This window comes from Paenibacillus jamilae, from assembly GCF_050482105.1.
Taxonomy (GTDB): domain Bacteria; phylum Bacillota; class Bacilli; order Paenibacillales; family Paenibacillaceae; genus Paenibacillus; species Paenibacillus jamilae_B.
In genome coordinates this window covers 172,639-230,309 of sequence record NZ_JBCNHI010000015.1, presented here as the reverse complement: position 1 = coordinate 230,309, position 57,671 = coordinate 172,639, and the positions used below count along the sequence as shown (strand labels likewise).

Genomic DNA, 57,671 nt, shown 5'->3' with positions numbered 1-57,671 from the left:
ACGTCTGTCCATTCACTTTCCGGTAATGACGATTCCATGATGGTTACATTTTTAAAGGTCATCTTTTCTAATGAAACCTTAACTGCCTCCAGATTGTCCAAAATGACATCCTCTACTGTCCCCACACTAAGTTCATCTTTGGATCGTATGAAGCGTATTTCTTCATTTAATACGGGTAAGTCCGCCGGAATCTTCGGTGACTCCAATTTGCTTTTCATTATACCTCTACCTCCATTATTGATAGACTTCTAGGACATCTATATGAATCTATTTTCTATTAATTCTCTCGCATCGGGTAGCAAAAATATTTCTGACACATATATTAACGATGTGAGTACTCTCACGAACCTTTGTTAGGAGGTTGATAGCATGGCAGTACAGCTATCTAATCAAATATTCTCCATCTCGATCGGGGATCATGGAGATATCTCTTCCTTACGTCTGACAGGAGACACCTTCAATACGAATTATGTCATGAACGGCTCCAACGCACCTAAACAAAATACGCCAGATCATCAGTGGCTGGGTGAACTCATGTTCACCTATCGTCTCGGTAACGGGGCGTGGACTCGGGCATGGACAAGCAATTCTGCTGATGCACGCCAGATCACCTCTTCTGGTAACAGCGTTCAGGTATCCTATCAAAACTCCTCCAACCAGCAGGGAATACGTAACTTCACTTTACAAGAAACCTATTCGTTGGTTGACGACTATTTGCATTGGCAAATGAAAGTAACGAATACTTCTAATCAAACACTGGAATTCGGAGATTGGGGGCTGCCGCTTCCTTTTAACGAATACTGGTCCGGTGGCAATAACGAACAAATCTATGAAACCAGGGTACTCTCTCACTCCTTTGTAGGTCATCACAGTTCCTTTATTACCGCTGGACGACCTAGCGGCATCGGCCCGTATATCCTGCTGCTGCCCGATGCCTCCACGGGTGCTGGTCTTGAATATCAGGATCACTGGAGAGTCGAGGAGCATCCAGGCAGTACATGGGCTATGGAGCAAGGTGGCTGGTCTGAGGGACTGAATGTGTTCTATATCCACTCCAATGTCATCAAAAGCACCAACCGTGGCTATATCGGAAGCACCAGTCTATCGCTGACCCCTGGTGAAAGCAAAACGTATGCCTTTAAATTTTACAAGGTAGCGGACGAGCAGGCTGTAAAGGACAGGCTATACAACGAGGGACATGTGGATGTGACCGTGGTCCCGGGCATGATTGTCCCGACCAATCTCAAAGCTAAATTCGATCTGCATACCCGTAAATCCATTACGTCTGTCACAGCGCAGTATCCCTCCGAAACGAACATCAGCTATTTGGAAAATGCCCCTACAAACCACAAAATATATGAGCTTACACTAGGCCGATTGGGTCACAACAATATTACGGTGAACTACGGTAACGGCGAGAAAACTGTCCTCCAGTTCTATGCCATCGAGCCGGTTGACACTGCACTTCAGCGTCACTCCACCTTCATGGTCAACAGCACCCAATGGAATGTGCCAGGAGACCTGCGGGACAAGGTGTTTGATGACTGGATGATGCAATATAAGGCCAGACGCAACAGCTTTGCTGGCTACTGGGGCTGGGGTGATGATTGGGGATTAACTCATGGCCAGTTTCTAGCGGAGAAAAATGTCCAGAAGCCCGTGGCCTCTGAGATCAAGGCTGTCGATGATTATCTGGAGGTGGCTATCTGGACGAATCTGATGGAAGGCCATCATACGGACTATCTGGTCCCTGATTTCCTGATGCCACAGCCTAATACGACACCAACGTACCGGGGGTATGCCTATCCGCACATTTATAATACATTTTTCAGTATGTATAAACTTGCCAAGCTGTATCCCAACCTGATCAGCTATCGCAATAGCAAAAACACATATTTGCTACGTGCTTATCGTATTTTTAAAGCGTTGTATGAAGGTCCTGTTGCTTATAACTGGAACACAGGGCTTATGGGTGAGCTGACCACACCTGATATGATTAAGGCGCTTCAGGAAGAAGGATTGACTACTGAGGCTAACGACATGATTGCCAAAATGGCTACCAAGTACAACAATTTCAAAAACACCACCTATCCCTATGGCTCTGAGTACAACTATGACAATACAGGTGAAGAAGCGGTATATACACTTGCCAAAATGAACGGCAATACGACCATGATGAGCAAAATCAATGCCAAAACACGTGCCGCACGCGGTCATATGCCTGTCTGGTACTATTACGCCGATCCGGTCACAATCACCGGAGAGAATTGGTGGAACTTCCAGTACACCACTTCGCTGGCGGGCTATGCGATGGATGACTGGATACGTCGTTATTCGTCCAAGCCAGAAGTGGACCAGCGCCTATCCTATGCCGCCAAACTGGCGAACATCGGGGCGATTAATTCGGGACAGATCAGCCCGGACCCTGCCAATATCGGGGCAGTAGCTTGGACATATCAGGCAGGTAAGGGCAATTACGGTGCCCTTGGTCTGGACGGCGGCCCTCTCTTTAACGGATGGCGCGGCATGTCCGGGGAAGCCGATCTGGGGCTGTTTGGAGCCATTAAAATCTTAAGTTCGGATGTTGCTGTCGATCCAATATTCGGATTGTTCGGTTATGGCTGTGACGTTACAGAAAGCAATAACAGCTATACGGTTACTCCAAAAGACGGCGTATTCCAACGTCTGCATCTGATTACCCAAAAGCTGAGTCTGGAGTTGAACCGGGATCAATACAGCTTGGCCGTCGTGTCCAAATCCAAGAACAGCATCCGCCTGATGTTGAAAAATACGACACCAGGTACAGCTCATACAACTGCTGTGACGATAACCGGACTCGCGGCAGGTACGTATGACGTACTGATAGACGGCACAAAAACCGGCTCAGTCACAGCTGTTAGCAATGCTGCGACTACAGCCAGCCTGAATATCGGCACAGCAGCCAACTACGATATCCGTATTCATTCCAGTACAAGCAACCCGACTCCCGCCGGAGACATAATAGCCCATTATGAATTTAACGAAACGACTGGATCAACCGCAGCCGATTCGTCAGGTTATGGACAGCAGGCCAATGTAAATGGCGGCTCATGGGGCACGGGACGGAATGGCAATGCCCTGCGCCTTAACGGAATAGATGCCTATGCCAGCCTGCCCGGCGGAATAGTTAGCAGCCTAAATGACTTTACCATTGCAGCGTGGGTACGAGTGAACACGCATAATGGTTGGGCTCGTCTGTTTGATCTTGGAGCAGGAACGGATCGGTATATGTTTTTGACCCCGAAGGCCGAAGGGACAGGTATGCGTTTTGCCATCACTGTCTCAGGGAACGGAGCGGAACAGCAGCTGAACGCTCCAGAGCTGGCGACAGGTGTCTGGAAGCATGTCGCCGTGACTCTGTCAGGCACTACGGGAATTATGTATGTGGACGGTATAGAGACGACACGTAACACGAATATGACGCTAAAGCCTTCCAGCCTTGGACTGACAAATTGGAACTATATTGGAAAATCCCAGTTTGATGATCCTTATCTGAATGGCGCAGTAGATGAGCTGATCATTTACAACAGGGCCTTGAATGCACAGGAGATTCGCAATCTATCCTCGGTAGGTAGCGCTATTACAGCCCATGATTTGAGAGTCCAAGCATATGCTGAAGGGGCCGATTAGAATGTAATTATAAATTTAATTTAATGCATTCCTTTCATGCCATTAACGTTTTAGATTGTGAATGATTTGTATTATGAATGATTCGTACCGTGAATCAATGGCGTCGTAAATGATTGGTATCGTGAATTATTTTTGCGGGTGCTTCCCATCGCCTCCGCCCCGGATTTCTTATCTTAATTCTGCAATCAGGGGAGAAATCCGGGGAGATGATGCTTCCGAAGCGAGCCTTCCTATGGAAATCTCTTAAAGCGACCAGTTTATCAAGACAATAGCAGCTTTTCCATCAGCAGAGCAATTAGCTTCGTCTAGTACGTGTCGTTCTCGGTCTTAAGCGAACGAGTTCCTCACTGGTAAGTTGCCTAGTATAGGAGCGAGGGGAAGAACCTGTATCTACCCTAAGCACGCTGCCTGCCCCGCTGGGGCGGGCTACTCGTGTGTTGAATACCTGCATGAACCACTGCACCGGAAAGGCTATGGATAAGCGACCATCTGCCGTACCTGCATAGTTGACCGCGGCTGCATAATTATCGGACTGTCTGAGCCATACAGAGCCGGAATCCCCGGGGAGTGAGACAGGAGTCGTACCTCTAATAACCGTCTGATCTTCGAAGGTCAATAAGCCCAACTCTCCACCATAATTGATTTGCAGGTCCGTATAGACGGACTCTACCGTGCCATTGACCCGCCCGGTCGTACGCCCTACCTTCTTCAATCTTTCACCTACGCGATAAGCAGTAACATGACCCGGGATGGCTCCTACTGTAGCATAACGCGGATTGAGCAGGTTGTTGCGAGTCGGAAGCGAAAGCGCCGCATCAATCAGGTTCGTTCCGGTGGGATTCAAGCGCACGTAGCGATACAGTCGTCCTGTACGATCCTGGGCAACTGTTCCCCCATCGGCTCCGCCTGGCTGAATTGTAGCCTCCCGATTGTCTGTATTGGAGGGATTGAGCACATGGTTATTGCTAAAAAGATACCGTGTAGCCGGCGATCCAGTTGGGGCAACGATAAGTCCGGTTGTACCGGAGCCTTCAATCGTCCCGACACTGTATCCGGCGATGACCGGACGGATGCGCACTTTGTAGTCCGTAGCATTAGCTCTGATTTTTCCAGACTTTACAACTCGGATAGGAACATTCGATTTCTTTCCTAAAGCCGTAGCTGACAGGAGTCCAGTAGAGGCCGACGCTAGACGGTCCGTGTACACAATGACAGCGGCTCCCCTTTTGGGATGGGCAGGGTCCCTGTAGCCTACGCCAATGCCGTGGACACCGGACATTTTTAAGACTCGCTTGGCCATCCGCCTTTTCACTTGAAGCGCGGCCGAGAAGGTAGCCAACATAATCATCTCCTTTTACATTCAGATGAAATATTGTATGGCTAAGGCCGCTCTGCGTTCCATGTGAGCATATATGAAGGTATTACAAAATATGTTATAATCACTCGCGAAATTGCATTCGATCATTTGATTCTAATGTTCGAGGAGGTACTTCATGTTTTCAATGTTATTGACATACAGCATACAGGCAATTGTGATTTTACTGGTTATCTTCACAGTGTTGAGAAACAACAGAAAGAAAATAGGCCGGGGATCACTTTCACTGCTGCTATCTCTTCTTGGCATGGCTGTTTCTTTTGAATTTGGCGATTACATATTCGGAGACCAGTTGCTTTCCTTTTTAGGAATGCCAGCATGGTCCAATCCTGTTAATAATACTAGGTTCCACTACACCATTTTTGTATCGAGTATTTTATTTATTCCTAGTTTCATCATTGGATATAAAAATCCTAAAGATTTTGGAGCTCTTATTGGAAAATGGATTTCTATTATTTATCTATCTTTGATAGTAATCTCGCTTTTATTTTTTATGATAAGCTGTTTGTCGGAGTGAGAGTTGGGTATGTGGTCATACCAAAATAAGAGGCCCTCCTCTAATTGAACTGATCTCTGTTAAGTAAACAGTAATAAAAAAGCAACCTTAAGCAGCCTAAGTCCGATATTCATACGGTCTTAGGCTGCTTAATTTCTGTTAAAAACAATGGTGTGTAGAAATAGATGTAACGTCAAGTGTGCGAGTATGAATTCTCTATATAGTACAAGAATAACAATAATTGCAATCAAAATTCATAAGAGTGAATTAAAAATTCATAAAAATGAACCGGAAATATTTTCTTTTTCACATACTTAGTCTCTACCACTGTTTGCAGAAATTGATAGTTTATTGTTATATGAAATAATTTTTGCTTCAGTAGAACTATTTTAGTTTTTTTCCCTGCTGTCGATATAATTGAGGGTTCGCCAAAAAGCCCTTTCCTATAGGAAGATGGGATCAACTCGCTAAAAATAATGTACGTTGTGATTGATAGTAAAAGTCAACCAGCCGATCCGAGGAGGTAGTGTACTAGAACATTTTTCACTTAACACACCTTATCTTGCGTTAACCGATAGCAAGATATAAAAAATCATTAGGAGGATAACCAACCAATATGAATTCATTCAAGAAAACGAAGAGCTTGATCACCGCCCTGACTGGGGCTGCGTTATTATTCTCGCTACCCATGACGGCAGGCGCGGAGAGTAATATCAACTATACTGGCATGTTCCTGGGCTATGACGGAAGTGTAGACACCAGTCCTGTCCAGACCTACAACCCTGACATCGTCTCTTATGATCTGCTGAACTGGAACTACGGGGGGAGCGATGCAGCCTCCATTACCTCCCATAGCGCCTCAGCCATCCAAGGCTTAGGTAAAATCGTTACCATTTCTACCCACATGCCCAATCCCCAGGGTGGAAATGTAAACGCCCCGATGTCTGATTCCGATTTTAAGATCTTGGCCAATACAGACATTTCATCCATCAATTCATCCAGCCCCGTATGGCTGCAAAATTATAAGGCTCAGATTGACAATGTCGTGACTAGCCTGCAAAAGTTTGACTCATCCCCCGTCTACTACAGACCCTTCCATGAAATGAACGGAGGCTGGTTCTGGTGGGGAAACAAGAACACGATGGACTATAAGAACCTGTACATCAATCTGTACGATTACATCGTGACGACCCATGGCATGTCCAACGTCAATTTTGTCTATGCTCCAAATAAAGGAGCCAACGCGGCCGCTTATTATCCCGGCTCCAGCTATGTCACTTGGATTGGCATCGACGCCTACAGCGACGATCCGTCCAATGACAATGAAATCAAGATGGCTTACAATGACATCAAAGGGCTTGGCAAAACTTATGGCTTCTGTGAAATTGGACCAGCCGTAGGCGGAGACCATGTGGATCGCAACAATAATCAGCTCAAGGAATTCGATTATTCGCTTTGGAGCAATGCCCTGAATGAGGTCTACACTGGAGCAAGCTTCTTTATCACCTGGGACGGCGCCTATGCTCCGCAGAACAATACGAATAGCAGCACGCTGTTTGCGAAGTAAAGCTCACAGTAAGCGTTCGGCTCCCGGTGAACTGAAGTTTCCCTATCAAGCAGCCAATTATGAATAAGCCATATTAAAACAGCCTGAGTCCCATATTCGTAGGGACTCAGGCTGTTTAGTCTCTTTTGAAAACGTTCGTGGTTAATGAAGGTTTTTTTAGCGATGAGAAGCACGGCTATCCCTTAACTGCTCCCTCCGCAATGCCTTCCATAATAAATTTTTGAAAAAAGGCATAGATCAGAATAACTGGGATAGAGGTCAGCACGAGCGCGGCCAGAATGAGTGACCAATCCTTGTTGTATTCTCCAAACAGCATATTGGTCGAGAGAATCAGGGTGTAATGGTTCACATCCGTCAGCATCAAAAGTGGAAGTAAAAAGTCATTCCAAATCCACAGGAAATCCAAAATGGCAATTGTGACGGTGATCGGCAGCAGCAAGGGAAATATAATGCGAAAGAACGTTTGGAACTCATTGCAGCCGTCCATTTGCGCGGATTCTTCCAGCTCACGCGGGATGGATTTGACGAATCCATGATACAAAAAGATGGCCATGTTCACGCCCAAACCGATATAGATCAAAGCCAAGCCGTACGTACTGCCTTGAACAGACAAATCTTTCGCCATCCGTGTAAGCGGTATCATTATAGAGTGAAACGGCACCAGCATAGAGGCGACAAACAGGAAGAAAATCCCGTTGCTCAGTTTTCCACTTGTACGAGAGAGCTTGTAGCCTGCCAGTGCCGAACAGACCACGATCCCGCCAATGCCGATAAAAGAAATAATCGTAGAATTCAGAGCGCTGTTCAGCAAATGGGTCTGGTGAAAGGCCTGGCTGTAATTTTCAAAGTGAAGCTTCGTCGGCAGCGCCGTAAAGGATGCAAACATCTCACCCTGTGTTTTAAACGAATTAATGACCGCCATATAGATCGGGAAGAAGGACACGACTGCGCTCACGCACAGCAGCAGCGTGATCAGCAAGGAATTAGCCTTTTTCAGCCTCATGCCTCCACCTCCCTTTTCTTCATGACACGCAGCTGGATCAGAGTAAAGATTAGCACAATGGCGAACAAAATAACGGATTTAGCGCTCGCATAGCCATAACGGAAGTTGTTGGAGAACGCCTCCTCGTAAATATTCATCGTAATCACCTGTGTGCTGCGTCCCGGTCCTCCGCCAGTCAGTCCATACACAACCTCATACACCTTGAAGGCACCGTTAAGTGTCAGGAAGAAACAGATCGTAATCGCATGGGTAATCATCGGCAGCGTTACACTTCGCAATGTCTGAAATGCGTTCGCCCCATCAATAATAGCAGCCTCCTTCAAGCTCTGCGGGACACCTTGAAGTGCAGCCAGATAGATGATCATCATATATCCCACACCATTCCAGAGCGAGACAATAATGATGGAGAAAAAGGATACTTTCGGATCTCCCAGCCATGATTGGCCTAAAAAGGCGATGGCCGTCTTTTCGGCAATCTGCGGCAGTACGGAGGAAAAAACGAATGTCCACATAAATGCGCTAATAATAGTGCTGATCATATTGGGCATAAAAAATATCGTCCGAAAAAATCCTTTGCTGCGTGTGCGTGACTCAATCAACACTGCCAATATCAGCGCAAGTACATTTTGCAGCACGATCATGACCAATACGTATTTAAGTGTAAACCAAAGGGAATTAAGAAAATCGGGGTCTTCCTTCAAGGATTCCACAAAGTTCCCCAAGCCGATAAAGTTGTAATTGGGATTCAATCCGTTCCAGTCTGTAAAGCTGTAGTACATACCGCTGATCGTTGGAATAAGCAGGAAGATGGCGTAAAAGATTAGCGCCGGGGCAGTAAACGCCAGCAGCATAACGTATTTTTTGTAGATTTTAAAAGGCATGGAGTCTCTCCCTCCCGATGTCATTCTGTAGGTTATCGCTACTTGTTCACTTTGTTATACGATTTCCATGCCTTATCCAGCGCCTTAATAACGTCATCCTGCGAGAGCTGACCAGCATAATAGGATTGCAGTGATTTGCCTGCCTCGTCCTTGACCGCCTGCGGGATGGATGGATCTTGGTACGACTTGCCTGCTTTCACATATTCGGTAGCATCATTAACCCAAGGATAGCTTTTGAACGTATGCACTTTGGAGATAGGGTTAAATTTCAATGCTTCATAGAACGCGCTGGAATCCTTGTCGTCCAACACATAGTTAACAAAGTCGAGTGCAACCTCCTTATTCTTGCTTGTAGAGGATACGGCCAGCGAAGTCGAAGTGGACAGATTGATCAAGGTCGCATTCGGATCGTCATTAATCGGCAACGGGGCTACCCCAAAGTCCATTTTCGGGTCTGATTTTAAAATCGTTTCCGCAAACCATGGCCCCTGAATCCACATCGCCGCTTTACCTGAAGCGAATGCCGCCGATCCATCATCCCCGCCGATTTCCAGCGCCTTGTCTGTACCATTGCTGTTCACCAGATCAATAATATCGAACATGCTCTTCATTTCGGAAAATGAACCTTTGTCCTGATTCATCCGTTCGATAAAATCCTTATTCTGTGTATTCATCATCGCACCTGCTGTGAGCGGCACAAACAGCTGTGGAATCCAGGATTCCTTGTAGGACAACAGGAACGGTGTCACATGATTCGCTTTCAGCTTCTCGACGACAGCCTTCATTTCAGTCAACGTTCCCGGCGGCTTCAAATCCAAATCCTTAAATATCTTTTTATTGTACAAATAGCCCCAGGAGATCGTTTCCAAAGGAACCGCTACCACCTTGCCGTCTTTCGTCGTCACCGAAGGCTTCACACTGTCCATCAATTTGCTGACAAATGGCTGACCGGACAAGTCCTCCAAATATCCTGCTTTATAAAACGGTGGAATTTCATTCACCGCATGCAGTGCGAATACGTCTGGAGCATCGTTGGAAGCGAGTCTTGTCTTCAAAATTTGTGCGGCATTGTCAGCAGGCGGCATCTCCAGTTGGACGGTAACGTCGATATTTTTGTCTTTTTTCTCTTTGGCTACAAACGCATTAATGTATTTATCGTAGTGCTCCTTCAAACGGGGCTGAGCAATAAACATTTTGAGATTCACGGTTTTGCCGTCTCCACCGGCACCACTGCTGTCACTGCCTGAAGAATTCGCTCCACATCCGGCCAACAACGTGCCAACCAGCATCGTACTCAATACACCTTTCCACATCTTCATGCAAAATGACCTCCCCTAAGTTGAAAGTAACAATTTTGTATACGCTTTCATTATAGGATGGGAGGTCACCTCTGCCATTGGACACCGTTAGCTTATTGAATTGGATTTTTTTAAACTTCCTTTCTCATTTCACCAGGGGCCATGCCAAAATGCTTTTTAAATACCCGATAAAAATAAGACACATCCTCATACCCAGCCATCTCTGCAACAGCTTTAATTGAAATCTGTTTATTCGCCAGCCATTCCCGCGCCTTTTCCATTCTCCGCTCTACAATGTAGTCCGTTACATTTTGACCGTACTCCTGCTTGAATACCTTGCTCATATACTCTTTGCTTACAAAAAAGTTTTTCGCCAACTGCTCCAGTGTGATCGGCCCAGCAAAGTAACTATCGATATACCGCCGTACCTCCTCCAAATTCAGCTTGTTTTTGTATTTACGATGCCGAATCAGCTGGTCCAGTTCTTGAGCATAGCATGACGACACGAACTCCAGCGCATGTTCCACAGAGGACAGGGTAGTTTGCGAAAGTGGAAATCCTCCCTTTGCCGTAGAAGTATCCAGCCCGTTATCCGCTGATAGCTCTTTCAGCAGAGAAAGCAGCTCCTGCACCAGCCTGCCCAGCATATGTGGACTTGGCGCTCCATAGCTCTCCAGTTCCTGCACAACCTGCCTGCACGTTAAGTTCATCCCGTCATGATTTAGCTCATTAAAATAAAGACGCAGCAGTTGCTTATATCGGGTTAGCTTGTGAAAAAACTCATAATCCAGCTCTGTCGCTTCTGGCTGCTGTTCGGCCATCTTGGCCTCCAGATCGTGTTTGCATTTGAGTAGCACCGCATTTAGCTCGGCCGGATTGACAGGCTTTAGCAGATAATCGACAGCCTTGTAACGAATCGCATGTTTGGCATAGACAAAGTCATCATAACCGCTTACGACAATGATTTTCACATCAGGACAATGATTGTTTAACATTTGCAGCAGCTCCACTCCGTCCGCACCCGGCATGCGCATGTCAGTAATCACAATATGGGGAGCTAACTTCCCGACCAGCCTGAACGCCTCGTCTCCGTCCTCAGCCTCACCCACCACTGCCATTCCAAGCTTTTCCCATGTGCCAAATGTCTTCAAAATATCGCGGTTCCACGGCTCATCATCAACGATTAATACTCTGATCATACTTTGCCCTCCTCTGCTGAGATGAATGGAATACGTATAGTGACACATGTACCGACTCCCTGCTCACTATCTATAGTCACTCCATAATGCACTCCAAAATTCATCTGTATGCGTGAAGCTACATTGCTTAATCCGATATGACTGCCCTGCGTCCAAATTGGTTCCTCCGATGCGTTTTCCAGCCTGGCCCGAACTTTTTCCAGCTTGTCCGGGGCCATACCGTTACCATTATCGCTGACCGTAATGCACACATCTTCTTTCATAATTTCCACGCGGATTGCTATTTTCCACGCCCCTGCCTTGCGATCAAGACCATGCTGAAACGCGTTTTCCAACAATGGTTGAAGCGATAGCTTCGGCAAACGAATATCCATCGCCTGTTCTTCTGTCTCCACCTGGAATACCAATCTTTGCGGAAAACGACGCTGCTGGATACGCATATAATGCCCCACATGGTCGAGTTCTGCACGCAGAGAGGCCATATCCTGAGGCTCCCGTACCACGTAACGGAACATCTCACTCAGCGAACGAATGACTTCATAGGTATCCTCCGGCTTTTGAGAAAATACCATACTTCCGATCATTTGCAGCGTATTTTGCAGAAAATGCGGATGAATCTGTGCCTGAAGCGCTTTCAATTCAGCTGTCTTTTTTTGCAAATTAATACGGTATTCCGTCTGGATGTGCTGGCGGATTCGGCCTGCCATCCCATGCAGATTTCTTTCCAGCAGCCCAATTTCATCCGGCCGTGTACTTGGCTTTCCAGTTGGCCCCTTGATCATGTCCAGTTCCTGCACCGAACGAGCCAAATGAACAATTGGGCGTGCGGTCCGCCATGCGATGAAAACGGCGATGCAGATGGAAACCAGAATTGAAATCACACCTACGACAATACCATACAGCATAGTTGAAAAAGCACTGTGGTTAATGGAGGAAGTCGGTATGATTTTGACCAGTTTCAGTCCAACCACATCCAGATCATTGTAGAACACATAATGTTCGGCAGTTTGAAGCATCCCGGGACCCGGCTTAACATCACGAAGCGCTGTCAGTACTCCTGTAGGAGGCGGCGACTGGCGAGCCTGCGCTGGATACATGACCCTGCCATCCCCATCAGTTATTAACACCTGATGCTGATCCCCTCGTCCCAGCAGACCCAGCGTCTGATCGAATTGTGACCATAGCACCTCCAATGAAATAGCCCCCAGCTGCTTCTGGTCTTCAAAACGCCGAATGCTGCGTGTCAGTGTAAAGCGTTCCGGGTCAGCAGGGCTTGGCCGAATCGAATAATCCTTGTTCGCTTGCCACATCTCGGCATACTGTGAGGGAATACCGCTCACTGTCGTAATTTCATTTTGCATACTATTGAAGGTGAACACAGTTTGCGATTGCTTCAAATACAGCTGAATACCGATGACATGGCTCCCTGCTGAATAATACACGTTCGCCAGCGTATTCAGCATTTTTCGTTGGGCATTAAATTGGCTTGAAAGATTGTCGGGCTCTCGTTCATTCAAATAATCGCTTAAATCAGGGCTGATCTGAATACTGTAAATCAGATGATTCAGACGATCTAACTGGTCGCTGATATAGATACCCGTCCATTTCATATTGGACATGTTCGTCTCGACCACTTCGGTTTCCATAGATGATCTGCTTTTCTCCGCAGCCAGCACCGTGACAGCAATGACCGGCAGCACAGATAGAACGATCATCGTTAAAATCAGCTTGAGCTGAATGCTGCGTCGATACGGGGCTGTCAGCGCCCGGAACCAGCGGACTGCTCGGGTTGGCATAGCGATGCACTCCTCTATTCAGCTGTATGCGAAAACGCCCCGCAATTCGCAGGGGCGCTTCATATGCCGGATCTCCCGGCGGGATACCTATTATGATATGATTTGTACGTCGATTTCAACTCACTATTCATCATTTACGCTTCTTCGATAATTATAACACTCCAAGGCTTCAATTGGAGCAATTGTCCTTGGGTAACTGTCTGCTCTCCAATCAGCTCCTTGCCGTCTCCGTACGGATACACCACCGAGCCTGCTTGTTCGGAATAGTTAAAATAGTACCGGATCGTTCGTCCCAAATCATTCGTACCTGATTTAACAATGATCGGGTACGAAGCTTCCTGATCCAGTCCCCATACACCTGCCTTTTTGGCTACAGAGCTCAATAGTTCGCGGATGACCGCCGAACTGACAATACAGCCAATGTAGGTCGCTGTCCCCTGACCATAGCGATTTTGCGTAATCGCGGCATATTTGCCCCAATGCGGGTGGTCGTAATAGGCTAATACTTCAGCAGTCGTCGGTGTAATCAGCTCCATCCACGTATCTACCTGATTGTCCTCAGCAGCCACTTGAAAAGGATTATCCTTAAGCGTCACGTTCTTCGGCTCCACAAACAAGCTGTAATAAATACCACACGCTTCGCTAATCACACCCGGCTGCTGGGAAGTTCTTACCTGCACATGCTCATTCGTAAATCCGCTGCGGGATGTGTAGACCACATGACCGCCTTGTTCGACATAGCGGTTCAGCTTCTCCAGCAGTGCATCTGGCGCAGAATAGAGACTCGGGACGATCAAGAGATCATAATCATCAAACGATGCCGTACCCGGATGGACGATATCCGTCCCGATATTCAGCTTGTACAGCTCGTCATATAGACGGCGTACGATGTCATTGTAATTTAGGGGGCTGTTCATATTAAACTTGAACCAGCTAATGGATGTCAGCGCTTCGTTGCTGACCAGGATGGCTGTTTTATTTTTCTTTTTCAAATTGACCAGATGTGGGGATAATCTCGCAAAATCCTTCCCTATCGTCTGCGCTTCCTCATACACAGGATTCGGTTCAAAATCATGGCTGAGCAGACCCTTCCAGTAGGTTTCGAAGGAATTATGGATGGAATGCCAGTGCCAGTAAGCTACCATATTGGCCCCGGAAGCCAGATGACTGAACGCTTGCAGACGCAATTGTCCCGGATAAGGAACCCAGTGTGTAAACGCCTGCGCCTCCGTTTCCAGCACCAGGTAATTATTATGTTTTGTCGAACGTGCCACATCACCACCGAAAGAGATTTCAATTCCAGTCAGATCATCTTGTGATGGATGGTAAATATCAACACCTGTCACATCAAACGCTTCAGATGCAGCAAAGTGATCCACATCCGGCTGAATCCCAAAGGAATGACCTCTCCATTCAAAATCAAAGTTTTGCGTAACGAATTGGTCTTCCCGCTTATATTCATTCACAAGTGCAACCTGCCATGCCAGGAAATCCGTTACCAGCTTGCGCTGGAATTGGGAAAAGGCTGCACCCAAGCTTCCATTAATCGTTCCGACCACCGAAGGGAAGTCCTCCCAGCTATTGATGCGATTACTCCAGTAATCCAAGCCAAATTTGCGATTCAGCTCATCCAGTGATTCAAACCGCTCCCGCAAATACTTCACAAATTGTAATTGCACATTGGGACCGCTCGTATGGTAATGCTTCGTCTCATTGTCTGTCTGAAAGCCGATGACCGCCGGATGCTGACTCACCCGTCCAATCAGCTTGCGTATGATTCGCTCAGCATGGAACAGGTACACCGGGTTCGTAATGTCCATAATCTGGCGAGCTCCGTATTTGCCCGGTCCCTGAGGCGTTGTCGCCAATACATCGGGATGTTCCTTTACCAGCCATGTGGGCACAGCATAGGTCGGCGTGCCCACAATCACCTCAATACCGGCTTTATGCATAGCGTCCAGCACCCGATCCACGGAGGTAAAATCAAACACTCCGTTCTGCGGCTCATGTGTACTCCAAGTGGATTCAGCAATCCGCACCACATTGATTCCCGCATCCTTCATCATTTGGATATCTTGGTCCAAACGGTCATAAGGCATATATTCATCATAATAAGCGACACCGTACAGTAGCTTTTTCATCAAGTCGTCCTCCAATAAGTTTATGGTAAAATGTCATACTATCTATCATGAGGTTCAAATACCGTGGCTGTTATGTGGCTTTTTTAACGATGGTACAGACATTGTCTTACCAGCAACATCCTGCTTCGCAAGATCTGTATGCTGTTGATTTTGTTTTTGCTTCGCACTTGCCAGCCAGCCCTCTACATCTTGTTCCTTAATCTTGTACAACCACGCGAACAGTCCGGCCGTAATTAATGCTCCAACACCAGGCACTACCGCATAGAGCGCGAATATCCACGTAAGAACCTGTCCAGTCTGCGCTACATTCGGAATATAGCCTGCAAAGGCAAGCGCATAGGCAACAATTCCACTGGCTGCTGCTCCCCCCAGTTTTCCTGCAAACGTTTGGGTAGCAAAAGCGGTTCCGCTGGCACGCACACCTTTTTTGAATGCGCCATACTCCACGCAATCGGCGGTAAACATCGGTACCATGAGCTGCGGTGCAGAGCTGAACAGGCCAAAGAGAACCGCGAATACACACACAACAATAGGATTGCTGTAACCGATCGCAAACAAGGACATGCCCGTAGCGAACAATCCAAGCAAGCTGATAACATTCACTTTCCATTTGCCAAATCGCTTAATAATTGGCGGTAAAATCAACGCGGTGAGCAGCTGCACACCCAAGGAAATAAACATAAGAATGGAAATATAAATGGGATTTTTCAAGTTATATAAGGCAAAATAGCTGACGACGATTCCTTGCAGATTAGTCATGGACAGTGTCATAAACGACATCAGGTAAAATAAAAGCTGCTTGTTTTGCATGGGATACGTCATAATTTGCTTGAGCGTAACTTTCTCTGCCTTGTTGGCATAACGCTCTTTGACATTAAAGCGAGTAAAGTTCATTAAGACTAAACCAGCTACAGCAACGATCAGCGCCAAAACCGGCCAGGAGATCTGATTGGCTACAGCTACCGAAGATGAGGAAATGACCATAAAAGCCAAGAAAACCATCGTCCGGCCTCTGGACATTAGCAGATCACGTTCATGCGTATTTTTCGTCATCAGTGTAGCCAAACCAAAGCCAGGCGCATCGCTGATCGTATAACACATTTCCCATACCAGATATGTGGCTGCGATATAGATCACCTTGACGGTGAGTGACGCATCACTCGGAACGAGAAAAACAAGTACAGTAAGTATTGGCAAAATGATAGATGCCAGATTCGTCCATGGCTTGAACAAGCCACCCCTTAGGTTGGCCCGGTCTATAATCACGCCAAAGATTGGAGCGCTAAGCGCATCCCATATACGGGCGAGTACGAACAAAGTACCAATAATAGAAACAGATATACCCACATAATCCGTATAAAATAGCATTGCAAAAGAGGCGACTAGACAGAGAATTGCGTTACTCCCCAAAAAGTAAACGTAATACGATACCCGTTCTTTCGATGTTGTTTCCATAGCTCCTCCTAATTACAACATGGTATCGCTTTCAAAATTACTACATATAAGCGATACCTTTTATGTAAAATCCTATAATATAAAGCTTGTAAGCGCTCTTTTATTATATTTAAATGTTAGGTACAATGAGATTGTCTAAGCGGTGTAAAATTTGCCCTAATCGAAGGTGATCTGATGATATTAAATCCAGATGTTGATCCAGCCCTATTCCATGATTGCCAGTGGCTACCTATTATTGATTGGAATGTGAAATTTTTTGGCGCTCATATTCATCGGGTCAAAGCGGATTGGTCCATGCCTGAGGAGTGTCATATCGGTTTTGAAATTGCACTCATTTTAGAAGGTCGTCAGGAAACGATTATGGAGAATAACGTATACTCGGTTGGGGAAGGTGATATTTTAATTATTCCGCCGGGATTTAAGCATGTGAGTCAGTGTGCTTCCCCTGATGGAATGTATTATTTTAGCACCCATTTTAATGTGGATGATCCACTGTTTCGTCAGGAGATGATCAAGAGCAATCAGCTTTTTTTCCCGGCAGGCACTGAAACCAATACCAAGCTGCAAAAGGTGGTTCATAGCTGGATCAGCATGGTGCGGGAGAACGGAGAATATACGACAGCGGACCGCTTTCGTATGCAGATTACTTTGTTCGAGCTATTCGGGATATTCTCGCAAATGATTTCTACGGGATTGGAGCCCAGAATTGCACCTTCATCCGTTCAATATGCCAAGGCCATTATGGAAGCTATTCAATCGAGGTTCAAGCCTTATCGGGAGGATGAATCTGGTGAGCAAACATTCCGGCTTGAAGATGTGGCAGCTTCCCTCGGGATCAGTCCAGGCTACGCGCAGGAAGTGTTCCGCAAGGTCTACGGCTATTCACCACGTCACTATCTATCGGAGACCAAGCTGCATGAGGCTAAGGTGCTAATCCAGCAGCCCAATCTGCCGCTAAACAAGGTGGCTTCCCTGCTGGGGTACTCCAGTCTGGCTCACTTTAGCAGACAATTTAAGCGCTGGACAGGCACCAGCCCGCTAAAATACCGCCAGACGTTAAAACCGATTACTGATGAAAATTAAGGATATCTAAACATAATGTCGTAAGCTCTTAATTATTCAAGAGCTTACGACATTATGTTTTTTATCTGAACAATTATTAACCATTGACAGACTAAGTTGCATATTTGTGAAACACAAAATCATTCAACTTAGGTCCTGTGTAGGGTTGTTCCATTTTTATATAATTATTAACATTTATTTGAATAAATTATCAAAAAATATAAGGAGTGAAAAAATTTGAAGAAATTGATCAAATCTACACTTGTTTTGGGTTTAATGCTGAATCTATCAGCGTTGACCGCACAAGCTGCCCCAGATCAGAATGAATTAGAAGGGAATTTTAGACCCCCAGTCGAAAGTAACGTAGGAGATCAGTTGTATATTGATGGTGTTCCATATTATTCTTCTGAGGATATTAAGAAATTCGATAAAGAGCAAAAAGAAGATACCCAAACTCTAAACAGAGAAAACAGTCTAGTTCAGCCGATGGGCACAAATAAATGGACATTTGTGAATTCAAGTAATTATTATACAGGCCAAGATTATGACAGATTTAACAATGGAAGCAATCAAAGTGTAAGAATGAATTTAGAAACCGAGTCAAAAATGACTGGTGAAGTAACTGGAACTGTAAAATATGGTTTTGAAGCTATCGCAGAAGCTGAGATGAGCTTGAAAATAGGCCAAGAATATAGAAAGAAAGTTTCCATTGATGTGACGATTAAACCTTGGCATACTGCCGAACTAAAAAGTGCTGCAAGAGGTATAAAAAGAAATTATGAGTACACTGATACGGGATGGTTTGGCGATACCAAATATACAGCTTCCAGTTATGACAACAACGGCGGTGTAGAATACTGGCTCTACGATAACCCAAGCTAATTAAAAACGAATCGTTTACATAACCCTCCTCAATATGAGGGGGGTTTACCATTTACAAGAAGAGGTGACTACATATTGAAATTTCGTTTTGTTATAATCATCATGTTGCTGCTGACTAATTCTATGATTTTATTTGGATGTACAAACAATAATCAAGAAAAGGTTATAAATGAATCGAATAAAAATCAAGACACTCAGTTGGAGTATATACGACAAATAAGTGTACGAGAGAATAGTTATTTCATTTTCAATTCTCATGATGATAGTTCTAAAAAAATCAAGATAAGTTTTCCCTATAGAGTAGATAGTTTAAACATTAAAAAGGCTTCTTTATTGTTAAAGAATAAAGTTATTTTAGACAATGTGAAAATTGTTCAGATCTATGAAAATGAATTGACTGTGGATATCAATTTTATTCATGAATTTGATGCTGTCAAAGTTGTCCTCAAAGATGGACACAATGTACGGTTAAATACCGGTCATTACTATTTTGAAGATTTTAAAGAAGATAATCTAAATGAATTTGATAAAGAAATCCTTGAAGTTAATAATTTTCATTTAAAATTCAAAGATGGTCATTTGTTGACAGATATTATACTTCCTCAAGATAGGGACTCCAAAATAGAATATATATTTCCATCCCGAATTAGAAAGTATGCATCTAATATAAAGTTCTCTCATCAAAAAATAGACGATAATTCAGTTAAATATACATTGGAGGCCGATATTTCTCGAAACATACTTTTGGAAAATGACGTAAAATCAATCATTTTTGATGTTGGAATGATTCAAAAATATAAAAATCATAAATGGTTCCTTATAAAAGGAAAAGTCCCTATAGAAGCGTCAGATTTTAAAAAATAATAAAATCTTCCCCTTCCCAAAAAAAACAAAAAAAGAGCGCGATCTGAAAGTATCAGATCCGCGCCTCTTTATAACTACATTATTATAGCCTGATATCTCCTATGTGCTGATGTACTACATACATCATCCCTATCAGGAATAAAGCCAAACCCATATAACTGATGCCGAATTTCCAGCGTGATGAGGCAGGGACTTCGTAATATTTATCATTTTCAAATGGAATGTAGTCAATCTCACACAGCAATCTGAGCTGATACGCATCCGGCGTCGGTATATGTTCTACACCGTTCAGCCATACATGCTGGACAAGACACTGCTGTGGCAGCAGAAGCGTATGCTCCACATCCAGGCTTTCCATATATATCGTCACATATTGCTGTCCCTCCAGATCCGAATAGGTATTAAAGGACAATCTGCGCGTATGCTCCGGCCCAGGCAGCGGATATCCATGCTCATACAAATGCTGTACATCAACCACCGGCTTCTGTAATAACGATTGAACCTTGACGTCTTCTTTATTGCGTTTGACATATTTTTTGTATAAATCATAGGCGAATAGAGCCCAAATAAAGAAAAATAAAATGGATTTCATATACACGATCACTACAATCCCACCCAGTAGGCCCACCAGCCATAACCAACGTGTCACTGCTGTGGAAATCCGTCCTCCGTCAAGCGGATGAATGGGCAACAAATTGATCAGATTCAGGAAAAAACCTATATATGCCAGCGCGTATAGTAGCGGACTGTCTGTTGCATAGGCCCCTGCGTATACCGCCATAGCCCCCACCGTGCCCAATAACGGGCCGCCCATGGCTACATAAGCCTCTGTCTGGGCATCCAAAGGATGTCGTTTCATGGTGATTAACGCACCGAGAAAAGGAATAAATAACGGCGTCGATACTGGAAGACCCTTGCGCTTGGCAGCCCATACATGCCCCAGCTCATGCACAAATAGCAACAACACGAACCCGACTGCAAATCCCCATGGGTATATAATCGCATACGCGCCAATCGTAAATGCCATAGAGATCAGCGCACCGCCAAATTTACTGAATTTTAATAGGGCAAGCAACGACTTGCCTTTCAACAGGAGCAATGCTGCTGCACTACCAAGATACCATTTGGATGAGCCGGATTTGGAATCGGTCTTATTGTCTTCTTTTTGCAAACGTATCCGTCTCCTTTCTCTAATACCTCCATTGTATCCTGCAATGTGCAGCTTGTAAAAGCTTCCCTACAATACCATCCATATAATTCAAATCCACTCCTCAAGTGTCCTTCCCCCTGTCTGTTCTGTTATCATGTAGAAAACGGAATAACTCAGGAAAGGATTACGAACCATGAGTTTTGAACTTACCCGGCGAGCGATCAGACAACTATGCAGTCAGGCTGCTTACGACGACGGGGATGCCTATTACCGGGCCAAAAAGGTGGCCTTTACACAAATAGATCATCATGAAGGTGTGTATGAAGCTACAGTCAAAGGAAGCGGCTTTTATGCTGTTGCTGCAATGATCCGGCCCAACGGCAGCATCCGCGCGGAATGCACCTGTAGCTCATTTCAGACCACTGGACGTTATTGCAAACATATTGCCGCTGTTCTTCTTAACGCCTATGATATGCGGCGTGGAAAAAGTCTGTCCGTACGCTCCTATGTCTCCAGACTTCATCCCGGCACTGCCCCAGATCCAACGGGAAGCATGGATTCGGACGGGATGTACACAGATACCAGAACAGTGCGATCCTCAGACATCACTCAAAGGGATCTCCAATTGACCGACAGTATGTTAAAACTATTCGGCCGCAAGAGACCACTTCGCAGCACACCTGCGTTGCTGGATACTCGCGCGATTTTGGATTTTCAATTTGTCATCCGGCCCTTTGCCTACGGGTACCAAAAATATATGTTTGGGATAGAAATGAAGGCTGGGCCCAAACGATTATACATCGTTCAGAAAATCCGCCCGTTTCTGGATAGTATCGACCGTGGGGACAGCTACATGTTCACGAAAAGCTTTTCTTATGAGCCTGAGCTGTACCGTTTCCGCGTAGAACATGACGCGATCCTCCAGCAATTATCCCAGGTGTGCCACCAGGAGCGCATGATCCGGGAAACCTCTGGCACATATTCAGCCTCCGGCAGTCATATGAGCGGCGAGCGTATGCTTCTCATTCCGCCTGCGGCCTGGGACAAGCTGCTCCCCTTACTGATAGCAGCACAGGGCGTCTACTTTGAGATTCACGGAAACACGAGCGAAGGTATTCCCCAGTCCGACCTGATGCTTCCGCTGCAATTTGAATTTGATGAGACCGAAGCCACAAGCGAAGGCTATCAGCTAAGTATTCAGGGGTTAGATGACTTGATGATCATGGAGGACTATGGTGTCGTCATTGCCGATGGCAAGCTTGTCAAGCAGAAGGCTGATTCCTTACGGCGTTTGTCTGACCTAAAACGGATGGTCGAAGTACATCACAAACGAGCAATCCAGATCGCGCCAGAACAGATGGAAGCTTTTATGGATAAAGTCGTGCCCGGCTTAATCAAGCTCGGACGTGTCCATATGACACGTGCTGTCTCGGATCGGGTCTCCCAGCATCCGTTAAAGGCCAAGCTGTATCTGGACCGGGTAAGAGACAAGCTGCTGGCAGGACTGGAATTCCAATATGGGGACATCATCATCAACCCGTTGGAAACAGATGCACGAACGCCAGGTAACGAGCGTATTTTGATACGTGATGGAGAACAGGAGCAGCGAATTTTGGAACTGATGGAGCATAGCTCCTTTGCCAGAACAGACAGCGGATATTTTATGGAAGATGAAGATGCAGAGTATGACTTCTTATACCATACTGTTCCACAACTGGAAAGGCTGCTGGACGTCTATGCCACAGGTGCAGTCAAAGCGAAAATCAATAATACGCTGCCTATCCCCAGGATACGAGCAGAGTGGGACGAACGTACGGATTGGCTAGAATTTAAATTTGATATTGAGGGTATACCAGAATCGGAAATTCGCAAGCTGCTCAAATCGCTAGAAGAAAAACAGAAATATCACCGTCTGCCGAATGGTGCCTTACTGCCGCTGGAAACAGAGGAGTACAAGGAATTAATTCGGTTCATGAACGAAACAGGTATCCGCAAAAGCGATCTGGATGCAGCTCAGATTCGGATTCCGGTCACGCAAGGTCTGTATTTGATTGATCCTCACGATCATGTGAAAAATCTGACCTTGGGTAAAACCTTTCGCCAGCTGCTAGAAAATATACGCAATCCTGACCATCTCGACTTTCCCGTACCTGTCACTCTCGCCCCGATCTTGAGAGATTATCAGGTGTACGGTTTTCAATGGCTCAAGACCTTAGCACATTACCGTTTTGGAGGCATTTTGGCAGATGATATGGGACTTGGCAAAACGCTACAAAGTATTGCCTTCCTCGTGTCTGTATTGCCAGAGATTCGCAATCAACAGCTTCCAGCCATGGTCGTATCCCCTGCATCGCTGGTGTACAATTGGCGGAATGAACTGGAGAAATTCGCCCCGCATATCCGTGTCATTATTGCTGATGGCAGCCCGGAGGAACGGGGCCAGATTATACGGGATGCCGCCAGCTATGACGTCATTATTACATCCTATCCATTGCTACGGCGCGATGCAGAAGTGTATAGCAAGCCATCGTTTCATACGCTTATTCTGGACGAGGCGCAAGCGTTCAAGAATCATGCCACCCAGACGGCACAGGCCGTTAAGGATGTACAAGCCCGCTACCGTTTTGCTCTGACAGGAACGCCCATTGAGAATACATTGGAAGAGCTATGGTCCATCTTCGACGTGGTATTTCCTGAGCTATTTCCCGGCGGAAAAAGAGCATTTCACAATCTGCCTCGAAATGTGATTGCCAAGCGAGTTCGTCCGTTCCTGCTGCGCCGTCTGAAGGGCGATGTACTTAAGGAACTGCCGGAGAAAATCGAATCCGTGCAGGTATCCCGGCTCCTGCCGGAGCAAAAAAAGCTGTACACAGCTTATCTAGCCAAGCTACAGCATGAAACATTGAAGCATCTCAATGAAGAAGGATTTCAGAAAAACCGGATCAAAATCCTCGCAGGTCTGACCCGGCTTCGTCAGCTCTGCTGTCATCCGGGCTTGTTCGTTGATGGATATACGGGAAGCTCGGCCAAATTTGAACAACTGCTGGAGATTATTACGGAATGTCTCAGCTCTGGGAAGCGGATGCTCATTTTTTCACAGTTCACTACGATGCTTCAAATGGTCGGACGCGAGCTTTCTCGTGAAGGGGTTCCCTACTTTTACCTGGATGGACAAACTCCCGCCCCCGAACGAGTCGAGCTGTGCAGTCGCTTCAACGAAGGAGAACGCGAGCTGTTCCTGATTTCCCTCAAGGCAGGAGGTACGGGTCTGAACCTCACCGGCGCAGATACCGTCATTCTATATGACCTGTGGTGGAATCCCGCTGTAGAAGAGCAGGCTACCAACCGTGCACACCGAATGGGCCAGAAAAAAGTGGTTCAGGTTATTCGGCTCGTCGCCCAAGGTACAGTAGAGGACAAAATGTATGAGCTACAGCAAAAAAAGAAAAACCTGATTGACCAGGTCATTCAACCAGGGCAAGAAAGCCTTTCAGCGTTGACCGAACTGGAGATTCGTGAGTTGCTCATGATCTAAACAGCTCTTCCCCGCTTATTTTTTCGATACTGACAATTCAGATACCAAAAGGTCCAATGTGGGTGAACATCTTCCCGCATTGGACCTTTTCTTGTTCCATATGTGATTGTACATCTCAAACCGATTCATCCTGTTTGAGCACTCTAGGTTCGATGGGAACCAAATTAGACTCAATCTGGGCGCGCTGAGGCTCATACCATTCAGGCAGCATCAGCTTGTGCCCCAGCTCATGCAGTTCCTCATCCACGGTAAATCCAGGCGGATCGGTTGCAATCTCGAATAGAATACCGCCTTGCTCGCGGAAGTAAACGGCATTGAAGTATTGGCGATCTACAATGCCACTGGTCCCAAAACCACGCTGGCGAACCCATTCGTCCCACGCCCGATGTTCCGTATCGTCCTGCGCGCGCCACGCAATATGGTGAACCGTACCGGCACCGCCATTCCCCCACGGTACATCTTTGATCGGAATGTCGATCAAGTTGCCCAAATCTCCAGTCGTCTGATAACGCATATAGCCTGCATCTGCGTCTTCTCCGATGGGAGTCATACCCAGAACGTTCTCCAGCACACCTTGGGTATGCTTGGAATCCGCACTATAGAGCACAGCTCCTCCAAAACCCTTGATCGCTTTATCTGTAGGCACGCCTCCGGCTGTCCACGTGTTCACCAGCCCTTCCTCACGTTCCACCAGTTCCAGATGCAGGCCCTCATTATCTCGAAACTGGATGAATGACTCGCCAAAACGAGCAGCCTTCGTGAAGGACACCTTCAAGCTGTGCAGACGGTTTTCCCAGTAATCCAGCGAGCCTGGCGGCACGACATATGTCGTAATCCCGACCTGTCCGCCTCCAATTTTACCCTTGCGTGTACCCGGAGCCGGAAAAAAGGTAATGATCGTGCCCGGGCTGCCTTCTTCATTCCCAAAATACAAGTGGTATACCTCTGGAGCGTCAAAGTTGATTGTCTTTTTGATCAATCTCAAACCAAGCACACCTGCGTAAAAGTCAACATTGCCCTGCGGATCGCCTGCAAAGGACGTAATATGGTGAATTCCAGCGGTTTTCAAAGACATCTCAATCACTCCTTAATGAACATGATGATTTACAGATTTCAAAATCCATTGTAGCTAACAAACTGTCCAACCGGCTTGCGGTATCCTCTTGCCCGCTGACCCGATTCGTCCTCTTTTCCCAAGGTGATCATCATCACAGGCACAAATTGCTCGGGGATATTCAATACCTCCTGCACCTTTGCCGGGTCAAAACCGATCATCGGACAAGTATCCCAGCCTTTGTCCTTGGCAATCAACATAAATTGCATAGCCGACAAACTGGCATTACGAATCGCTTCTTCTCTCTGGAAGACAGGTCCCCGCTCGCGATAGAACTGAGTCACCGATTCTACGGTGCTATCATATTCCTGCTTGCTCAGAACACCCAAATTCAGGAACCCTTCGTTGAGGTCAGCTACCTTGGTATAAGCCTCTGTATCACCCAGCACTACAATGGTGGCCGAAGAGGTTAATATTTTGTACTGCTTACTTGCCTCATCATGCAGTCTTTGTTTGATCTCTGCATCCTGCACCACAATATAACGCGCATGCTGTAAATTAAAAGCCGATGGAGCAAACTTCACCAGCTGGAACATCTCTTCCAGTTCTTTTGCATCTATAGTAACATCAGGAATAAATTTAGAAGCCGATCTTCTCTCTTGAATGACATTCACCAGTTCGCTCATATTCAGTTCCACTCCTTGATATTATTTTCAAATAAATTATCTTTAAATTAAGAATATATCTTTAGGGGTTTTCTGTCAAGTAAAACTATAAAAGTGTTAATAAGGACTTCACCAGCCCTTTACAGATCTGTTGCCCGTATCCTCATTGTAATCGCTTCGCGTTGCGCTTTAGTTAAGCTTTTGAAGACCAGCTCATACGAATGGTCGATCATGCTGTACAAATCCTCCAACGGGAAGCTTTCATCAACCTCTATCGTATTCCAATGCTTTTTATTCAAATGATAGCCTGGCTTAATTGCCTTGTTCTGCTCACGCAGGTTTTCCGCAATGACCGGATCACATTTCAAGGATACATGGCTAACGCCGTCTTTTTCAGTCAGGAGAGCAAACATCTTGCCCCCTACTTTTAGTACCAGGGGATCAGCACCAAATGGATAATCCTTAACGGCCTCTTTTTGGCTCAGACCATACGCTACAATTTGCTCAAACACCAGCCTTCTCTCCTCTGCTCCAAGTTATCGGTCTATCAATCTATTTGCGCCCTATTATATCACCACTATGCGCTTCATATATACTAGGTTCGTGCTTTATGGATACCATCGCATACACGCTGTTCGGATTGGCTTTATATGGGACAAGAACCCGATATTCTGGTATACTTCCCTGAGAGGCTGTATCGATATATTCGAACGGTACTCTGGTAAGGTGTAATTTAATAAGTATAAGCGTGAGCCTATGGAGGTGAACTCGTTGGATTTTGCTCTGATCCGAAAGGACCGAGACAAAAGAACGGTCGCAAATTGACTCTTTTTTTGCCTTTCGGACCTTTTCAGCAATGTGCTGGAAGGTTTTTTTGTTTTTCCAAAATCAAGGTGGGAAAGGATTTGAATGTAACCATGACAAACTCGAAAGCGCTTAATGTTTTGCCACTGAAGAAAATGAAACAAGAAGTAAAGGCAGGTGCCCTATAATGCGGTTTCTAGTTGTGGGTGCCGGTGCTATTGGAGGCTATTTCGGGGGACGCCTGGTTCAAAAAGGAGAAGATGTAACTTTTCTCGTACGCCCTTCCAAGAAGCTTCATTTGACGGAAAACGGTCTGACGATTCAAAGTGTACATGGAGATTTTCAGACGCCGATCCAGGCTATGACCTACGGTGAAGCTGCGGAGCCATTTGGCTGTATTATTCTCGCGGTCAAAGCATACCATCTGCCTTCATTGCAGCACGAGCTTGCGCCCTATATCGGTAAAGATACCATGATTCTTCCTTTGCTTAACGGTTATGAACATTTTGAATCTTTACGCGAATATTTTGGAGCTGAAAAAGTGCTGGGTGGGCTTTGTTATATCGAAACGACGTTAAATCACCAAGGCTCTATCGTTCAGACAAGCCCGTTCCACCGCATTGTTTTTGGCGAATGGGATGGAGCAAATTCAGAACGTGCGCAGCTACTATGTAGCCATCTTGATCATGCAGGCTTCACCGTCACAAACAGTCATGACATTCAGCGTGAAATTTGGCAGAAGTATATATTTATTGCCAGCATGAGCGGAATCACAACCCTGATGGGTACCTCCGTCGGGGCGATACTCGCCACGCCTGAATCGCGTGCAATCTATGAAAAGCTACTGCATGAAATCGTCACACTTGCCCGCAACGCAGATATGCCTATTCATTCAGAAATGGAAGCCCATACGCTAAAAACGATGGATTCCTTAAAGCCTGAGATGATGTCATCCATGCAACGTGATATGCAGAAAAATCTACCGGTTGAAGCAAGCCATCTGCACGGTGCACTTCTGGCATTGGCTTCTGGCAGTAATGTCTCATATCCGATACTTGAAACAGTGTATGCCCGATTAAAGGTCTATGAGAGCTTATTGAACACCTCTAACATTTAGATCACTGATGAATACCTGCTGCTGCATATGTAGTAGGTGGCCATTCGAAAAAAGCAGATCCTTCTATGATGAAGGATCTGCTTTGAATTTTTCTATGCCTGTCCTCTGCATGCTTGCTCAAGCCCTTGAAGTAATGCTTCCAGCTCCTGTCTAGTTTCAGCATTTGTAATGGTGCCCTCTTGATTCAACTTCAATGTGATATTTGGGATAATGACCTTTCCATTTTCCACAATCTCTGCATTGATCATTTGCAATGTGAGCAGCAGCGAAGCATGAGCCAGGTTACCGCCCATAGGGGACGGTGAGGCGCTAATGACCGCTGTAGGCTTATTTACAAATTCACCTGAAGATACGAGCCAATCCAAGGCATTTTTCAAAGCACCCGGCACACCATTTCCATATTCCGGTGTACAGATCAGCACTCCATCGGATTGTTTCAATTGCTCCCGCAGTTCTCTTACGGAAGCTGGCCCTTCCTCTACATCCAAGTCAGGATTAAAATGAGGCAAATCCCCCAATCCATCATATACCGTGAATGTTATATTTTTAGAAGCCAGTCCAATAGTAGCCTTCATAAGCGCGGTATTGGAAGACTTTTGACGAAGGCTCCCCGATATAGCCAACACCTTAATCTTTTGTTCCATCCATATCATCTCTTTCTTTTCACTTGATCTAATCTTGATACTCAGTGTACTACAAAAGTTGGCCAGTAAGATGAAATAACGGGTAAAACAATAGATCTACTGCTGCAAACAAGTACGTTGTGATTACTCTGTTTTTTATCGAAAGCGACCGCGAAAAAGTGTTGGACAAATATCTAGTAAATACACTATTAAAATTCGATTTAAATAAATTGGACTGGTTATTTGTGTCAGGATTGGTCCTTTAGGAAAGTCCAATGGATATTTATAATTTATGAAGTTAACAATTCATCACGTTTCATTTCAGTCATACATTTTTATTGAGTGTATTTGGAGGGACAAGCAATGTGGTTTGCATACGCAATAGGGGCTGCTTTTTTCTTTGGCTTACGAGGCATTCTTTACCAATGGACTTCTCAACGAACAATTAATCGAGATCTAATGTTTATTGGTGTATATATCTCTAGTGCAATTTTAGTTTTAATCATCAACTTATTTGTTAATCAAACATGGAGTAACGAAGTTTGGTTTGGTGTTGTAATGGGGGTTTTCTCTTTTTTGGCCAACACATTTCTGTATAAGGGATATGCTGTGGGGAGGGCTTCAGTCATCGCATTTTTTTCTGGATTGACGCCTGTAATTGTTGTCCTTTTAGCTGCATTACTTTGGGCAGAAACGCTGAGCCCCGTGCAATTGGTTGGATTCTGTATCATAATCCTTTCTCTGCTCATCATCAGATATAAAAGAGATCTACAGGAAGGTACGTATCAAGGCTGGCAGTTTGGTTTATTGGCGATCATTTTTTATAGCTTTACGGACTTATCATCAAAACAAGCTTTACTAAATGGTGTTTCTATCCTACCACTCCTAACATTGATGTTTGCAACAAGCAGTATATTATTTTCTGGAGCTTTCCTAATTAATTGTAGTGGACAAAGACCTTCTTCTATTCAAGTAGGAATTAATAAACAAAGAGAAATTGTGAACCATTGGACCCTTTCTAAAACCTTATGCTTAGGAATAGGAGTTGGTCTTGTAAATGTTTTAGCCATGGTACTTAAACTTGCTGCTTTTAATAATGGGGTTACCGGGGTTGTTTCTGCAATTATCGCCTTGAGTGTTGTTGTAGTATTGCTATATGCTCGTTTCTATCTGAAAGAATCAATGAGTAGAACGGAAATGTGCGGTGTAATCATAGCTATAATCGGAATCATAATTGTAAAATGGATGTGAAAATTTAAAGGAAGTAAAACATACCGTTGGACTCGTTCTGAACAATGATGAACATCAGTCATCTGACCCATGAATAAAATGAGGAGCACCAGAGAAAACAAAAAATGCCTGCGGCTTCGCAGGCATTCATGATGGAAAATCCATGATCACTATTATATTCGCATCGTGTAGTGCTATGTTAGGTATCCTTCTCTTGCTTGCGTTGCACCCCGATCAGGTCAAGGAAGAAAACAAACAACGGAATACCTACAATCAGGCCCCACACTCCAATCAGATGCTCAGAGAAGATCAATACAACAAAGGTGAAGAAGATCGGTAAATTGGTTTTGGATGACATCAGCTTCGGGTTCAGGAAATAGGCTTCAATCGCATGAATCACCACGATCAGAATGACCAAATAAATCACATAATTGATTCCCCCGACGCTAAACGCAATCAGACCGAGCGGGATCAGGGAAATGAATACACCTGCCACTGGTACTAATCCCAACAGGAATATAATGAGCGCGAGGCCGAGCAGATTAGGAAAGCCCATAATCCAGAGAGCTGTCGTCGTCAATATACAGTTGATGAGTGAAATCAATAGTTGAGCTTCCAGCACCTTCCCGAATGTACCCAGAAACATGCTTCCAAAATGGCCCACTTCCTTGAAAAACCAACCCAGCTTACTATCCACAAACGTAGCTGTAAAGCGTGTAATATAGGACTTTTCCATTAGGAAGAACAAGCTCAAAATAATCGATACCAGCAGTTGTGTTCCCAGTTGGCTGATTTTCATTACCGCATTCCAGCCAGGCTCAAATAACCGCTGAACATTGAGTGTGTCCATAAATTGAATAATCGTTTCGTTCCATTGGTTACGGTCAGGATACATATAAGCTTGCTGAATCATGAGATACACCTGCTTGACCTGTACGCTGATTAACGGCACCATTCGGTACACTCCCCACACGATAATCAGGATCAGCAACCCGTATACCAGTAGCAGCACAATCAAAGGCGGCACATTGGCGAACCGCTTGATCAGCTTATTCACACCGTTATATATACTGCCAATCAGGATTGTAAGCAGCAGTGTTAACAAAATAATATTCATCATGCTTCTTAACATGAAGAGCAGTAAAATGATTATCGCAAGGACAGCTCCCCGCCTGACACCTGCATGATTCATCCAGTTTCTTACCATTCGTCTTTATTCCCTCTCTCCTACTTGACTGTCACCCTTGCAATCTTCCCCGGCATCAACTTTCTCTCTTTAACAATTTACTGTTAGCAATCAATAGAGAACCTACCATGACTAGGATAGCAATGGACCACCAGAATGTATTTTGAGCATCATCATGGTCCACAATAATGAGCCTGATGACGGCCGTAATCCCAATATAGATGAAATAACGTAATGGAAAATGAAAATTGGTTTTAAAGTACTTAACGATTAATGCAATGAATTCAAAATACAAGAAGAATACAAGCAGCTCTTCCGTGAATTCATAGTAATTTTTGTCGGCTTCTGTATACAAGAACACATATGAAAATATGGACCATGTTTCTTTTAGAAGTAAGAAGCTTAAAATCAGCCCGACTAAAAACAGCGAGATATTCAAGATCATTTGCAAAAAACCAGGTAATTTTTCAATATACTTCATCAATGCATTCAATACAGATCCCCTCACTGGTTGTACAGGCTCTTTATTTATATTATCGGTGCAATACGTGAAAAATGCTACATTACTTTTGCGGTTACATTATTGAAAGTTAATATTCGCCCCGGCAACATAACCAATGGAGATAAAGATCAGTGTCCATACCAGAGAACCAGCGCTGGCCACCAGCATATATTTTCGGACAGGCATCGCACTAAGCCCCGACAAATAGCTTGTTGCATGTCTGACTCCTGGAATAAAATAACCGAATAAAATGGTCCACAATCCGAAGCGCGCAAACCACCCTTTTACCCGTGCAAACCGCTTTGGTGTCAATCCTACCCACTTGCCGTGCTTATCCACCAGCGGCTGCCCGAGCTTTTTGCCTAACGTGTAGCTGATCATCATTCCTGTCATTGCACCAATAAAACTGACTAAGATAGACACGGAATAATTCAGTACCATGATAGAGGATAGATAGCCGACAAACACCATAATAATTTCATCAGGAACGGGTAGTCCTATAATTCCGAGGGCAAGCAGTGCAAAAATAGCGATATATCCGTATTGTGTAATCATGCTGATGGCCCATTCCATGGGACGCCACCTCCTGACCGATTATTTTTTGAAGGACGGGAAGGGAATACGGCTAACCATCAGGAACGACAGCACCACCATTAGTGCCAGTAACAACCCCGGCTTCAAATGCTCACTCCATAAAAACATAAAGGACAAAATCACACCCGCAGCCGTAATAGGCATGCCCACAAAGCCTTTGCTAAAAGCCATCAGGTTGAATCTCGCCAACCTCACCGCACCGCATAACACAAACAACACAGCTACAAGCGGTCCTATCCAATGAGTATCTCCCAGCTTGTACTGCAAGATCAGAAAGGCAGGAGCAACGCCAAATGAGACTACATCCGCCAGCGAATCAAGCTGCTTGCCAAAATCACTGGAGCAATGCAGCAGCCTTGCCAGCAAACCGTCCAGTACATCCCATAAAGCAGCCACCACTACGAGGGTAAAGGCGGTCATATATTGTTCATGAACCGTAAAGTACAGGGATAGGACCCCTGCCCCCAGGTTTGCAAGCGTGCAAAGTGAGGGCACCCAATTCCATTTCATTGTTAACTTTGCCATAGCTTAGCCTCCGAATATAACGACAAAACAGACGCCGTCCTTGGTATTCTCCACCTTATAGTGGAATTCGTGTAAATCCAGAATCCGTTTAACAATCGATAGCCCGAGTCCTGTCCCACCTGTCTTGCGGCTACGGGACAGCTCAGCCCGGTAGAATCGATCCCATATCAGCTCCAGCTGATCGTCCGGGATGGTCTCGCCCTTATTTTCAATGGAAAACGTATTGATTTCCCCAGAGCCTTCGATACGAATCGTGATGGAGCTTCCTTCCTCAGCATGTCGTATGGCATTGACAACAAAGTTGATAATCACCTGCTCCATCCAACCTATATCGGCATGAATCGGTAGCTCATTGGCAGGAATAATGACCACTTCCAGCTGCTTCTCCTTCAACAAATGGAATAGCTTATCCACAACCTCCTCCACCAGCTCGCTCAAAATAAAGGTCGCCTTGCGAAGCTTGAGGGTTCCAGATTCCAATTTGGCAAGGTCCAGCATATCCTGGACCAGCCGCTCCATTTTGTCCGCTTCCTCTACAATGACCTTCATATAATGATCCTGCTTCCCGGCGCTAACCCCGTCTTGGAGTCCTTCTGCGAACCCTTTGATGATACTTAGCGGGGTTTTCAGCTCATGAGAAGCATTGGCAAAAAAGTCTTGTTGCACAGCCTCCATCCTCTGCTTCTGTTCCATATCTTCGACCAATTGCTGATTGGCCTCCTGAAGCTCGCGCAAAGCCGTGTCCAGATTCTGGGACAGGGTATACATGCTGTAGGACAGGCTGCCCAGCTCATCATTCTGCCGGATTGGCGTATGGGCTGTAAAATCGAGCTTGGCCATCCGCTTGGCAGTATTATTCAAAGTAATGAGCGGACGGGTTACCATTCGGGAGTAGAACAGGGACAAAATCAGGATAAGTGCAAATCCGCCAATCCCCAGATACAGATAAAACCAGCGCAGAGCCTCATTCGTCTCACTGATTTCCTGCAACGATGTCACAGTGAACAAGAGATCGATCTCGCCTGTACTCTGACGAACAGGATGGACGATAACTGCATTTCGTACCCCTGTCCAAGGTTCAGTCCACTCTTCCTCCAACACCTCGAAATTTTTAAGCCTCTCCAGATGATCCTGGGATAAAGGAAACCATTCCTCCAGCGCACTAAACAGCAGACCTTGGCGCTGACTCCAGGTTTTCAAATCTGGCAGTACAATCTCTGTTACCGTACCGGACAGCCTTACACTGTCATCTGTGCTTGCCTCTTCCGAAGTCGATCCTATATGTTTGGAACCAAGCTTCTGTATGCCTGTTGGATAAATTAAATTGGTAGAAGAGATGCCGTCCGTTCCCAGCACCTCACCCTCAACTGTGACCTGATCACCAGGCTGAATCCGGGCAGCTCTCAGCTCATCTCCGTATTCGTTCATAAACAGAGACAGCGATATTTTAACGATTTTACCATCTGCTTTTCTGAGATTGATATGAAACGCGTCATCCAGCTTTACTTTGCCGTCCAGCGTTACAATCGCCAACTGGTTTTTATTCTGAAGCATAAAACGAGCTGCCTCACGCGAAACTCTGCCCGGTCCCCAAGCCTCCCTGACATAACTTTGGCCGAAGCTTTCCAAACGACTTTCCACACGCCCAATCTTCTGTTTCTGATAAAAATTTTCAAAAAACAGCAATTGGCTTAAAATCACCATCCCGTAAAAACACAGGAAAAACACAACCGTCATAATGAACAACTTAAAGGTAACTCCCCGTTTGTTCATTCTTCCTCCTCGAACCTGTAGCCTGTACCAAACACCGTACGGATATGGCGTGATTCTCGGCCTAGCTTACTTCGCAGCTTCTTGATATGTGTATCGACAACTCGTGTATCTCCTTCAAAATCGATACCCCATACCCGGTTCAGTATGGCATCTCGTGAAACAACTATGCCTTTATTATGTATAAGCAGCCGCAGCAGCTCATACTCCTTGGGTGTCAGCTCGACTTCCGCATCGTCCACTTCAAGCCGATGAGCCATCGTATTAAGCATAGCACTGCCGAATCGCAAAATATGCGACTCTGGCTGCACATGTCCCTCCACCCGTTTCATCAGCGCGTTCGCGCGGGCAATCAGCACCTTAGGGCTGAAGGGCTTGGTCACGTAGTCATCTGCCCCCAGCTCAAAGCCTAATAGTTTATCATCGTCACCAGACTTGGCCGTCAGCAAAATAATTGGCACCCCTGAACGGCTGCGTACCTGACGGCATACTTCCCAGCCATCCAGCTCAGGCATCATAATATCAAGTATAATCAGGTCCGGCTGCACCGAATCAAACCAGAGAAGTGCATCTTTTCCATTGCCTGCTTCATAGACTTCCCAATTATTTTGTTTAAAATAATCCGCAATGACTTCACGAATACGTATTTCATCCTCCACGAGAAGAACTCTTTTATTCAATCGACTTCCCTCTTTCGGTCATTCTAGGACAATAGCTTATCAAAGAGATGTGTACTTTATGTGTTTTTAACACTTCTTAATCTACAGAAACTTTTCATCCGCAAATTTCACCTTGGATAAGGGCAAATTTGTCTTCGTTCAGACCATCTCTTCCCCTAAGATCCTACCCTATAATATGTAGAGATACAAAAAGCCTGAACAGGAGGGTAACATATGAGCAATCAAACTATCCAATGGTTTTCCACTTCCAAAGCTAATGCTTGGCATTCCCAAGCTCATCAATTAACCCAAACTCAAGAGAGTGCCAACCTAAGCCTTACGGGAGAAACCTATCAGCTTGTCGAAGGCTTTGGCGGCTGTTTTAATGAGTTGGGCTATGTGGCCCTGAATCATTTGAACCGCGAAGAACGAGATCAGGTGCTTCATGCTCTCTTCCACCCCGAGGGCGAGCACAAATTCACGATCTGCCGACTCCCTATTGGAGCGAGTGACTACGCGCTGGAATGGTACAGCCATAATGAAACGGACGGCGACATGGAGATGAAGCATTTTTCCATTGAGCGCGATCAGCAATATCTCATCCCTTTTATCCGTGAAGCGTTGCAACTCAATCCAGACTTAAAGCTGTTCGCCTCACCTTGGAGTCCACCAACATGGATGAAATCACCCAAAGCCTATAATTACGGTACATTGCGCTGGGAAAAGGATATTTTGAAAGCGTATGCATTATACTTTGTCAAATTTGTTCAGGCATACCGTGAGGCAGGCATTACGATTCACCAGGTTCATGTTCAAAACGAAGTCATTGCCGATCAGAAATTCCCTTCCTGTGTATGGACCGGAGAGCAGCTGCGCGAATTTATTCGCGACTACTTGGGTCCGGCATTTGAGGAACACGGACTGGATACAGAAATTTGGCTAGGTACGATTAACGCCCCTGATCCGTGGGAGGAATTAATCAAGAAGACGTCGACCGGATTTGATGAGTATGCCCACACCGTGTTGAGTGACCCCGAGGCCTATAAATATATTAAAGGTGTAGGCTATCAATGGGCCGGCAAAAATGCCATTCAGCGCACCGTGGCGAGCTATCCTGAGCTTCGTTACATGCAGACTGAAAATGAATGCGGGAACGGAGAAAATTCATGGGACTACGCCAAATATGTATATAACCTGTATCAGCACTACTTCACCAATGGCGTGAATGCTTATATATACTGGAATATGGTTTTGGAACCAAAAGGCAAGAGCACATGGGGCTGGGAGCAAAATTCGATGATCACCGTTGATCCAGCAGATCGCAAACCTATGCTAAACCCGGAATATTACGTGATGAAGCACTTTTCTCATTTTGTATTACCAGGAGCCAGACGCATTGGAATTCGAGGTTCATGGGCTGGAAATGCGGTTGCTTTTCAAAATACAGACGGACACAGGGTTCTGGTCATCGCCAACCCATTTAAGGAATCTCGCGTGCTGAATCTGTCTGCTGGTGAATCAACACACCGTTTGGAACTGGAACCAGAATCCTTTAACACTATCGTTATTCCTGCTTAACCGTCATATTCCTGGAATTATGCGTAGTCGGAACTGTCCGGTCGATCCGTATCCAAACGAATGCATAGTTTCCAAAATGGATGTATCTCCTTTTGCGCACTGTAGTTATACATAGTATACTTGGAATAACTACGGATAGGAGGTCGATGAACATCACAACTGTAAAAGACCGGATTGATTTGAAGCTGATTAATTGTGATAAAGAATTGACTCTCGCGGTCATTGGTGGCAAATGGAAACTGATTATTTTGTGGCATCTGGGTATGGAAGGCACCAAGCGTTTCGGTGAATTGAAGAAGCTGATCCCCCACATTACGCAAAAAATGCTGACCAACCAATTGCGCGAACTAGAAGAAGATAAACTCATTCTGCGTAAAGTCTATCCTGTCGTCCCTCCACATGTGGAATATTCGCTGACAGAGCATGGAGAAAGCTTGATCCCGGTACTGAAGGCCATGTACGATTGGGGATCTAACTATCGCGAGAACGTGATCTGGAAAGAGGAAAAAGAAGAAGCGATTCAGGATGTAACACCCGTGTGATTCAGCTAAACAAGCATTTTGCAAAATGAAGATATATATTTCTCATAAAGACGACCCTGGGGTGACCTGGGGTTGTTTTTTGTAATATAAAGACCATCGTCAAGATAATGAAAGAGACGGATACAAGTATCCGTTTCCATTGGCATTAAAATCCGTTTTCCGCTACATATTCTTGTTTTACGCTTGTATTCATGATTTACATTACATCCGCTGTGACGTATGATTCTTCCATCCCTATTACAGTGAATCCGAAAAGGAGGCCGTTCCAGTATGAGCCTGACGCTTGCCCAGCCCTCAACGCTGCAAACGACGCAATTATGCATTGGTTCCATGGCAATTATCCAATACGACCATCGCCAATTTCCTAATCCTGAACAGTATCAACACCATTGCTGCGGCTTGCTTACTATGTCGAGTAACGGTGCTCAAGGCCTGGCGGAATATAAGCTACCTGAAATTAAAGGCACCTTTGATCTCGTCCGCTGGGCTTCCGTATTCACCTCGCTCAAAGGTCTGTCCTTAACCGAGGCCGAACAATATATTAAGCAGCACGCTGATCACTGGGGACCTGTTAAAACAGAGTTGGCTCTATCTGCCCTATCCGATCTGACTGTCCATGCGAACTCGTACACTCTCTCCCCAACAGCGATCATCCTCCCTCCTCGGATTAGTCGTGCATATCTTATCGAGCATGGACTGGTCTACTATTCATTCTAGCTATCGTCCACCACTCCATAAGCAATCCACTCTCCAGTTTACGTAAAAAAGCCTGAGACTGCTTACCACAGGCTCAGGCTGCACAATTTCCATTAACCATGTTCGATTATGATTGCAGCTTTCCTGCACGAATGTCGTCCGTCATTCCAGCGTAAGGTGCCTGGGAAATTAATTGTTCGTTGTTCACACCTGCATTTTCGATGAACGTAATATCCGCAAATTCAGGAACCACATACTTCGGATACGTTTCATATTTTTCACGCGATTCTTCCATCAGCGGAATAAAATTGTTTTGGTAGCGAACCGTGATTTCTGGATGCTCATGTACCCATTTAGGGAAAAAGATAATGCCATGCATCCGTTTTTCCTCAGGCATAAAGTTCAGAGAAACGTCTGTGCCAGTCGGTTCGGTCCACGATACTTTATACACATTGTCTACCAGCTTCACCAGATTGACCTTCTGATCACGTACCCAGCGTCCGCCTACCATACCACTATGAATGCGATAATCAATCGTATCCTCATTTTTAATATATATTTCGTACTCCCAGCCATTCTCATAGGTGTAAATCATGTGACTGCCGATAAACTTGTCCATCTTGCATCCTTCTTTCCTTATTATGAGTTTGTGAATTGAACAGGACACCAAAACAATAAACAATTCATTCAAACATGTAAATATAAACATGTTTTAAGATACATATAAATTGTAGCGCTGTGATATACTATTGTCAAATACCCCATTGCGAGGAGAACTACGTTGAAACGCACATTGAAATATGCCATTTTGGGTCTGGTTCACAAAGAGGAAATGAGCGGCTACGATATTACAAGCCAATTCAAGCAGGAAATCGGGCAATTTTGGAGTGCCAAGCACAGTCAGATTTATCCCGAGCTCAAAAGGCTGACCGAAGAAGGACTCATTGAATTTCGTACCTCCATTACAGGAGCCAAGCTGGAAAAGAAGCTGTACTGCATCACCCCCAAAGGAGCTCAGGAGCTGACCGAATGGCTACTAAGCCCCAAAGAGTTACCGGAAACGGAAAAGGACGAGTTTATGCTCATGCTGTATTTCTCAGCAGCCATCCCCAAGGAAGAAAGCAAGCGCTTGTTCGAGGATCAGATTGCCAAACGTACAGATAAGCTCGAATGTCTGTATGAAAGTAAAAAATCCCTGCAACAGCTGGACGAGAACCTTCAAGTACCCGGCTCTAGTCAATTCGGTCATTATTTGGTGCTAAGCCGTGCCATTAATCGGGAAGAGAGCTATATTACGTGGCTGAAAGAAACGCTATCCCTGTTTGAAGAATAGCTGTTACAAAAAAGCCATTTCAGCAAAGCAGGATTGTCCTCTGCCTGCGAAATGGCTGCTTTCGTTATACTATTAATCAGCCCGTATTTTGGAAGCTCCATAGTCTTCAATGTGAATATCCGTGCTGACCTGTACCGGAATCGTGCTGAAGGTATTATCCCAATCCGCTTTGACCTTGTGCCATACTTGAGGATGCTGAATCCGCAGGGCTTCTCCGAAGCCTCCAACATCAGTACGTAATTCATGCATTTTAGCTACGCTTTGTTCTGCTAATGAGTTGACTTTTTCCTGGAAAATACTCTCTTGTTTGCCAAGCAGGCGGTTACTGCCCAAATCTTCATTCAGACTAAAATTTTCCGAAAGCCGTCCCTCTGAAGTCATTCGTACGCGAAAGGATATGTCCCCACCTTGTACGATAGCCTTAATGCTGCTTCTTACCTTTTTGATTTCATATACCATATTTTTCTTAGTTTTGGGATCAACCCCCTTTAAAGTCCCCCCGCTCAGTTCTCCTCTCATCCACATGAGCCCTTCGACCTCAGATTCATTCAGAAAACCACCGTATGTTTGCGTCTTTCCCTTGATAACTCCCGCGCCTGCCAGTTTGAGTCCCTTCTCCCCCGTAATGACATTAGGCAGAATAAAACTGCTTTTGGCCCTCATCGGTCCGATCACTTTGGCCAATGCAACCGGCTTTGCCAGCCGCGCATTCCGTTTGCGACTTACAAAGATATCCTTTAAGACATAAGCCGGAATTTGCCCTGGGATAATCTCCTGAAGCGCATCACTCGCCTTATCCGTACTAATCAACAATTGGACGCTAGGCCGGATATCGTTATCGCCCAAAAAAAAGTCAAGCAGCTCATACAGCGGAATTTTGCGAAGCAGACTGGAACTGATAATAACGGTTTTTAAATGAAATCCGATAGGAGGGCGATTGGTCCGTAATGAAATTTCTCTTATGATCTCAAAGATCGAATCCCCCGTTTCCTGAATATTAAAAAATTTTTTCTTTTGTGAAGAAGACCTATCAGAGCCGCCGCTTTGCTCTGGAATGATAAATTGAAAAGTTCCCGTAATTAACTCTTTTCTCGGATAATCTCCTCCTTTTTGTTTGATTTGCTCTTCTTGCGGAGATAGCTCTGCTACATCCATAGCAACACCTGTCTCCAGGTTCAAATCCTCCACCGGGGAGCTGCTCCAGCAGCCTGAAAGTGTACTGCATATGAGAATAGCCGCCATTCCAAGTAACCCCAAACGGACGCTCTTCATGATCCTACTCCCCTCCAGCGGGAAATAAGCAACAGCGGCAGAGGAAGCAGGGAGAACAACAAGAAAGCTGCATTCCCGAGGACTGTTCCAAAAGAAAACAACTCATTGAGGTTTCTGGGTATTTGGGACATGAGGTAAATGAACGGGAGCAAGATAAATAGAACCTTGGCATAAGAGACATTCAAAATCTGCGAAACTCCGATCGAAGCGCAGTATAAACCGATACTGAAAGTGTTAAAAATTTGCATAATCCAGATGGACAATAATAGGGATTCAAACCTTTCAAGCACCAGATACTCCACTTCAAAGCTGCGGGCCAAATCCAGAAAGGGCCAGGTTCTGGCCACGACTCCTTCCACTGAAAAAGCTCCAATACACAGGATCAAGGTGGCTGTATAAAAACTGACTGCGATTCCGATCCCCCATCCGATCGCCTTGGTGGCCTTCTCCGGTTTCTCCATACGACAAAGAACGATAAGCAGACACTCAATTCCCGTTAATGTCAGAGCAGTCGTCTTAACCGTTCTAAGTACTGGCATTACACCCTCCGATAAGACAGGACGCAAGTTATTCAATTCAAAAACATTTAGTCCCAGCAAGCATATCAACAAAAAGATCGCTGCTGTAATTGGGAATATAAGCTGGCATATCCTTCCTAATACACCCACTCCACCCATACACAAGTACAAGGAAGTCCACATAAAAGGGGCTGAAATAGCCCATGCCGGGGTTCCTTCAAGCAGAAAAAACGCCGTTACCTCCTCCACGGACCGGATTTCGTATGCAGCAATACAAACAAAGTAAATGACGATCACCGCGCCAATCCCTTTTCCAATGGTCTTGCCTGTTATTTTTTGAACGTACTGGTAAAATGTACTGTCTGGGAATCGTTGACTCAGTTTAATAATGATCCATCCGAGCAGAAAGGTTGCAGCCCCTGCTAAAATGATAGATATCCACACATCCGGTGTTTTTGCAACTTCAACCGCTACTCTGGGAAGGGTAAGCAATCCGGCAGCCAACATAAAGCTAACTACAATTGCCGTCGTTTGCAATGTTGTAATATGATCCATTTTTTTTCCGCGAGCCATTCTGATCCCTCCTATATTGAACTCATCCTCGTCGCTTCGGGTCTTTATGCTTTAATAGAATGGGTCTGTTTTTCATAAATTGAAACGGTGCCCGCAGGAGGTAATCTTTCCAGTCCCTCAACGAACGGGGAGCCATCAGACTAAGGAACGGAATGCCAAAGCTCTGCAACTTAGCCAAATGAATACTTATCACCAGAAAACACATGATGACTCCATACAAACCGAAGGTGGCTGCCGCGAACATGACTGCAAAACGGAGGACACGCATGGAAATGCCAGCACTGTATACAGGCGTAGTAAAAGAAGAGATGGCTGTAATAGCCACCACAATGACCAGAATTGGACTTACAATCCCGGCATTGACAGCTGCCTGTCCAATAATCAGACCGCCGACAATCCCCATTGCCGGACCAATGGGTTTGGGCAGCCGAATTCCTGCTTCCCGCAAAATCTCGATGGCAATCTCCATAATCAGCGCTTCGACGAGCGTGGAAAAGGGAACACCCTGTCTTGCACTAATAATGGAAATGACCAGCTTGGTCGGAATCAGTCCGGGATGAAACGAGATAAAGGAAATATAAAGCGCCGGGGTGAACAAAGATAACGAAGTTGCCATGAAACGAAGAAATCGAATCAGCGACCCTGGTATCCATCGTTCATAGTAATCTTCAGGAGACTGGAACATCATCCCGTACGTGACGGGCACAATGAGCGCAAAGGGCGTGCCATCCAGCAGAATTGCCACACGTCCCTCCAGCAATGCGGCCATGACCCGATCCGGTCTCTCTGTGTTCTGAATATGCACAAACGGGCTAAGAAAGTTATCCTCTATAAGCTGTTCTACATAGCCCGACTCCAGCACCTCATCCATATCAATGGTCTTAATCCGCCGCTTTACCTCATCTACAAGCTCAGAATCAGCGATATCTCTGAAATATACCACCATTAGTTGTTTTTCCACTCTTTTGCCGACTTTAAAGGATGACATCGCCAGTTCCGAACTTTCCCCATGTCTGCGGAGCATTGCCGTGTTATCGCTGAGTGTCTCCGTAAAACCGATTCGCGGTCCTCGCAGCACCGACTCTGATATAGGCTCTTCAACTCCTCGATTATTCCCCTTGGGTGTACCCAGCACAAAAGCACCCCGTATACCTTCGATTATGAGGATCACTGAACCAAACAACACCTTTCGCAAAGCAAACTGTACATCATACGTACATTCTGTCTCCGACACAAGCATGATCTGGCGAATAATCATATTGGAAAGCGCTTCTCCTTGTGGAAGCGCCTCCTCCTTTTGCTCGGATCTCCCCCAATCCATCAGTGGCTTTAAAATGTTCTGGTCCATACCCACCTTATCCGTTAAGCCATCCACAAAAAAAAGGGTACATTCAGCATCCAGATTTTCCAAAAAAATAGGACGTTCATTCACGTCCGCCATATCTGCGGTTGCTTGTTTCATTTTATCCACATTGGCTTGGTAGTCTGCGGTAAAGCCTTCCCCTTCCTTCTCATCTGCAAAGGTATTATGATCTGCATGTTTCGAGCGATCCTGTTCCTCCAGCAGCTTCAATCGCTCCCTGCGTCTGCTTTCCCGGCCATCCAGATTTTTGATTTGCTGTACCGCCAAGAAGATAAGCAAAGGCACAATGAACAAAAATAAGGCCTCAATCCACTCAGTCCAATTAGGCACGTGTTTTATGATTACCTTCCACACGTTCATTCCTCCTTGAATTCCACCCGATTTGTATATAGATTTACCTGAATTAGAAAAAAGATGCATGAAAGATGAGGCAGATGGAACAAATTTATTTACTCACAAAAGGAATAAAAAGGTGAATTTGATAGATGAGCTGTAGTGCCAAAAGTGGAAAACCATGATAATATCTATTCATTCTATGACTAATGTCACAAATTCGTTGAATTCGTGAGCCATTATGTGAATCTAAAAGGAGCTGTAGGTATGAAGAATCATTTTTGGAAGAAGGCCGCCGTATTGAGTCTGCTGGCGGTCATTTTGTTAGGAGGAACGGCGATCAGCCCCAATCAGGCACATGCAGGTTATGAGCCTTATATTGGGGAAATTACGGTGTACCCGTACACGTTCGCTCCTAAAGGCTGGCTAAAATGCGAGGGCCAGCTGTTGCCCATTGCTCAGTATTCAGCTTTATACAGTCTGCTGGGTACGAATTTTGGCGGTGATGGAGTACGTACATTTGCATTGCCTGACTTGCGTGGAGCTTCTCCGATGCCGAATGTAAATTACTACATGGCTACCGAAGGGCTATATCCGTCCCGCCCATAATATGAGCACGCTCAAGTGATAGGCTATTTAATAAAGAAGAGGTGATAGCGTGCTCGAAGGAAATAACTTCACACGCAACAAATTAACCCCCTACCGTGTGCTGGTTCCACTGCTACCATTCATCAGCGGTGCGGCATTGCTCATAGGGACCAACGAAGTCGATGCTGCCGGTTGGGAAAATGTTGTGTTTAACAAACCGGCTACATCCAGCGGTTACACCCAGCCCTATGATCCCTCCAGAGCTGTCGACGGGTCAATTGAACCGACAAGCCGCTGGTATCAAGCGAGTGACGGTGAAAAGTGGATTCAGGTAGATTTGAGAGACTGGTATATCGTGGATCGATACGTTGTTACAGGTATGGGTGTCCTTAATGGGTGGCAAGATCAGCGTGATCCATATAGTTTCCGACTACAGACGAGCAGCAACGGAATTAATTGGGCGACTGTGGATACTGTGCAGAATAATGTGAGTTCTAATTTTCAAAAGAGCATTAGTCCTGTAACCGCAAGATATTTACGATTATATATTGATCAAGGAAATGCCAGAAACAATCAATGGGCTTCCATCATGGAATTCGCTGCTTATGGGGAACAATTACCCGTTCCACAAGCTCCGGGTCATTTTACAGGTACCAAAAATGGAAATACAGTAGAATTAAGCTGGGAAGCCGTTCCTTATGCAACCTCATACAAAGTCATGCGAGACAACGTAACGCTCTATACAGGCAGCTTAACCCAGTTTATAGACACTTCAGCATTGCCGCCAGGTGAAGCAGTTTACACGGTCCAGGCCGTGAATGCTAAGGGGGAGAGCACTCCCTCAGAGGCCAAAGTAATCCTACTTACCGATGCCGAGAAAGTCGTACAGGCCAAAACCGCCCTAGCTTTAGGTCTCGCACCTGGAGATACGGTGGAGTCGGTATCCCAAAAGCTGACACTGCCACTCACTGGGTTGAATGATACGGCGGTGAGCTGGAGTTCGGATACTCCTGACGTCATTACGAACGAAGGAACTGTAATACGTCCGCGGTACGATTTGGGTGATCAAAAGGTAAAACTGACAGCAACAATTACAAAAGGAACCGCCTCGGATACCCAAACTTTTGAAGTTACCGTTTCGAAGATGACTGCTCAAGATACATTGAATCAAGCAGCAGATGCCCTATCGCTGGGTGATTTGTCTGCAGTACAAGAAAATGTATCTCTCCCTGTATCCGGGTATGGTGGAGTGCAGATCGAATGGTCCTCGTCCAAACCTCTTGTCATTGCAGCAGATGGAACACTCACCAGACCTTCCTATAGTAATGGAGATACGGATGTTACCCTAACGGCTACCCTGCAACTTGCAGGCTTAACAAAAACAAAGGACTTTACTGCACACGTACTCCGTCTGCCGATGAGCGACACTGAAGCCGTGGACGCAGCATACCAAGCACTTGAACTGCCGATAACGACAGTAACCGGAGACGTATATTTGCCAAAAGATGCTCTGAATGATGTTCAGGTGTCATGGTCATCGAATCACCCCGAGTTCCTCGATCATACTGGACATGTAACATTTCCATCCTATGTACAGGGCGATCAGACCATCATGCTGGAAGCGATTGTGTCTAGAGGCGTAGTTGAGCTTCGCAAAACTTTCAGTCTGCTCGTACCCGCATTGCCCGTAAGCGCTGATGAAGCAGTGAATTTGGCGGCAAATACACTGAATCTGGATTACCCGCAAGGGATAAAGGATTCCATTGCCCTTCCTCGTTCAGGGGCATTCGACACCCGGATCGACTGGTCGTCAGACCAACCGGATATCCTCAGTGACAGCGGTCAGGTAAATCGTCCTAAATATACAGACGGTGATGTGAATGTACAGTTAATTGCTATTATTTCTAAAGGTACCGCCTCTGCTCAAAGAGCATTCACGCTTACCGTGCTGAAGGCATTGCCAAATACACCTTATGTACGATTAAACGGCAATAATCCAATTGTACTGGAAGCAGGTGACAGCTTCACTGATCCAGGAGCCAGTGTACTGGACAGCGTATACGGCAATATTCTGGTTCCTGACCTTTCAGGTGTCGGCAATGTCGATACGAATGTTCCTGGTGTATATGTATTGAACTATACTTATAGCGACAATGGAGGCTGGACCGCAGAGCCGGCAGAACGCCGTATAAACGTGATTCCTCGTGCTGTTGCGGTCGCAGCAGGCCATGAGGATACTGCATCTGTGATCGTCACAAATGCTCTACCTGGCGCACGGCTTGAGCTATACAATGCTCAGCAGGAGCTTATAGCAGAAGGAATCGCTTCGAGTGAGGGAAAATACACATTTTCACCTGTACCCGAAGGAGCCAGCTACTATGTGCTGCAGAACGTAAATGGCATGAAGAGCGCACCCTCTGTGCTAGTATATCCGCAAGGGTTAACCGCGCAGCGTGTAGCGGATTCCATCACAAGCATACCTGCCCCTACCACAAGTGATACACTGCTTAGGTTGCCTGCTGTACCTGATGGCTTCCGTGTAACCATCAGCAGCAGCAGTCAGCCAGACATCGTGCGTACTGACGGAACTATTTTTAAAACAGACACTCCTGCCGTTGTAACTGTTCTGCTGGATGTCATGAAGGTAAGCGATGGTTCTCATGCTTTGACTCAGGCCTTAGAAGTCATCGTCCCTGCTAAAGTGACAGTGGACACAGGCAAGTCTAACAAAGATAAGAATGAGGATCAGGAACTGTCTGCTGGCATACCACAGATTAGTTTTTCAGAGCAAGGAAAAACAGTCTCCCTCTTTGTTCCTTCGGCGGCGTTTCTGGATGAACAGATCCAACAAGCACTTCGCGAAGGCAAGGCCTACGCCGATATTCGCTTAGAGCAGGAAAAGCAACTGAGTCGTGTCCTTCTGACTCATTCTATACTGAATAAATGGGATCGGATTGGAGCTTCGGTGATCTCACGATATGGAACACTGATGCTATCGAGTGATACACTAGCCAGCATGGGCGCCTCAGGTCAGGAGGACGTTACCATCTCATTCCAGCAGTCGGATCAGCAATTCCGCGCTTGGGCCGAGCAACAATCCAACCTGAAGCTAATAGGATCGGCTGTAGAAATTAAAGCTAACGTGACCGGTACTTCGTCCATCGTTCTGCCGCTAGATAGCGAATCCTCAAGTGAATTGCAGAATGTGAAACCCCAATTCTCCATTCTTGTAATGTATGAAAATGGTGAGCACGACATTTTAAATGGCACTGCTGTGATGAACTCACAAGGGATTGTGTCGGGTGTGAGTGTGAATACGCCTCGGTTAGGTACTTTTGCTATCGCCATCTCTACGGACGCGTCTCAAGTCGATCAGACCGGTATGCAAAATGACCAAATCAATGCGTCAAATTCACAAGAGCCAGCCCCGGTATGGCCAGACCTACAAGGTCACTGGGCAGCGAAGTCCCTCCAATCTCTCGCAGCCAAAGGCTGGATGCAGGGCTACAAAGACGGCAATATGCGCCCTGAGCGTGCAGTAAGCCGTGCAGAATTTGTAGCCATCTTGATTAGGGCTTTAGGAACGACTGGAGACGAGAGCCAGTCTACCTCATTTACAGATATGAAGGAACACTGGGCTGGATCAGCCGTGGAAGCTGCACACCGTCAGGGATGGATTCAAGGACTAACTGCCCAGACGTTCGGACCTGATGAGAGCCTTACCCGTGAACAGGCGATGGTGATCCTGTCACATGCGATGCAGAATCAGACATCTGTTATCAGCCCTACAGGATTGCAATCCTACAAGGATGACCAGCAGATTGCTTCCTGGGCTTCTACAGCATTCGAGAATGCCATAGGTTCGGGTTGGATCAGCGGGTATCCTGATGGAACGCTCAAACCGAAGGCTGCCATTAGCAGAGGCGAGATGGCTGAACTGCTGGTACGTATTTTCAAATAAAGTAGTGAAAGACATGCAAAACTATAGAGTACACACAAAAGCGCGGTCCCAGGCTATTTGGGAACCGCGCTTTTATTCTCGATATTTTATAAAGCGATGCTTGAGCATTCACCCTTTTCACTTCCATAAATATATTATGAATATCTGTAAAATGGGGCGATTAACCATCTGTCACCTCACAGTAGGAAGATTGAGGAGGAGATATTTGAGCATGAAACATAAAAGATCGTTCAGATTCAGTGGTTCTTCAAAAAAAGACGAGGATTGCAAACCAACAAGAGAAAATAGAAATATCGAAGCACTTCTCAAGCTTATTCATGAATTAACCGCGATCATCCCTCTTGTATTCGCAAACCCTTCTGCGGCTAATGTATCTTTATTACAACAAATTTTAAGACAATTGCTGTCTCTGGGGAAAAGTTTGAGACTTAGGGGCGGAGGTAAGGCAGATTTACTGGCGGCGTTGGAACTTGCTATTGTAGCATTAGAAGCCAGGCCTTTCTCCCCGATCAGCGTAGGTACTACATTACAGCAACTGCTGGATGCCCTATTGTCCATCGTTCTACAGGAATCCCTTAATCCAACTTTCAAAGACAGTTTAATTCGTGCAATCAGAACTGCGGGAACAACGGTTAGCAACGCATTAAGTGAACCGTATTTGTCTGGAGGGCCCGGCCCACAAGGGCCTCCGGGACCTGTGGGGCCTGGCGGGGCGCCAGGTCCAGCAGGTATTCCGGGGCCACAAGGACCTCCGGGGCCTATCGGAGCACCTGGACCTGTCGGACCCGCTGGGCCTGCCGGACCTGCTGGGCCTGCCGGACCTGCTGGGCCTGTCGGGGCCGCGGGACCTGTCGGGGCCGCTGGACCTGTTGGGGCCGCTGGACCTGTCGGGGCCGCTGGGCCTATCGGAGCCGCGGGACCTGAAGGACCTGCCGGGCCCGCCGGGGGTGTGACAGGCGCCACGGGTGCTACGGGCGCCGATGGGCTACCAGGTGCGGTTGGCGCAGTTGGACCCGCTGGGGCCACTGGACCGACTGGCGCTGATGGGCTGCCAGGTGCGGTTGGCGCGGTTGGACCCGCTGGAGCCACTGGGCCGACTGGCGCTGATGGACTGCCAGGCGCAGTTGGCGCGGTTGGACCCGCTGGGGTCACTGGACCGACTGGACCGGCTGGTGCTGATGGGTTGCCAGGTGTGGTTGGCGCGATTGGCGCGGTTGGACCTGCTGGAGCCACTGGACCGACTGGCGCCGATGGACTGCCAGGTGCGGTTGGCGCGGTCGGTGCTACGGGTGCAACAGGTGCTGGCGGAGCTACCGGAGCCACAGGGGTTACGGGCGCCACCGGTTCAGGAGCAATCATCCCGTTTGCTTCGGGAGGACCTGCTATACTGACAACCGTTCTTGGTGGTCTGGTAGGTACTACCAGCCTGATCGGCTTTGGAAGCTCCGCAACAGGCATTAGCCTCGTAGACGGAGCCATTGATCTTACAGGTACACTTGTAGGACCACTCATTAACTTTGCCTTCTCCGTTCCACGTGATGGTGTGATTACATCCCTTGCTGGATATTTCAGCACCACGGCTGCACTAACCCTCATAGGTTCATCTGTAAGCATCACTGCCCAGTTGTTTAGTTCCCCAACCCCCAATAACACTTTCATAGCGGTTCCCGGAGCCACCGTTACATTGGCCCCTCCACTGACTAACATCATTGCTTTAGGAACCACCTCTAGTGGTATTGCTACTGGATTGGCTATACCCGTAACCGCGCAAACCCGTCTGCTTTTGGTCTTTTCCGCCACTGCGACAGGAGTTTCTCTCGTCAACACCGTGGTGGGGTACGCAAGTGCAGGCGTTACCATTACCTGATCCAAAACGAAAATGGCTCCACAGGATTGTTCCTGTCGAGCCATTTTTATTTACATTCATCAGATAAACTAAACCGTTTCGAGCGATATTTTCACTTCTTCTCCCTCTTCGCGAACGGCAAATGTTTTGATTTGCCCATGATCAGGCTCTTGAACGACGCCTGTTTGCAAATCAATCTTCCAGTCATACAAAGGATCATAAATATAATGACCAGATACTATTGCCTCTGTAAGGGGACCTCCCTTGGGGTGAGGATTGCTATTCTCAACAGCATATAATTCATTATCTGAAGTGCGGAAAACAGCAATTTCAGCACCTTTGACGTGGATAGTACGTCCTATTCTGATCGGAAAATCCTTACTATGACCGACAACAAGCCATTCGGCATTCTTAATCATTTGCTTGCTCGCTTCCTTCCTCAGTCATTTTAGATACAATTACACAATAGATGGGGCGACAACCTCAAATAAATTTTTGCGTGTATTCTCATCATTGATGATTTTTTTCCACGGGTCTTCGACCTGTTGTAGTGCAAATTCAATGCGTTCTATTAAAGCTTGTCGATTAGCTGTATCGTGAACGACAGCCTTCTGAATCTCTTCCAGACCGATCCGTTCCACCCACTCCGAAGTACGTTCCAGGTATTGTCCTGTTTCCCGGTAAAATTGCATCACGCTTCCTACGATATCTATCAATTCAGCGTCGGTTTTTACCTTACAGAGTGAATCAGCCAACCGTGCTTTAATACCGCCGTTTCCACCGATAAAGATCTCCCAGCCTCCATCATTACCTACGATTCCGATATCCTTTGTGCATGACTCTGCACAGTTCCGTGGACATCCGTTAACCGCTAGTTTGAATTTTGCCGGGAAATCCAATCGTTCAAATTTCCGTTCCAGCACTTCTCCCATTCCCATCGAGTCCTGTGTACCAAAACGACAGAATTGCGATCCAACACAGGTTTTAACTGTACGAAGTGACTTCGCATACGCATATCCCGAAGGCATATCGAGTTCTTCCCACACTTTAGGCAGATCCTCTTTACGGACACCAATCAAATCCAGCCGTTGTCCCCCGGTTACTTTAACGACTTTAACGTTGTATTTAAGCGATACATCGGCAATTTTCTTCAAATCTTCTGGAGTCGTTACACCGCCGTACATTCTTGGCACCACTGTAAACGTTCCATCCTTTTGAATGTTCGCGTGCAATCGCTCATTTACAAACCGGGAATCTCCCTCATTTTCATAGGTATCCGGGTTAATCATACCCAAGTAATAATTCAGTGCCGGGCGGCATTTGGAGCAGCCTTCATCATTATGCCAACCCAGTACATTCATTACTTCACGCGTAGTTGTCAGCCCTTTGGTTTTGATCGCTTCCACAATCTCGTCCCGGCTCAATGTGGTGCAGCCACATATTCCCTGTTTGGCTGACATCTTAAAGCTGTCTCCAAGAACATATTGCAAAATTTGCTCAACAACTGGCTTACATCCTCCACAGGAACGCGTAGCTCCAGTGCATGCCTTAATTTCATCGACGGTGGTTAGCCCATTTTCATTGATCGCGTCCACAATCGCCTTTTTAGTCACACCGTTGCAGCCGCAGACAATTTCATCGTCCGCCATCGTTTCAGCGGATGACGTTTTCGCTCCGTGATTACCGCATCCGGTACCCATAAGCTGTCCATAGATCTCATCTGTCATCTGCGTTTGCTGACGTACATATTTTTGCAGACTAGCAGATTCGCTCACATCACCGAACAGTACAGTACCAACAATTTTATTATCACGAAGCAGCACTTTCTTGTAGGTGCGTTTCCACTCATCCTTCGCTACAATCACCGTATGTTCAGGCTGGGTTATGAATTCGCCAGCTGAGAAAACATCTACCCCTGAAATTTTAAGTTTGGTGGAAACTACCGAGCCTGCATAGCCTTCGGTATCCGCACCCGCCAAATGTTTGGCAATTACACTTCCCTGTTCAAACAATGGAGCTACCAAGCCATAACAGACACCACGGTGTTCAACACATTCCCCTACCGCGTATACATCCGGCATGGAGGTTCTCATCAAGTCATCGACCACAATCCCGCGGTTTGTTTCCATACCACTTTGCACAGCTACCTGGATATTAGGCTTAATCCCAACAGCCATTACGACCAAATCTGCTTCCAGCTCTCTTCCATCCGAGAAACGCAGTCCTTGTACCCGATCCTGGCCGTACACTTCCGCAGTTTGCATCTGCATAGCAAACTTAATTCCCTGGCGTTCCAGTTCTGCTTTCAACATCGCAGAAGCTTCCCGGTCTAACTGACGTTCCATCAGATCTTCCATTAGATGAACGACCGTAACATCCATCCCCAGATTGACCAAGCCTTTAGCTGCCTCCAGCCCCAATAGACCTCCACCAATAACAGCTGCCTTTTTATAGGTCTTCGCCGCCTCCAGCATTGCCGAGCAATCTGCAATATCCCGGAAGCCAATAACGCCCGGTAACTCTTTGCCCGGAATAGGCAGAATAAACGATTGTGAGCCGGTAGCTACCAAAGCCACATCGTAATCGATTTCCAGTCCGTCTGCGGTGTGAATCTTCTTGTGCTCACCGTCGATGCTTTTAACCATTTTTCCTGTATATAAAGTAATCCCTTGATCCGCATACCATTGCAAATCGTTCAGTATAATATCATCTATTGTTTTGCTACCTTCCAACACATAAGAGAGCATAATCCTGTTATAGTTCGGATGCGGCTCACTTCCGAGGACTGTAATTTCATATTTATCTGTTAATTTTAAAATCTGTTCGACCGTATTGATACCAGCCATCCCGTTCCCTATAACTACAAGCTTCTTCTTACTGTTTATCATATACCGGTTCCTCCATTCATTCGACGCTACTTCCTATCCGACGACATCTCTACGTTTCTAATGAATATTGTTTATGCTTCTATTCTAATGCAGTAGATAGGTGGATATGTGATCACAATCACAATGTAGTTAAAATTATGAATATTTAGGGATTTCCCTATTCTATTTCAAGGGATAAAGGTAAACCGGAAATCATAGCAGTGTCAGCGCATGAATCTTTCCAATTCATGTGTAAATATAACCGTTATAAGGAATACTTTATGAACAACTTATATCTTATGGGAAACTGAATTGTTTGGAGGTAATCATCATGTGGTCTAAAATCATTCCTTATCTTCCTAGCTGGAGCACACTCTTTCAAGCCAGCCTCGCGTTGTTTATTCCTTTAGGAATTTATTATATAAACACCTCACTTTATTCGTTTGTCGGCAGTAAGGGAGCCAAATCCAAACATTCTTCCGGTCATCCACTCTCTGATCAACATAACGAAGGGCACACTGATCAGCATGAACCGAGCTCCAAAATAACAGGAAATTATGATGCCGACTTACAAGCAATTCGTGAAGCTATAGGTGGAAATAGTGATGTGCATTTTCGTGAGTTTATGATGAAGAAATTTCAGGCTCGGTCCGTGTTAGTCTTCATAGAAGGTATGCAGGATGAAAAGCTGATGAGCGAACAGGTAATGGAGGTCTTGATGTTCGGCGGCCCGCAGGGTCAGGATCAACAGGAACAACCGAAAGGGGTAAGTAACTCTTTTATAAAAGAAAGCTTGATGCCACTTACCCAAATCAGTGAAGTGACCCGTATGGAGGAACTGCACGAATTCATCCTTTTAGGCCATACCGCCTTATTAATTGAAGGCATGAAGGAAGCGCTCCTGGTGGGCTCGCCTAATGGCGCTATTCGCTCCGTTAATGAACCAACCTCTGAGTCGTTGCTTCGGGGACCCAGAATCGGTTTTACAGAAGTATTGAGTGAGAACACTTCGATGCTTCGACGCCAAGGTTTAAATAAAAGCCTGGAAATGAAGAAATTCCAAGTGGGCAGCAGAATCAAAAAGGATCTCGTTATCGCGTATATAAACGATATTGTGAATCCAGACCTTCTAGAAGAAGTGAAGCGTAGAATTTCAAAAATAGACATGGACTTTTTACCTGAGTCTGGTTATGTGGAACAACTCATTGAAGACAATTATTTAAGTCCGTTCCAACAGGCTCATAATACAGAGCGTCCCGACCGTGTTATTAGTGCTTTGTTGGAAGGCAAAATTGCGATCTTACTGGACGGTACTCCCTTTGCACTTATTGTCCCGGTGACCTTCAGTATGCTGCTTCAATCTCCCGAAGACTATTATGAGCGATGGATTCCAGGATCACTTTTACGCCTGCTGCGATTTACCGGAGCTTTTATAGCGCTTATGGGGCCTGCTTTGTACATTTCTTTTATATCGTTTCATCCTGGTTTGATTCCGACCAAGCTGATCATTAGCATTATTGGAACCCGTCAAGGCGTCCCTTTCCCATCGGTCATCGAGGTCATGATTTTGGAAATCTCTATTGAAATTTTACGGGAGGCCGGCATTCGCTTGCCCAAGCCCATCGGTCCTGCAATGGGTATTGTGGGAGGCTTGGTTATCGGTGACGCTGCTGTCAATGCGGGCATCGTTAGCCCATTCCTGGTGATTGTAGTTGCAGTTACTGCCATTTCTTCGTTTTCGATACCGACATACAGTGCAGGTATTACCTTGCGCCTCTTGCGTTTCGTCGGCATGTTCTTTGCAGCAGTCCTGGGCATGTTTGGAACCATTTTGTTCTTTCTGTTAATTTGTATCCACCTGACAAAGTTGAAAAGCTTTGGCGTACCGTATGTAACTCCAATTTCCCCCATGCGCCTAAGCGATTGGAAGGATTTATACATCCGGGTTCCTATATCTCTCATGAAACGAAGACCTATTATGATGAAAACGCAGCAAGGCAAGCGCAGATCATGATCCCAAGACGAAGGAGGAGTTATTGTGTTTAGGCGCTCTGATGATAAGATCACAACGAAGCAGGCGGCTATATTCCTGACCAATACCGTATTGGGCGCAGGGATTTTGACACTGCCAAGAGGTGTAACTGAGCAGGTACAAACTCCTGATGCATGGCTTTCTGTCCTCATCGGTGGATGTATTGTCATATTCGTCGTCTGGGTCATGGTGAAATTAAGTCAACAGTTTCCTGGAAACACCGTATATCAATACTCCAGAAAAATTATAGGCAAAATTCCGGGAGGATTCTTAAGTGTGCTATTAATTATATACTTTATAATCATAGCCGGCTTTGAGATTCGTGTATTAGCTGAAGTAACTATATTTTACCTACTCGAAGGCACACCTATATGGGCAATTGTGATTCCATTCATCTGGGTAGGAAGTTATTTGGTTATTGGTGGTATTAACCCCATCGCCCGGCTGTATCAAATTGTACTTCCGATCAGTCTCTTCTTTCTGCTTATCTGTTTTCTTTTTAGCTTAAGGATATTTGAAATTGATCATCTGCGTCCCGTATTGAGTGACGGGATTCTCCCCGTCATCAAGGGGCTGAAATCGACTATCCTTGTTTTCACTGGTTGTGAAGTCGTTATGACACTCGTCGCTTTTTTGCAGTACCCCGAAAAAGCATTTAAGGCCATGGCAGCGGGCATCAGTATTCCTATGACTCTGTACTTTCTGACCGTATTTATGGTGATTGGCGGGCTATCGGTGGATTCTACAGTGACAAGTACTTGGCCTACCATTAATTTGATGCGCAGTTTTGAAATCTCCGGATTTCTTTTTGAACGTCTGGAGTTTCCGTTGCTGGTAATCTGGATGATGCAAATGTTCTGTAATTTTTGCAGTTTTTTCTTCAATGCATCCTTAGGTGTCTCACAGGTGTTTGGTATTAAATATCGTTATACAATTTTTGGATTGATCCCGCTTATCTTTATTTCCACGATGACTCCTATTCGTATGATGGAAGTGTTTCGTCTCGGCGACGCGATCGGGTACATGGGGATTGTATTATTTTTTATGGTACCGGTATTTCTCTCCATCGTTGTGCTGATCAGAAAGAAGGGAATGAAGCAAAATGTGTAGACGGCCTATCCTATCTGTACTGCTTGCCTTCATTCTTTTGGTGACCCAAGTTGGCTGCTGGAGCAGCAAAGAAATAGAGGAGCTTAGCATATATACAGGATTGGCTCTCGATCGGGGGGAGCTAAGTCCACTGGAACAGGAGCTGGAGAGGAAAGGTAGCCGATACTTCAAGAAAAACAAAATTACGGCCAGCATACAAATCGTACCCAAAAAATCATCTGGAGGCCCGAGCCAGAAAGGCGGTGGCGGAGGACAAGAACCAAACTATAACAACATAACTAGTACAGGAGATTCTTTGCTTGAAATCTTTCGACAACTATCTCTTCGTTTGGATCGCCCCATTATTGGCCACCATCTAAAGGTCATGGTCATTTCCACCGAACTGGCAAAACAACAGACGATCCAGCAATTGATGGATTTTGTGCTGCGTGATAATGATATTCGTCCAAGTTGTGTTGTTTTTTTAAGCAAGGAACAAGCAGCTGACACCTTAGTTACCAAATATAAGGGCGAGATTCCATCCATTCACATTTTGAATATGCTTCGTAACCATTTTAGAACCAGTAAAGTTATGAGGGGGGTTAATCTGTCTGAATTGGATGGGCTAATACATTCAAAAAAAACCTATATACTACAAAACATAAGTGAATCCGAAGGTGAATTGGAACTTTCAGGTGCTGGCATTATCAAAGGCGATACCGGTCACTGGATCGGTGCTTTGGGACAACAAGACGTGGAGAGTATTGGATGGATTAAGGGTGATGTGGAGGGCGGAGCTATCAAAACGTATGACAAGCATAATGAAGCCATAACTTATGAAATCAAATCGGTAAAAAGCAAAATAACAACTAAAGCGGCCGATGGCGACGACATCTCATTTCATGTAAAAATTGAATCCGAAGGACGTTTAATCGAAAACTGGGATGAGAAGATAGACCCAACGAAAACGGGAAACACAAAAGAAGCTGAACAAGAGTTTGAAAAACAAGTGACTCAAAATATTAAATCTCTTATGCACAAATTACAAGCTGAATATAAAGTCGATGTTGCCGGTTTTGGTGATCACCTAAAAATTGAAAAACCACAGGTGTGGAAAAAGGTAAAGGATGACTGGGATTATAAGTTCAGTAAAATCCCCGTAACCTTTGATATTAAACTTACCATTACGGATTTAGGTTCCTCAGCTGAATGAAAAAGTCGAATTGGCCTTAGCTAAAAGCCAATTCGACTTGAGATTCGTGGTTGTCTTCATAATCTTCCAACGCCGCAACGGTCGCTCCTGAATTTCCAGAAGTGACTACACACCTTAATTCAAATTGATTTTAAATACATCCCCTGCATTGCCACCCAAAACGATCAAGCCACCTTTAGGCAGTACAACCGAATTGTTATGGCTGGCAGTTGAAAATTGTACAACCGCTCCTGTTTCATCATAGACAGCGAACCCTCCGCTTTTGGGATAATCAACGGTCAGCGTTTTATTGGCTGAGCTTTTATCTACTTTATACCATGTGACTTGGCCATTAGATGGTATGGTGTACACTGATTTCCCACCCTGGAAAGGTTTAATAGCATCCTCACTGATATAGGACTGTCCATCTATGGTTAAATACTCTGAACCATCCTTGGTATAAAAATTGAGATCAAATGCATCTCTTCCACTCATAACAGGAATCTCAACGGCATTAGCGGCTTTATTCTCATCCACAATTTTGGTACCACTTGCGTATCCATCATGATCAACGGATATTTTTTTCGTTATAAACGATGGGGCCAGATAAAAAATAGAAGATATCTTTTCATCCAGGGCATAATAATTCTTCCCGTTTCTATGTTCCCATGCCTGTTTAACTGTAGTATTTAGAGGGTTGGCATCAATCTTTTGATATTCATAAGTCACCATAACCATTTGACCTAATCCCGGAAAGTTTAAATATACGTTAGCCTTAATATATAT

46 protein-coding genes (2 of these 46 only partly in view) are annotated in these 57,671 nt (G+C 45.6%); 19 read left to right on the top strand and 27 right to left on the bottom strand.

Translation table 11 applies throughout. The features are described from left to right. Positions 1 to 218, bottom strand: partial view of a pentapeptide repeat-containing protein gene (locus tag ABEW32_RS13270; protein WP_430188347.1) — the 5' portion only. Its footprint begins 421 nt before the window's first position; the window shows 218 of its 639 coding nt (coding positions 1-218); it begins with the start codon at positions 216 to 218; the stop codon falls past the left edge of the window. A gap of 151 nt (positions 219 to 369) precedes the next feature. Between ABEW32_RS13270 and ABEW32_RS13265 the strand changes: the two genes are divergently transcribed. Then, positions 370 to 3,669, top strand: coding sequence for a DUF5695 domain-containing protein (locus tag ABEW32_RS13265; RefSeq protein WP_430188345.1), 3,300 nt, complete (start codon positions 370 to 372; stop codon positions 3,667 to 3,669). 295 nt (positions 3,670 to 3,964) lie between these two features. Here ABEW32_RS13265 and ABEW32_RS13260 read toward each other — a convergent pair whose 3' ends face one another. Next, entirely contained in the window at positions 3,965 to 5,011 is a 1,047-nt protein-coding gene (locus ABEW32_RS13260) for a hypothetical protein (RefSeq protein ID WP_430188343.1), read from the bottom strand. A 151-nt stretch (positions 5,012 to 5,162) separates the two neighbouring features. Between ABEW32_RS13260 and ABEW32_RS13255 the strand changes: the two genes are divergently transcribed. After that, positions 5,163 to 5,561 (top strand): hypothetical protein, encoded by a 399-nt coding sequence (locus ABEW32_RS13255; protein ID WP_430188341.1) that lies wholly within the window; start codon positions 5,163 to 5,165, stop codon positions 5,559 to 5,561. Between the two features lie 595 nt (positions 5,562 to 6,156). Further along, a complete protein-coding gene (locus tag ABEW32_RS13250; protein WP_430188339.1) occupies positions 6,157 to 7,107 on the top strand; it encodes a glycoside hydrolase family 26 protein in 951 nt (316 codons plus the stop codon). Positions 7,108 to 7,282: 175 nt separating this feature from the next. Here the strand turns inward: ABEW32_RS13250 and ABEW32_RS13245 are convergent, their stop codons facing one another. The 7 genes from ABEW32_RS13245 to ABEW32_RS13215 form a co-directional block, all read right to left on the bottom strand. After that, a complete protein-coding gene (locus ABEW32_RS13245) occupies positions 7,283 to 8,110 on the bottom strand; it encodes a carbohydrate ABC transporter permease (protein WP_430188337.1) in 828 nt (275 codons plus the stop codon). Beyond that, positions 8,107 to 8,991, bottom strand: a complete 885-nt coding sequence (locus ABEW32_RS13240; protein ID WP_430188336.1) for a carbohydrate ABC transporter permease — start codon at positions 8,989 to 8,991, stop codon at positions 8,107 to 8,109. The genes ABEW32_RS13245 and ABEW32_RS13240 overlap by 4 nt, the downstream gene beginning before the upstream one ends. A 38-nt stretch (positions 8,992 to 9,029) precedes the next feature. Further along, positions 9,030 to 10,310 carry an ABC transporter substrate-binding protein gene (locus ABEW32_RS13235; RefSeq protein WP_430188335.1) on the bottom strand — a complete coding sequence of 427 codons (1,281 nt, stop codon included), beginning with the start codon at positions 10,308 to 10,310 and terminating at the stop codon, positions 9,030 to 9,032. Between the two features lie 110 nt (positions 10,311 to 10,420). Further along, positions 10,421 to 11,488 (bottom strand): response regulator transcription factor, encoded by a 1,068-nt coding sequence (locus tag ABEW32_RS13230; protein WP_430188333.1) that lies wholly within the window; start codon positions 11,486 to 11,488, stop codon positions 10,421 to 10,423. Further along, positions 11,485 to 13,284 carry a sensor histidine kinase gene (locus tag ABEW32_RS13225; RefSeq protein ID WP_430188331.1) on the bottom strand — a complete coding sequence of 600 codons (1,800 nt, stop codon included), beginning with the start codon at positions 13,282 to 13,284 and terminating at the stop codon, positions 11,485 to 11,487. The genes ABEW32_RS13230 and ABEW32_RS13225 overlap by 4 nt, the downstream gene beginning before the upstream one ends. A 134-nt stretch (positions 13,285 to 13,418) precedes the next feature. After that, entirely contained in the window at positions 13,419 to 15,425 is a 2,007-nt protein-coding gene (locus tag ABEW32_RS13220) for a beta-galactosidase (RefSeq protein WP_430188329.1), read from the bottom strand. A 54-nt stretch (positions 15,426 to 15,479) separates the two neighbouring features. Further along, a complete protein-coding gene (locus tag ABEW32_RS13215) occupies positions 15,480 to 16,880 on the bottom strand; it encodes an MFS transporter (RefSeq protein ID WP_430188327.1) in 1,401 nt (466 codons plus the stop codon). A gap of 174 nt (positions 16,881 to 17,054) precedes the next feature. Here ABEW32_RS13215 and ABEW32_RS13210 point away from each other — a divergent pair, with 174 nt between their 5' ends. The 3 genes from ABEW32_RS13210 to ABEW32_RS13200 all read left to right on the top strand — a co-directional run bounded on the left by ABEW32_RS13210 (position 17,055) and on the right by ABEW32_RS13200 (position 19,688). Beyond that, positions 17,055 to 17,963: an AraC family transcriptional regulator gene (locus ABEW32_RS13210; protein WP_430188325.1), complete on the top strand. Its 909-nt coding sequence runs from the start codon at positions 17,055 to 17,057 to the stop codon at positions 17,961 to 17,963. Positions 17,964 to 18,179: 216 nt separating this feature from the next. Beyond that, on the top strand, positions 18,180 to 18,824 hold the full coding sequence (locus ABEW32_RS13205) for a hypothetical protein (RefSeq protein WP_430188323.1): 645 nt from the start codon (positions 18,180 to 18,182) through the stop codon (positions 18,822 to 18,824). Between the two features lie 75 nt (positions 18,825 to 18,899). Continuing rightward, positions 18,900 to 19,688, top strand: coding sequence for a hypothetical protein (locus ABEW32_RS13200; RefSeq protein ID WP_430188321.1), 789 nt, complete (start codon positions 18,900 to 18,902; stop codon positions 19,686 to 19,688). 82 nt (positions 19,689 to 19,770) lie between these two features. Here ABEW32_RS13200 and ABEW32_RS13195 read toward each other — a convergent pair whose 3' ends face one another. Then, positions 19,771 to 20,859, bottom strand: coding sequence for a site-2 protease family protein (locus ABEW32_RS13195; protein WP_430188319.1), 1,089 nt, complete (start codon positions 20,857 to 20,859; stop codon positions 19,771 to 19,773). Positions 20,860 to 21,031: 172 nt separating this feature from the next. Between ABEW32_RS13195 and ABEW32_RS13190 the strand changes: the two genes are divergently transcribed. After that, positions 21,032 to 24,373, top strand: a complete 3,342-nt coding sequence (locus ABEW32_RS13190; protein WP_430188317.1) for a DEAD/DEAH box helicase — start codon at positions 21,032 to 21,034, stop codon at positions 24,371 to 24,373. 115 nt (positions 24,374 to 24,488) lie between these two features. Here ABEW32_RS13190 and ABEW32_RS13185 read toward each other — a convergent pair whose 3' ends face one another. From ABEW32_RS13185 to ABEW32_RS13175, 3 genes are all read right to left on the bottom strand, one after another. Further along, entirely contained in the window at positions 24,489 to 25,448 is a 960-nt protein-coding gene (locus ABEW32_RS13185; RefSeq protein ID WP_430188315.1) for a ring-cleaving dioxygenase, read from the bottom strand. 38 nt (positions 25,449 to 25,486) lie between these two features. Then, complete coding sequence (locus ABEW32_RS13180; RefSeq protein WP_430188313.1) at positions 25,487 to 26,113, bottom strand: nitroreductase family protein; 627 nt, start codon at positions 26,111 to 26,113, stop codon at positions 25,487 to 25,489. Between the two features lie 119 nt (positions 26,114 to 26,232). Continuing rightward, complete coding sequence (locus ABEW32_RS13175; protein WP_430188312.1) at positions 26,233 to 26,604, bottom strand: MmcQ/YjbR family DNA-binding protein; 372 nt, start codon at positions 26,602 to 26,604, stop codon at positions 26,233 to 26,235. A 479-nt stretch (positions 26,605 to 27,083) separates the two neighbouring features. On the opposite strand from ABEW32_RS13175, the gene ABEW32_RS13170 reads away from it, so the two are divergent. Next, the gene (locus ABEW32_RS13170) at positions 27,084 to 28,013 is read left to right on the top strand and encodes a ketopantoate reductase family protein (RefSeq protein WP_430188310.1); all 930 of its coding nucleotides are present in this window, start codon (positions 27,084 to 27,086) and stop codon (positions 28,011 to 28,013) included. A 92-nt stretch (positions 28,014 to 28,105) separates the two neighbouring features. Here the strand turns inward: ABEW32_RS13170 and ABEW32_RS13165 are convergent, their stop codons facing one another. After that, the gene (locus ABEW32_RS13165; RefSeq protein ID WP_430188308.1) at positions 28,106 to 28,666 is read right to left on the bottom strand and encodes an NADPH-dependent FMN reductase; all 561 of its coding nucleotides are present in this window, start codon (positions 28,664 to 28,666) and stop codon (positions 28,106 to 28,108) included. Positions 28,667 to 28,999: 333 nt separating this feature from the next. Between ABEW32_RS13165 and ABEW32_RS13160 the strand changes: the two genes are divergently transcribed. Continuing rightward, a complete protein-coding gene (locus ABEW32_RS13160) occupies positions 29,000 to 29,887 on the top strand; it encodes an EamA family transporter (RefSeq protein ID WP_430188306.1) in 888 nt (295 codons plus the stop codon). A 178-nt stretch (positions 29,888 to 30,065) separates the two neighbouring features. Here the strand turns inward: ABEW32_RS13160 and ABEW32_RS13155 are convergent, their stop codons facing one another. From ABEW32_RS13155 to ABEW32_RS13130, 6 genes are all read right to left on the bottom strand, one after another. After that, positions 30,066 to 31,073, bottom strand: a complete 1,008-nt coding sequence (locus tag ABEW32_RS13155; protein WP_430188304.1) for an AI-2E family transporter — start codon at positions 31,071 to 31,073, stop codon at positions 30,066 to 30,068. Between the two features lie 55 nt (positions 31,074 to 31,128). Further along, the gene (gene psiE, locus ABEW32_RS13150; RefSeq protein WP_430188302.1) at positions 31,129 to 31,545 is read right to left on the bottom strand and encodes a phosphate-starvation-inducible protein PsiE; all 417 of its coding nucleotides are present in this window, start codon (positions 31,543 to 31,545) and stop codon (positions 31,129 to 31,131) included. Positions 31,546 to 31,632: 87 nt separating this feature from the next. Beyond that, complete coding sequence (locus ABEW32_RS13145; RefSeq protein WP_142613635.1) at positions 31,633 to 32,127, bottom strand: DedA family protein; 495 nt, start codon at positions 32,125 to 32,127, stop codon at positions 31,633 to 31,635. Positions 32,128 to 32,148: 21 nt separating this feature from the next. Beyond that, a complete protein-coding gene (gene pssA, locus ABEW32_RS13140) occupies positions 32,149 to 32,658 on the bottom strand; it encodes a CDP-diacylglycerol--serine O-phosphatidyltransferase (protein WP_430188495.1) in 510 nt (169 codons plus the stop codon). An 18-nt stretch (positions 32,659 to 32,676) separates the two neighbouring features. Continuing rightward, entirely contained in the window at positions 32,677 to 34,446 is a 1,770-nt protein-coding gene (locus tag ABEW32_RS13135; protein WP_430188300.1) for a sensor histidine kinase, read from the bottom strand. Then, a complete protein-coding gene (locus ABEW32_RS13130) occupies positions 34,443 to 35,123 on the bottom strand; it encodes a response regulator transcription factor (protein WP_430188298.1) in 681 nt (226 codons plus the stop codon). The genes ABEW32_RS13135 and ABEW32_RS13130 overlap by 4 nt, the downstream gene beginning before the upstream one ends. A gap of 213 nt (positions 35,124 to 35,336) precedes the next feature. Between ABEW32_RS13130 and ABEW32_RS13125 the strand changes: the two genes are divergently transcribed. The 3 genes from ABEW32_RS13125 to ABEW32_RS13115 all read left to right on the top strand — a co-directional run bounded on the left by ABEW32_RS13125 (position 35,337) and on the right by ABEW32_RS13115 (position 37,939). After that, positions 35,337 to 36,680: a glycoside hydrolase family 30 protein gene (locus tag ABEW32_RS13125; protein WP_430188296.1), complete on the top strand. Its 1,344-nt coding sequence runs from the start codon at positions 35,337 to 35,339 to the stop codon at positions 36,678 to 36,680. A gap of 146 nt (positions 36,681 to 36,826) precedes the next feature. Beyond that, positions 36,827 to 37,222: a winged helix-turn-helix transcriptional regulator gene (locus tag ABEW32_RS13120; RefSeq protein WP_430188294.1), complete on the top strand. Its 396-nt coding sequence runs from the start codon at positions 36,827 to 36,829 to the stop codon at positions 37,220 to 37,222. A gap of 270 nt (positions 37,223 to 37,492) precedes the next feature. Further along, the gene (locus tag ABEW32_RS13115; RefSeq protein WP_430188292.1) at positions 37,493 to 37,939 is read left to right on the top strand and encodes a hypothetical protein; all 447 of its coding nucleotides are present in this window, start codon (positions 37,493 to 37,495) and stop codon (positions 37,937 to 37,939) included. 106 nt (positions 37,940 to 38,045) lie between these two features. Here the strand turns inward: ABEW32_RS13115 and ABEW32_RS13110 are convergent, their stop codons facing one another. After that, on the bottom strand, positions 38,046 to 38,537 hold the full coding sequence (locus ABEW32_RS13110) for a phenolic acid decarboxylase (protein WP_430188290.1): 492 nt from the start codon (positions 38,535 to 38,537) through the stop codon (positions 38,046 to 38,048). A 162-nt stretch (positions 38,538 to 38,699) separates the two neighbouring features. On the opposite strand from ABEW32_RS13110, the gene ABEW32_RS13105 reads away from it, so the two are divergent. Beyond that, complete coding sequence (locus tag ABEW32_RS13105) at positions 38,700 to 39,251, top strand: PadR family transcriptional regulator (protein ID WP_430188288.1); 552 nt, start codon at positions 38,700 to 38,702, stop codon at positions 39,249 to 39,251. Positions 39,252 to 39,323: 72 nt separating this feature from the next. Here ABEW32_RS13105 and ABEW32_RS13100 read toward each other — a convergent pair whose 3' ends face one another. The 3 genes from ABEW32_RS13100 to ABEW32_RS13090 are packed head-to-tail and all read right to left on the bottom strand — an operon-like array spanning position 39,324 to position 43,337. Further along, on the bottom strand, positions 39,324 to 40,523 hold the full coding sequence (locus ABEW32_RS13100; protein WP_430188286.1) for a Ger(x)C family spore germination protein: 1,200 nt from the start codon (positions 40,521 to 40,523) through the stop codon (positions 39,324 to 39,326). Further along, positions 40,520 to 41,614 carry a GerAB/ArcD/ProY family transporter gene (locus ABEW32_RS13095; RefSeq protein ID WP_430188284.1) on the bottom strand — a complete coding sequence of 365 codons (1,095 nt, stop codon included), beginning with the start codon at positions 41,612 to 41,614 and terminating at the stop codon, positions 40,520 to 40,522. Before ABEW32_RS13095 ends, ABEW32_RS13100 begins: the two co-directional genes overlap by 4 nt. Positions 41,615 to 41,636: 22 nt before the next feature. Further along, positions 41,637 to 43,337, bottom strand: coding sequence for a spore germination protein (locus tag ABEW32_RS13090; protein ID WP_430188282.1), 1,701 nt, complete (start codon positions 43,335 to 43,337; stop codon positions 41,637 to 41,639). A 240-nt stretch (positions 43,338 to 43,577) separates the two neighbouring features. Between ABEW32_RS13090 and ABEW32_RS13085 the strand changes: the two genes are divergently transcribed. The 3 genes from ABEW32_RS13085 to ABEW32_RS13075 all read left to right on the top strand — a co-directional run bounded on the left by ABEW32_RS13085 (position 43,578) and on the right by ABEW32_RS13075 (position 49,726). After that, positions 43,578 to 43,919 (top strand): tail fiber protein, encoded by a 342-nt coding sequence (locus ABEW32_RS13085; RefSeq protein WP_430188281.1) that lies wholly within the window; start codon positions 43,578 to 43,580, stop codon positions 43,917 to 43,919. A 49-nt stretch (positions 43,920 to 43,968) separates the two neighbouring features. Continuing rightward, a complete protein-coding gene (locus tag ABEW32_RS13080) occupies positions 43,969 to 47,859 on the top strand; it encodes an immunoglobulin-like domain-containing protein (protein WP_430188279.1) in 3,891 nt (1,296 codons plus the stop codon). A gap of 211 nt (positions 47,860 to 48,070) precedes the next feature. Continuing rightward, positions 48,071 to 49,726, top strand: coding sequence for an exosporium glycoprotein BclB-related protein (locus ABEW32_RS13075; RefSeq protein WP_430188277.1), 1,656 nt, complete (start codon positions 48,071 to 48,073; stop codon positions 49,724 to 49,726). Between the two features lie 68 nt (positions 49,727 to 49,794). Here the strand turns inward: ABEW32_RS13075 and nirD are convergent, their stop codons facing one another. Together nirD and nirB are read right to left on the bottom strand one after the other, a co-directional pair. Beyond that, positions 49,795 to 50,124: a nitrite reductase small subunit NirD gene (gene nirD, locus ABEW32_RS13070; protein WP_430188275.1), complete on the bottom strand. Its 330-nt coding sequence runs from the start codon at positions 50,122 to 50,124 to the stop codon at positions 49,795 to 49,797. Positions 50,125 to 50,163: 39 nt separating this feature from the next. Next, positions 50,164 to 52,593: a nitrite reductase large subunit NirB gene (nirB, locus tag ABEW32_RS13065; protein ID WP_430188273.1), complete on the bottom strand. Its 2,430-nt coding sequence runs from the start codon at positions 52,591 to 52,593 to the stop codon at positions 50,164 to 50,166. Positions 52,594 to 52,903: 310 nt separating this feature from the next. Here nirB and ABEW32_RS13060 point away from each other — a divergent pair, with 310 nt between their 5' ends. From ABEW32_RS13060 to ABEW32_RS13050, 3 genes are read left to right on the top strand one after another with little or no spacing between them, the layout of a single operon-like run. Next, complete coding sequence (locus ABEW32_RS13060) at positions 52,904 to 54,586, top strand: spore germination protein (protein ID WP_430188271.1); 1,683 nt, start codon at positions 52,904 to 52,906, stop codon at positions 54,584 to 54,586. Between the two features lie 24 nt (positions 54,587 to 54,610). Further along, a complete protein-coding gene (locus tag ABEW32_RS13055; protein ID WP_430188269.1) occupies positions 54,611 to 55,714 on the top strand; it encodes a GerAB/ArcD/ProY family transporter in 1,104 nt (367 codons plus the stop codon). Then, positions 55,707 to 56,906 (top strand): Ger(x)C family spore germination protein, encoded by a 1,200-nt coding sequence (locus tag ABEW32_RS13050; RefSeq protein ID WP_430188267.1) that lies wholly within the window; start codon positions 55,707 to 55,709, stop codon positions 56,904 to 56,906. The genes ABEW32_RS13055 and ABEW32_RS13050 overlap by 8 nt, the downstream gene beginning before the upstream one ends. 114 nt (positions 56,907 to 57,020) lie before the next feature. Here the strand turns inward: ABEW32_RS13050 and ABEW32_RS13045 are convergent, their stop codons facing one another. Then, a protein-coding gene (locus tag ABEW32_RS13045) for a serine hydrolase domain-containing protein (RefSeq protein ID WP_430188265.1) crosses the window boundary here: on the bottom strand, positions 57,021 to 57,671 show its final stretch. The gene runs 1,392 nt beyond the window's last position; the window shows 651 of its 2,043 coding nt (coding positions 1,393-2,043); its start codon lies beyond the right edge, outside the window; it ends in the stop codon at positions 57,021 to 57,023.

What these genes read in the sequence shown, in the direction of transcription:
- ABEW32_RS13265 (WP_430188345.1), top strand. Translation starts at nt 370, where the DNA reads ATGGCAGTACAGCTATCTAATCAAATATTCTCCATCTCGATCGGGGAT.
- ABEW32_RS13260 (WP_430188343.1), bottom strand. Translation starts at nt 5,011, where the DNA reads ATGTTGGCTACCTTCTCGGCCGCGCTTCAAGTGAAAAGGCGGATGGCC.
- ABEW32_RS13255 (WP_430188341.1), top strand. Translation starts at nt 5,163, where the DNA reads ATGTTTTCAATGTTATTGACATACAGCATACAGGCAATTGTGATTTTA.
- ABEW32_RS13250 (WP_430188339.1), top strand. Translation starts at nt 6,157, where the DNA reads ATGAATTCATTCAAGAAAACGAAGAGCTTGATCACCGCCCTGACTGGG.
- ABEW32_RS13245 (WP_430188337.1), bottom strand. Translation starts at nt 8,110, where the DNA reads ATGAGGCTGAAAAAGGCTAATTCCTTGCTGATCACGCTGCTGCTGTGC.
- ABEW32_RS13240 (WP_430188336.1), bottom strand. Translation starts at nt 8,991, where the DNA reads ATGCCTTTTAAAATCTACAAAAAATACGTTATGCTGCTGGCGTTTACT.
- ABEW32_RS13235 (WP_430188335.1), bottom strand. Translation starts at nt 10,310, where the DNA reads ATGAAGATGTGGAAAGGTGTATTGAGTACGATGCTGGTTGGCACGTTG.
- ABEW32_RS13230 (WP_430188333.1), bottom strand. Translation starts at nt 11,488, where the DNA reads ATGATCAGAGTATTAATCGTTGATGATGAGCCGTGGAACCGCGATATT.
- ABEW32_RS13225 (WP_430188331.1), bottom strand. Translation starts at nt 13,284, where the DNA reads ATGCCAACCCGAGCAGTCCGCTGGTTCCGGGCGCTGACAGCCCCGTAT.
- ABEW32_RS13220 (WP_430188329.1), bottom strand. Translation starts at nt 15,425, where the DNA reads ATGAAAAAGCTACTGTACGGTGTCGCTTATTATGATGAATATATGCCT.
- ABEW32_RS13215 (WP_430188327.1), bottom strand. Translation starts at nt 16,880, where the DNA reads ATGGAAACAACATCGAAAGAACGGGTATCGTATTACGTTTACTTTTTG.
- ABEW32_RS13210 (WP_430188325.1), top strand. Translation starts at nt 17,055, where the DNA reads ATGATATTAAATCCAGATGTTGATCCAGCCCTATTCCATGATTGCCAG.
- ABEW32_RS13190 (WP_430188317.1), top strand. Translation starts at nt 21,032, where the DNA reads ATGAGTTTTGAACTTACCCGGCGAGCGATCAGACAACTATGCAGTCAG.
- ABEW32_RS13185 (WP_430188315.1), bottom strand. Translation starts at nt 25,448, where the DNA reads ATGTCTTTGAAAACCGCTGGAATTCACCATATTACGTCCTTTGCAGGC.
- ABEW32_RS13180 (WP_430188313.1), bottom strand. Translation starts at nt 26,113, where the DNA reads ATGAGCGAACTGGTGAATGTCATTCAAGAGAGAAGATCGGCTTCTAAA.
- ABEW32_RS13170 (WP_430188310.1), top strand. Translation starts at nt 27,084, where the DNA reads ATGCGGTTTCTAGTTGTGGGTGCCGGTGCTATTGGAGGCTATTTCGGG.
- ABEW32_RS13165 (WP_430188308.1), bottom strand. Translation starts at nt 28,666, where the DNA reads ATGATATGGATGGAACAAAAGATTAAGGTGTTGGCTATATCGGGGAGC.
- ABEW32_RS13160 (WP_430188306.1), top strand. Translation starts at nt 29,000, where the DNA reads ATGTGGTTTGCATACGCAATAGGGGCTGCTTTTTTCTTTGGCTTACGA.
- ABEW32_RS13155 (WP_430188304.1), bottom strand. Translation starts at nt 31,073, where the DNA reads ATGGTAAGAAACTGGATGAATCATGCAGGTGTCAGGCGGGGAGCTGTC.
- ABEW32_RS13145 (WP_142613635.1), bottom strand. Translation starts at nt 32,127, where the DNA reads ATGGAATGGGCCATCAGCATGATTACACAATACGGATATATCGCTATT.
- pssA (WP_430188495.1), bottom strand. Translation starts at nt 32,658, where the DNA reads ATGAAATGGAATTGGGTGCCCTCACTTTGCACGCTTGCAAACCTGGGG.
- ABEW32_RS13135 (WP_430188300.1), bottom strand. Translation starts at nt 34,446, where the DNA reads ATGAACAAACGGGGAGTTACCTTTAAGTTGTTCATTATGACGGTTGTG.
- ABEW32_RS13125 (WP_430188296.1), top strand. Translation starts at nt 35,337, where the DNA reads ATGAGCAATCAAACTATCCAATGGTTTTCCACTTCCAAAGCTAATGCT.
- ABEW32_RS13120 (WP_430188294.1), top strand. Translation starts at nt 36,827, where the DNA reads ATGAACATCACAACTGTAAAAGACCGGATTGATTTGAAGCTGATTAAT.
- ABEW32_RS13115 (WP_430188292.1), top strand. Translation starts at nt 37,493, where the DNA reads ATGAGCCTGACGCTTGCCCAGCCCTCAACGCTGCAAACGACGCAATTA.
- ABEW32_RS13110 (WP_430188290.1), bottom strand. Translation starts at nt 38,537, where the DNA reads ATGGACAAGTTTATCGGCAGTCACATGATTTACACCTATGAGAATGGC.
- ABEW32_RS13100 (WP_430188286.1), bottom strand. Translation starts at nt 40,523, where the DNA reads ATGAAGAGCGTCCGTTTGGGGTTACTTGGAATGGCGGCTATTCTCATA.
- ABEW32_RS13095 (WP_430188284.1), bottom strand. Translation starts at nt 41,614, where the DNA reads ATGGCTCGCGGAAAAAAAATGGATCATATTACAACATTGCAAACGACG.
- ABEW32_RS13090 (WP_430188282.1), bottom strand. Translation starts at nt 43,337, where the DNA reads ATGAACGTGTGGAAGGTAATCATAAAACACGTGCCTAATTGGACTGAG.
- ABEW32_RS13085 (WP_430188281.1), top strand. Translation starts at nt 43,578, where the DNA reads ATGAAGAATCATTTTTGGAAGAAGGCCGCCGTATTGAGTCTGCTGGCG.
- ABEW32_RS13075 (WP_430188277.1), top strand. Translation starts at nt 48,071, where the DNA reads ATGAAACATAAAAGATCGTTCAGATTCAGTGGTTCTTCAAAAAAAGAC.
- nirD (WP_430188275.1), bottom strand. Translation starts at nt 50,124, where the DNA reads ATGATTAAGAATGCCGAATGGCTTGTTGTCGGTCATAGTAAGGATTTT.
- nirB (WP_430188273.1), bottom strand. Translation starts at nt 52,593, where the DNA reads ATGATAAACAGTAAGAAGAAGCTTGTAGTTATAGGGAACGGGATGGCT.
- ABEW32_RS13060 (WP_430188271.1), top strand. Translation starts at nt 52,904, where the DNA reads ATGTGGTCTAAAATCATTCCTTATCTTCCTAGCTGGAGCACACTCTTT.
- ABEW32_RS13050 (WP_430188267.1), top strand. Translation starts at nt 55,707, where the DNA reads ATGTGTAGACGGCCTATCCTATCTGTACTGCTTGCCTTCATTCTTTTG.